Source organism: Pseudomonas sp. TH08, assembly GCF_016651275.1.
Classification (GTDB): Bacteria; Pseudomonadota; Gammaproteobacteria; order Pseudomonadales; family Pseudomonadaceae; genus Aquipseudomonas.
The window spans coordinates 807,446-865,116 of sequence record NZ_JAEKEE010000003.1 but is presented as its reverse complement, the minus strand read 5'-3'; the positions used below and the strand labels follow the sequence as shown (position 1 = coordinate 865,116).

Here is a 57,671-nt window from a genome sequence, read left to right as displayed (position 1 = left end):
GCGCTCACATGTCTGGCGCGCATTGGTCGATGCCGAGGCGTTTGGCCAGTGGTTTGGTGTGGCGCTGGAGGGGCGGCGCTTTATTGCCGGTGAATGGACGCAGGGGCAAGTCACGTATCCGGGTTATGAACATGTGTTGTGGAATGTGCTGATCGAGCGGGTGGAGCCGCAGCAGTTGTTCTCGTTCCGGTGGCATCCGTATGCGGTCGATCCGAAGATCGACTATTCCCAGGAGCCGACGACGCTGGTCAGGTTTGAACTGACGGATTACGACAGCGGCACGTTGCTCAAAGTCTCTGAATCGGGCTTCGCGCATATCCCCGACATTCGCCAGAAAGCGGCGTATTACATGGACAGTCGTGGTTGGGAGGAACAGTTGAGCCGGCTCGAACAGTTTCTTGCCGAAAGCGCCAAGGCTCGCGAGCGTGACGGTGGCTGATATTTTCCAACCGTGGCTGAAACGCTGGGCGCTCATCCCGGACGGCGCGCCAATCACTACCCCCTGCAGCCGTTTGTTGCCGGTGCGCCTGGGTGACACCCCGGCGATGCTGAAACTGGCTGACGACGCCGAAGAAAAGTACGGCAACCTGCTGATGACCTGGTGGGACGGCGAGGGCGCCGCTCGCGTACTGGCGCACCATGAGGATGGCTTGCTGATGGAGCGGGCCATGGGTCGGCGTTCGCTGATGCACATGGCGCTCAATGGCCAGGATGATGAAGCCAGCCGCATTTTGTGCACCGCGCTGGCACGGCTGCATGCCCCGCGAACCACGCCGCCCCCGCCGCTGGTGGAGTTGGGGCCGTGGTTTGCTTCACTGCGAATCGCTGCCGCAGAACATGGTGGGCCTTATGTCTTGAGCCTGCATACCGCCGAAGCCTTGCTCGCCGATCCGCAGGACGTCGTGGTGTTGCACGGTGACATGCACCACGACAATGTCCTCGATTTCGGCTCGCGCGGCTGGCTGGCGATTGATCCGAAGCGAGTGAAGGGCGAGCGCGGTTTTGACTACGCCAACCTGATCTGCAATCCGGACCTGCCGACTGTCGGCGACCCCGAGCGATTTCACCGGCAGGTCGAGGTGATCGTTGCGGCCGCGGGCCTGGATCGTCGTCGCCTTCTGCAATGGTGTTGGCGTTTGCCGGCCTGTCCGCTGCGTGGTTCCTGGAGGATGACGCGCTGGAGCACGCCTCAGGGCAGTTGAAAGTCGCGAAAATCGTCGCGCCCATGCTCGATGCCTGACATGCCTAGGGGTTTTCGGAAGGGCTGCTATGGCGAATGTCCTACACGCGATGGTAGCTATGTCGACTATTACCGATTGGATCCCGTGGGTAATCTACACACATCAACTGAGACACAGGGAGTGTTTCAGGATCAAGGATGATCGACCATTGCAAGGATCGCTGCCGACAGGGAGTCGATAATGGTCTTGGGAAAAACCCGCTTCGGCGGGTTTTTTCGTCCCCGGAAAACCACGGAAGAACTTGTGGCGAGGGGATTTATCCCCGTTGGCCTGCGCAGCAGGCCCGTTCTTTGAGGGAAAAACAGGGTCGCTGCGCAGCCCATCGGGGATAAATCCCCTCACCACAGGGGATCCAGGCGTTATGAGGCGATCAACTGGCGCAACACATAGTGCAGAATCCCGCCCGACTTGAAGTACTCGACCTCGTTCAACGTATCAATCCGGCACAACACCTCGATTTTCTCCTGACGTCCGTCTTCACGGGTGATCACCAGCGGCAGGTTCATTCGCGGCGTCAACTCGACCCCGGTCAGCCCCTGAATCTCGAAGGTTTCCTTGCCGGTCAGGTTGAGGCTCTTGCGGTTCTGATCGAGTTTGAACTGCAACGGCAACACGCCCATGCCCACCAGGTTGGAACGGTGGATCCGCTCGAAACTCTCAGCGATCACCGCTTTGACACCGAGCAGATTGGTGCCCTTGGCCGCCCAGTCGCGGCTGGAACCGGTGCCGTATTCTTGCCCGGCAATCACCACCAGCGGCGTGCCCGAGGCCTGATATTTCATGGCCGCGTCGTAGATCGCCAGTTTCTCGCCAGTCGGAATGTAGATCGTGGCGCCACCTTCTTCACCACCGAGCATTTCGTTACGAATACGGATATTGGCAAAGGTGCCGCGCATCATTACTTCGTGGTTGCCGCGACGTGAGCCGTAAGAGTTGAAGTCCCGTGGTTCCACGCCTTTTTCGCGCAAATAATGCCCGGCCGGGCTGTCAGCCTTGATGTTGCCGGCAGGGGAGATGTGGTCGGTGGTCACCGAGTCGCCGAGCAGGGCCAGCACCCGCGCACCTTTGACATCCTTTATCTCTGGCAACGGGCCGGAGATGTCATCGAAAAACGGTGGATGCTGGATGTAAGTCGAATCGTCTTGCCACACATAAGTCGCCGCTTGTGGCACTTCGATGGCTTGCCACTGTTCATCACCGGCAAACACTTCGGCATATTCCTTGTGGAACATCGCCGTGCTGACCTGGCTGACGGCGTCAGCGATTTCCTTGCTGCTCGGCCAGATGTCACGCAAGTACACCGGATTGCCCTGTTGATCATTACCCAGCGGTTCACTGCTGATGTCAGTGCGCACGCTACCGGCTAGCGCATAAGCCACCACCAGCGGTGGCGAGGCCAACCAGTTGGTTTTCACCAGCGGATGCACACGCCCTTCAAAGTTGCGGTTGCCGGACAGTACCGACGCGACGGTGAGGTCGGCTTTCTGAATGGCTTTTTCGATCGGCTCCGGCAACGGCCCGGAGTTGCCGATACAGGTGGTGCAACCGTAGCCCACCAGTGAAAAACCGAGCTGGTCGAGGTATTGCGTCAATCCCGCAGCCTTGTAGTAATCGGTGACCACTTTTGAGCCCGGCGCCAGCGAACTCTTTACCCACGGTTTGCGGGTCAGGCCTTTTTCCACAGCCTTTTTCGCCAGCAGCCCGGCGGCCATCATTACGCTCGGGTTGGAGGTGTTGGTGCACGAGGTGATCGCTGCAATGACCACCGCGCCGTTTTTCAGGCGATAAGTGTGGCCTTCGTATTCGTAATCGGTTTCTCCGACCAGATCGGCATTGCCCACGGCGACGCCACCGCCGCCCTCACTTTCAAGGCGTCCTTCTTCCTTGCTGGTCGGTTTGAATTGCAGATCGATGAAGTCGCTGAAAGCTTGCGGCACATTCGGCAGTGAGACACGATCCTGCGGACGCTTCGGCCCGGCGAGACTGGCTTCGACGCTGCCCATGTCCAGCGCCAGGCTATCGGTGAACACCGGTTCCTGACCGGGTAGACGCCACAGACCCTGGGCTTTGGTGTACGCCTCGACCAGTTTCACCACTTCCGGCGGCCGGCCGGACAGGCGCAGGTATTCGAGGGTCACGTCGTCGACCGGGAAAAAACCGCACGTGGCGCCGTATTCCGGGGCCATGTTGGCGATGGTTGCGCGGTCTGCCAGCGGCAGATCAGCGAGGCCGTCACCGTAGAATTCGACGAATTTGCCGACCACGCCTTTTTTGCGCAGCATTTGCGTGACCGTCAGCACCAGATCGGTGGCGGTAATGCCTTCTTTAAGTTTGCCGGTGAGCTTGAAGCCGATCACTTCCGGAATCAGCATCGACACCGGTTGCCCGAGCATCGCCGCTTCCGCCTCGATCCCGCCGACGCCCCAGCCGAGTACGCCGAGGCCGTTGATCATGGTGGTGTGCGAGTCGGTGCCGACCAGGGTGTCGGGGAAGGCATAAGTGCGGCCGTCTTCCTCCTTGGTCCACACGGTGCGGCCGAGGTATTCGAGGTTGACCTGGTGGCAGATGCCGGTGCCCGGCGGCACCACGCTGAAGTTGTCGAAAGCACTTTGGCCCCAGCGCAGAAAGGCGTAACGCTCGCCGTTGCGCTGCATCTCGATGTCGACGTTCTGCTCGAACGCACTCGGGCTGGCGAATTTGTCGACCATCACCGAGTGGTCGATCACCAGATCAACCGGCGACAGTGGATTGATGCGCTGTGGATCACCGCCGGCCTTGGCCATGGCCGCGCGCATGGCGGCGAGATCGACCACGGCGGGTACGCCGGTAAAGTCTTGCATCAATACGCGGGCCGGGCGGTACTGGATTTCCCGATCGGAGCGATGCTCCTTGAGCCAGGCCGCAATGGCCCTGAGGTCGGCGCCGGTGACAGTTTTTTCATCTTCCCAGCGCAGCAGGTTTTCCAGCAAAACTTTCAGCGACATTGGCAGTTTGTCGATGTTGCCAAGGGACTTCGCGGCATCCGGCAAGCTGAAATAGTGGTAGGTCTTGTCGTCGATTTTTAGCGTTTTAAGGGTTTTCAGACTATCGAGGGACGGCATTACGATCACTCCTTTGAATCCGCACGGCTACGGATTGAGGGGACGAATAGAGCTTTAAACCTAGCCCTGTTTTAGGTAGCTGGCTAATAACTGGACTCTATGGGCAAGTCCAAGGTTCCGACATCGGCTATCATGCGCCGGTTTTCGTGACAGGTTTTGCTGCAACGCAAGGCTTGAGCATCGCGCAGGGGCCGAATGTCCGCCCTCTGCCCAGGAGTAAGAATGAACACCCTATTCATGCATTGCCGGCCAGGTTTCGAAGGCGAAGTCTGTTCGGAGATTTCCGACCTCGCCGCTCAACTCAACGTGGCCGGCTACGCCAAGGCCAAAGCAGCCACCGCTTGCGCCGAGTTTGTCTGCACCGAAGAAGATGGCGCCGAGCGCCTGATGCGCGGTCAGCGTTTCGCCGAGCTGATCTTCCCGCGCCAATGGGCGCGCGGAGTGTTTATCGATCTGCCGGAAACCGACCGTATCAGCGTGATCCTCGCGCACATGGCCGAATTTCCGCTGTGCGGCAGCCTGTGGCTGGAAGTCGTTGACACCAACGACGGCAAGGAACTGTCGAACTTCTGCAAGAAATTCGAAGGCCCACTGCGCAAGGCCCTGACCGGCGCCGGCAAACTGGTCGACGACGCCGACAAGCCGCGTCTGTTGCTGACCTTCAAAAGTGGTCGCGAAGTGTTTCTCGGTATGGCCGATGCCGGCAACTCGGCAATGTGGCCGATGGGCATTCCGCGTCTGAAGTTCCCGCGTGAGGCGCCAAGCCGTTCGACCTTGAAGCTGGAAGAGGCCTGGCACCACTTCATCCCGCGTGATCAGTGGGAAGACCGCCTGCACAGCGACATGACCGGCGTTGACCTCGGCGCCGCACCGGGTGGCTGGACCTGGCAACTGGTCAATCGCGGCATGCTGGTGACCGCGATCGACAACGGCCCGATGGCCGAAAGCCTTATGGACACTGGCCTGGTGCAACACTTGATGGCCGATGGTTTTACCTTCAAGCCCAAGCAGCCGGTGGACTGGATGGTCTGCGACATCGTCGAGAAACCCGCACGTAACGCGGCGATGCTCGAAGAGTGGATCGGCGAGGGGCATTGCCGGGAGGCAGTGGTCAACCTGAAACTGCCAATGAAGCAGCGTTATGCCGAAGTGAAACGCCTGCTTGAACGCATTGCCGACGGCTTCAAGGCGCGCGGAATCAAGGTTGATATCGGCTGCAAGCAGCTGTATCACGACCGCGAAGAAGTCACCTGCCACCTGCGCCGACACGACATCAAGAAAACCAAATCCCGCTGAAACACTGCAAAACCCTGTGGGAGCGAGCCTTGTGGTGAGGGGATTTATCCCCGATGGGATGCAGCGCATCCCCGGTTTTTGGGGCCGCTACGCGACCCATCGGGGCGGTGCGACGTTTCGCTAAATCCCCTCGCCACAGATGACCGAATACCCGGCAATGCGCGACAATGCCGGCCAGTTTCAGGAGTGAATCATGAGTGAAATGATCGACACGCCGGTCGACGGCACCCTCGACGCCTCCGGCCTCAATTGCCCTGAGCCGGTGATGATGTTGCACCAGCACATCCGTGATCTGGTGCCCGGCGGCCTGCTTAAGGTGATCGCCACGGATCCCTCGACCCGTCGTGACATTCCCAAGTTCTGTGTGTTTCTCGACCACGAACTGGTGGGCCAGCACGAAGAGGCCGGTACTTATCTGTACTGGATCCGCAAAAAGCAGGCTTGAGCCCAAGGCAAACGTAAAACCAAATGTGGGAGCGAGCCTGCTCGCGAATACGCTACATCAGTCACTGATAAGGGTGACTGACACACCGTATTCGCGAGCAGGCTCGCTCCCACTTTTTTCGTCCCGCGTAAGGGTTTTAGCCCATCGAGCGACTGATCCGGATGCGCTTGCGTGCGCTGCGAGTCAGGCGGACCGACAGCATCAGCGCCGCGCAGCTCAGGCCGACGATCAGGCCCTGCCACAAACCACTCGGGCCGCGTGGTTCGCCAAGCCAGTCGGTCAGGCCGAGGGCGTAACCCACCGGCAAGCCAATGCCCCAATAAGCGAACAGGGTCAGGATCATCGTCACGCGAGTGTCCTGATAACCGCGCAGCGCGCCGGCAGCGGTGACCTGGATCGCATCGGAGAACTGGAACAGCGCCGAATACACGATGAGCATCGCCGCGATGTGAATCACGGTCGGGTCAGCGGTGTAGATCGCCGCAATCGGCTCGCGCAGCAGCAACATCATGCTGGCCGACAGGCAGGCGTAGGCCAATGCGGTAGCCATGCCGACGCCCGCAGCAAAGCGCGCCTCACGCGGCTCTTCGCGGCCCAGAGCCTGACCAACGCGCACGGTCACCGCCATGCCCAGCGAGTACGGAATCATGAACACCAGCGAGCTGACGTTCAGCGCAATTTGATGGCCGGCCACCACCGTCGCGCCTAGGCTGCCGATCAGCAGGGCGATCACCGCGAAAATGCTCGACTCGGCGAACACCGCGATGCCAATTGGCAGACCAATCGACAGCAGGCGTTTGATCACCGCCCATTGCGGCCAGTCGAAACGGCTGAACAGTTCGCTCGAACGATAAGCCGGCGCCCAGCGCTCATAACCGGCCAGACCCAGCGCCATCACCCACATCACGATCGCCGTGGCCCAGCCGCAGCCGACGCCGCCCATGGCCGGCACGCCGAAGTGACCATAAATGAAGATGTAGTTCAGCGGAATGTTCAGCGCCAGACCGCAAAGACCCAGGACCATCGCCGGGCGGGTACGGCCGATGCCGTCACTGGTGCAGCGCAGCACGTGATAAAACGCCACCGCCGGCAAGCCGCTGGCGATACCGTGCAGGTACTGCATGCAGGGGCCGATCAGCTCGGGATCGACTTTCATCAAGTGCAGCACCGGTTCGGCGGCGACCAGCATGGCGGTCGCGATCAGTCCGACGACCAGGGCCAGCCACAAGGCCTGACGGACAATCGGACCGATTTCGCTGTGCGTACCGGCGCCGTATCGCTGGGCGACTTTCGGTGTGGTCGCCAGCAAGGTACCGGTCATCAGCAGAAACACCGGCACCCAGATCGAGTTGCCCAATGCCACTGCCGCCAAGTCTTTGGGCCCGACGCGCCCGGCCATCACCGCATCGACGAAGCCCATGGCCGTGGTCGCCAGTTGCGCGATGATGATCGGCAGCGCCAGGCCCAGCAGGTTCTTGAACTCCAGGCGAATCCGCGCGGGGCGGCTGAGGGAGGCGGCGAGAGGTTGGTCAGTAACAGAATTCACAGGCAGAGCGTCCACAGATGTTGATGCGCAGGGCGCCGCATTCTACGCCGCTGACGCCTTGGTCAGGAAAAATCCCTGTTGCGGATTTGTAAATCACCTTCGCCTGCAACGCGATTGCCCTATGGCGAGGAGCTTGCTCCCGCTGGGGCGCGTAGCGGCCCCCAAACTGAACGACACAGTGAATCAGATAAGTCTCGGTGACGGACTTTGCGACGGCTTCGCAGCCGAGCGGGAGCAAGCTCCCTCGCCACAGGAGACGTGTTGTTCTTGCGTGTGCAATCAAAGCTTGCTGGCTCATCAACCGATCAGCACCTAAACTGCCGATCCGCCCAAGGAGCCTGCCATGCTGATTGTTGCCGACGAAAATATTCCGCTGCTCGATGCTTTTTTTGCCGGTTTCGGCGAGATTCGCCGGGTGCCGGGCCGTTCCATCGACCGTGCGACGGTCGAGCAGGCGGACGTGTTGCTTGTGCGTTCGGTGACCAACGTCAACCGGGCGCTGCTTGAGGGCAGCAAGGTTCGTTTCGTCGGGACCTGCACCATCGGTACCGATCACCTGGACCTCGACTATTTCAATGAGGCCGGCATTACCTGGTCGAGTGCACCTGGTTGCAACGCCCGCGGTGTGGTCGATTACGTACTGGGCAGTCTGATGACCCTCGCTGAAATCGAAGGCGTCGATCTGACTCAACGCACCTACGGCGTTGTGGGTGCCGGTGAGGTCGGCGGTCGGCTGATCAAAGTCCTGAAAGGCTTGGGCTGGAACGTGAAAGTCTGCGATCCGCCGCGTCAGGCGACTGAAGGCGGCGACTACGTCAGCCTCGAACAGATCATCGAGCAGTGTGATGTGATCAGCCTGCACACGCCGTTGACCCGCAGTGGCGATGGTGCGACCTGGCACCTGTTTGATCAGCAGCGTTTGCAACAACTCAAGCCCGGTGCATGGCTGATCAATGCCGCTCGTGGCCCTGTGGTCGATAACGCCGCGTTGCGCAAAGTGCTGCTGGAGCGTGAAGACTTGCAGGCTGTTCTCGATGTCTGGGAGGCAGAGCCTGAGGTTGACGTCGCGCTGGCCGAGCTTTGCGTGTTGGCCACGCCGCACATTGCCGGTTACAGCCTCGATGGCAAGCAGCGTGGAACGGCGCAGATCTATCAGGCTTACTGCGAATTTATTGGCCAACCGGCGAGCATCCAGCTCAGTGAATTGCTGCCGGCGCCGTGGTTGTCGGAAGTTTCCCTGCACGCCGACAGCGATCCGGCCTGGGCGCTGGCGATGTTGTGTCGTGGCGTGTACGACCCGCGCCGCGATGACGCGGATTTTCGCCGCAGCCTTTTAGGCAATGTCGCTGAACAGCGTGCGGCGTTTGATGTGCTGCGCAAGCAGTATCCGGTTCGGCGCGAAATTGAAGGCCTGAAGGTGCGGATCGAAGGCGATTCGCCGGCGTTGCAGCAGATTGTGACAGCACTCGGCGCGGTGGCTGTTTAGGGACCGAGGTGGCTTCATCGCTGGCAAGTCAGCTCCCACAGGTTTCGCGGAGCACTCTGATTTTGAGTACGACGAAAATCTTGTGGGAGCTGGCTTGCCAGCGATCGTTTCATTACAAGGCTCAACTGTTCAGGCAGAAAAAACCCGGCCAAAAGGGGCCGGGTCAGGAAGACGGTGGCTATATCACTTTTGTTCGGCAGGCTTGACCAATCGCTTCTCCAGTTCGCGGCAGGCGTCCTGGATCATGTCTTCAGTGATCGGTACTTCACGGCCCTGCTCATCGATAATCGAGCAACCCAGAGTCTGGCCGGGCTTGGTGCGGATCACTTCAATCTTGTCATCGCTGCTGTGTTGCAAGGACATGGCCTGTCTCCTCATCAGGTTGTATTGATAGATTAAAACCGCCACGTGACCAGGCTGTGACAACGCCTTTCGGTCTGTCCCGTACGGTCACTCCAGTCCAGCAGAAATGACCGCTCGTCTCAACCGGGACGTTAGACCAATAGCAACTATGGCCTAGTCTTTGGGGGCATATTTAACCTGACTCATTGTGATTTACAGAGTTCCACCCCATAGAAGGTTTAGGCTAGCCCTTTTATCAACACGGATGTGTACCTGAATGACCCCGAAGCTTTCTTCAAGGCACCGTCGCGCCCTGCGCCTGACCAGTCGATTTCTGGCCCCTTACCGCTGGCAAGTTATCGGTGCGCTGCTGGCGTTGATCGTCACCGCCGCCGTCACGTTGTCGATGGGGCAGGGGATCAAACTGCTGGTCGACCGGGGTTTCATGACCCAGTCGCCGCACCAGCTCAACCAGAGCATTGGCATCTTCATGCTGATGGTGTTGGGCCTGGCAGTTGGCACATTCGCGCGGTTTTACTGGGTGTCCTGGATTGGCGAACGCGTCGTGGCCGACATCCGGCGCGAGGTATTCAATCATCTGGTCTATCTGCACCCGGGGTTCTACGAGAACAACCGCAGTTCGGAGATTCAGTCGCGATTGACCGCCGACACGACGCTGCTGCAGTCGGTGATCGGTTCGTCGCTGTCGATGTTCCTGCGCAACCTGCTGATGGTGATCGGCGGCGTCATTCTGCTGTTTGTCACCAACGCAAAACTCACCAGCATCGTGGTGATCGCCTTGCCGTTCGTGGTTGCACCGATTCTGATTTTTGGCCGCCGCGTGCGCAATCTGTCACGCCTGAGTCAGGACCGCGTTGCCGACATCGGCAGCTATGTGTCGGAAACCCTCGGCCAGATCAAAACCGTGCAGGCCTATAACCATCAGGTACAGGACGAGCGACGTTTTGCGGCAACCGTTGAAGACGCTTTCGACACGGCACGCAAACGTATCTTTCAGCGTTCATGGATGATCACCATGGTGATCGTGCTGGTGTTGGGCGCTGTCGCGGTGATGTTGTGGGTCGGCGGCATGGACGTGATCGCCGGGCGCATCACCGGTGGCGAACTGGCTGCGTTTGTCTTTTACAGCCTGATCGTCGGCAGCGCGATCGGCACGCTGAGTGAAGTCATCGGCGAATTGCAGCGAGCAGCAGGCGCGGCGGAGCGAATCGCGGAGCTGCTTGGTTCGAAAAATATCATCCAGCCACCGGTCACGGGGCTGATGACCTTGCCGGAGCGCGTCAGGGGCGAATTGCAATTGCAGGATGTACGCTTTTCCTACCCGTCACGCCCTGAAAGCTATGCGGTAAACGGCCTCAATCTGACCATCAGACCTGGTGAAACACTGGCGTTGGTGGGGCCCTCCGGCGCGGGCAAATCCACGGTGTATGACCTGTTGTTGCGCTTTTACGATCCGCTGGAAGGGCAGATCCTTATCGATGGCGTGCCACTGACCCGCCTCGATCCGCTGGATCTGCGCCGCCACTTTGCTCTGGTGTCGCAGTCGCCAGCACTGTTTTTCGGCAGCGTTGAAGAGAATATCCGTTACGGCAATCCGGGGGCGACGCTGGCGCAGGTCAAGGACGCGGCGAAAATTGCTCACGCCCATGACTTCATCGAAAAAATGCCCGACGGTTATCAGACCCATCTGGGTGATGGCGGGCTCGGCCTTTCTGGTGGTCAACGCCAACGCCTGGCGATTGCCCGCGCGTTGTTAGTGGATGCACCGATCCTGCTGCTGGACGAAGCTACCAGCGCCCTCGATGCACAGAGCGAGCACCTGATTCAGGAAGCGTTGCCCAGCCTGATGCAGAACCGCACCACACTGGTCATCGCGCATCGCCTGGCCACCGTGAAAAATGCCGACCGCATTGCGGTGATGGATCAGGGCCAACTCGTCGCTATCGGCACCCATCAGGAATTGATTGCCAGCAATCCGCTGTATGCGCGGCTGGCGGCGTTGCAGTTCAATGATGGTCACGCGGTAGCCGTGTAGGCGCTGCCGAAGGCTGCGATCTTTTGATCTAAAAAAATGCCCGCATGAGAATGCGGGCATTTTTTAAGCTGAATCAAAAGATCGCAGTCTTCGGCAGCTCCTGCGTAACCGGCATTACCGGTTATTGATCGTCAAAGTAGCGTTCGTGCCAATCCACCAGCGGCTGCGGCGAGTTGAGTTTCTGGCCGTAGATCACCGAGTACGACAGCACGTTCTGCACGTACTGACGGGTTTCGTCGAACGGGATGCTTTCAACCCACACGTCGAAGCTCAAGTGATCGGCGCCGCGAAGCCATTGACGTACACGGCCGGGGCCGGCGTTGTAAGCGGCGGAGGCGAGGACGCGATTGCCGTTGAACTGGCTGTGTACCTGGCTCAGGTAAGCGGCGCCGAGCTGGATGTTTTTGTCCGGATCGAGCACTTGCTGTGGCGAGGCCAGCGGGATGCTGAACTTGCGCGCGGTTTCCTTGGCGGTGCCGGGCATCAGCTGCATCAGGCCGCTGGCGCCGACGCCGGAGCGTGCGTCGTCCATGAAGGCGCTTTCCTGGCGGGTGATGGCGAACACCCAGCTCGAATGCAGACCGCGCACCTTGGCTTCACGCACGAGGGTTTCGCGGTGGGCCATCGGGAAACGGATGTCCAGATCGTCCCAGTATTGCGCCTGGCTGATGGTGCGGATCGCCGGGAAGTACCACTTCAGGTCGTAGGCGAGCTTCGCCTGGGCAACCATTTCGTCACGGTTGAAGTGGCGGCTGACGTGGTACCACTCGCGGCGACCGTCGACGATCTGCCCGCGGGCATGGAACTCCAGTGCGCGGCGAACGCCAGGCGTATTGCGCACCTTGTTGATCAGCGCCTGGCTGAGCACCAGTGGCTTGTTGTTCAGCGAATACGGTGATTGCGAACGGTCAGCGGCGAGGAAACCGTAGAAGTCGCGCTCGCGGGCGAGGTTTTTGTACAGGGTCTGCGCCTCTGGATTCTGTGGCTGCGCCAGTTCCAGACTGCGTGCCTGCCAGTAGCGCCAGCGGTTGGTGGTGGCCAGATCCTGCGGCAGACGTTTGGTCAGTTGATAGGCATCGTCCCAGCGAGCCAGGCGCAGCAGCAGGCGCAAGCGCCATTCCGAAACAGTGTTGTCGCGAAGCTCGGGGTCGTATTTGGTCATCACGTCCAGCGCGCGGCTGTCGAAACGTCGCGCCAGGGTCAAGCCGATTTCCCGGGCAATCGCGACTTTTTCATCGCGGGAAAAATGCATGCTGCTGGCATAGCCGTCGAGCAGCGCCATGGCCTTGTCCGGATCCTGGCGGGCGAGGCGGCGCAGGCCAAGGCTGACCACGTCAGACATCGGTTCATCGCCTGGAGTAAAGCGTGAAGGCTGGTTGAGCAACTCGGGTTTTTGCGCGACATCGACCAACAGGCGACCGCGTGGGGCGAGGGTGGTCAAGCCGTTGACCAGGCTGTTGGCCAACGGATAGTTGCGCGCTTGAGCGGCAAGCTTGGTGCGTTCCCAGCGTTTCTGTTCGGTCAATTGGCCATCAGCGGCCCAGACGCCGAACAGCGCATCACAGGCGGCGGGCTGTGATTTGCCGGTCAGCCAGAGCTTTTCAGCGTTGGCATAACCTTCGGCTTTATGGTTGCTGCTGATCTGGTATTGCGCATTGAGGCAGTCCAGTTCAGTGAAGTTGAGTTTCGGGTCGTAATATTTGACGAAGGTCGCCCAGTCGCCACGGTCGGCGAGCCAGCGCAACCAGCGCAACTTCATCCAGTTGGCCTGAGGCAGATCGCCGTGTTCAGCGAGGAATTTCTCGATTTCGGCGTTGCTCGCGCTTTTCAGGCGCGCGGTCAGCTCGTCGTAGGCCAGATACGGTTCCAGCGGATAATCGGCCAGGGCCTGGCTGTAACGGAAGTACGGGCCGGTATCGCCTTTGGCGAGGGCGCGCTTGGCTTCATCGTAATACTGGCGTTGGGTGGACAGGTCCACCGCCTGGGCGGATTGAACGGCAGCGGCGGTAAGTAGCAAGCAGGACAAAACACTGAAAAGGCGACTGCGCATGAGACATCCGGGCAGAGAAATCATGACAAGTGCCGACCTCGGTCAGCACTGAATTGTCTGTAGCTTAGCCTTTTGCCAGCAAGCGGCGAAAGCTTTGCGGGCCTTGCAGCACAAGTTCGCAACAAATGTTGTGCAGAGTGCTTCCACAGACAAATTGGCGGCCTGTTGATGCCCTAACTCAGGTAGAATGCGCGCCCGGTTTTTGGAGAAGCTCATGACCCTGCTCAAATTCAGCGATGTGTCCCTTGCGTTCGGCGCTATGCCGTTGTTGGACAAGGTGTCCTGGCAGATCGCCCGTGGTGAGCGGGTGTGCATCATCGGCCGCAACGGCACAGGCAAGTCCAGCATGATGAAGCTGGTCAAGGGCGATCAAAAGCCTGACGACGGCTCCGTGTGGCGTGCCCCCGGTCTGAAAATCGGCGAATTGCCGCAAGAATTGCCAGTGGCCGACGATCGGACTGTGTTCGACGTGGTTGCCGAAGGCCTCGATGGCGTGGGCGCGTTGCTCGCCGAGTACCATCACCTTGCGCAGAACTGCGTCACTGAAGAAGACCTGAACAAGCTGATGCACGTTCAGCAAGACCTCGAAGCCCGTGATGGCTGGCGTTTGCAGACCCTGGTCGACAGTACCCTGAGCCGCCTGCAACTGCCGGCCGACAAGACCCTCGCGCAGTTGTCCGGCGGCTGGCGTCGTCGCGTGCTGCTGGCGCAGGCGCTGGTGTCCGAGCCGGATCTGCTGCTGCTCGACGAACCCACCAACCACCTGGACATCGGTGCAATTGCCTGGCTCGAAGAAGCGCTGAAAGATTTCCAGGGCGCCGTGCTGTTCATCACGCACGACCGTTCCTTCCTGCAAAACCTTGCCACGCGCATCCTCGAACTGGATCGCGGTGGCCTGATCGACTGGAACGGCGACTACGCCAGTTTCCTCGTGCACAAAGAAGCCGCACTGGCCGCTGAAGAAACCGCCAACGCGCTGTTCGACAAGAAACTGGCCCAGGAAGAAGTCTGGATCCGTCAGGGCATCAAGGCGCGTCGCACCCGTAACGAAGGCCGCGTCCGCGCCCTGAAAGCCTTGCGCGTTGAGCGTAGCGAGCGTCGTGAGCGCACCGGCAAGGCGAATATTCAGTTGGACACTGCCGACAAGTCCGGCAAGCAGGTGATGGTGCTCGAGAACGTGAGTTTCGCTCACCCGGGCGGCCCGTTCCTGATCAAAGATTTCTCGATGGTGCTGACGCGCGGCGACCGTATCGGTCTGCTCGGCGCCAACGGTACCGGCAAGACCACCCTGCTGAAACTGATGCTCAGCGGTCTGCAACCGACCTCTGGCAAAGTGGAAGAGGGCACGCGCATCGACGTGGCCTACTTCGACCAGTTGCGTCATCAACTGGATCTGGAAAAGACCGTTATCGACAACGTTGCCGAAGGTCGCGATTTCATCGATATCGACGGTCAGAGCCGCCACGTGCTGAGCTACCTCGGCGACTTCCTGTTCAGCCCGCAGCGTGCCCGCACTCCGGTCAAGGCGCTGTCGGGTGGTGAGCGTGCGCGTCTGTTGCTGGCCAAATTGTTCAGCAAGCCGGCGAACCTGCTGGTGCTCGACGAACCAACCAACGACCTCGACGTGGAAACGCTGGAGCTGCTTGAAGAAGTGCTGTTGACCTTCAATGGCACCGTGCTGATGGTCAGCCACGACCGGGCATTCCTCGACAACGTGGTGACCAGCACGCTGGTCTTCGAAGGCGAAGGCAAGGTTCGTGAATACGTCGGCGGCTATCAGGACTGGATCCGTCAGGGGGGCTCGCCGCGTCTGCTGGGCGTGACTGAAAGCAAATCCGGCAAGGCTGACCTGAATTCGGCAGTGGTAACGGCTGAGCCTGCTGCGGTGGCTGAATCTGCCGCTGCCGCTCCGGGGGCGAAGAAGAAGCTGAGCTACAAGCTGCAGCGCGAGCTGGAAGCGTTGCCGGGCGACATCGACGCCAAGGAGCAGCAGATCGCTGCGGTGGAAGCTGAAATGGCGGATGCCGGTTTCTATCAGCGGCCTGCGGCAGAAACGGCCAAGGTGATTGCTTCTCTGGAACAGTTGACGGCTGAGCTGGATGCCTTGATGGAGCGTTGGGCCGAGCTGGATGCCTGATTGTCTCTGATGTGAAAAAGCCCGGCGTTCAGTGATGAGCGCCGGGCTTTTCATATGTAAACGCAGTTCCCTTGTAGGAGTGAGCCTGCTCGCGATAGCGTCCAGATATTCGACACTTTCGTCGACTGTCATAACGCTATCGCGAGCAGGCTCGCTCCCACAATGATCAGTGTGTTTCAGCGTTTTGTCAGGTGTACGGCCAGTACGTCGCAGGGTGCGCCGTGCAGCACGTCGTTGGCGGTGGAGCCGAGCAGCAGCGCCAGGCCATGGCGGCCATGACTGCCGACCACGATCAGATCGCACGTTTGTTCCTTGGCGAAATGATGGATCTCCTGACGTGGCTGACCATAGGTCAAGTGGCAGTTGGCGCCTTCGAGTTCGGAATACTTGAGCTTCAAGCGCTCGAGGCGCTCTTTGGCCTGATCGAATTGCTGCTGTTGCAGTTGTGACAGATCCATCGGCACGTCGCCGCCGAACGCCATGGCCATCGGCTCGACGATATGCACCAGAGACAGCTTGGCGCCATTGCTCACCGAGAGCTCGCGGGCGCGGTGGATAACAGGGTCGCACTCTTCAGTCAGATCTACAGCGACCAGGATGTGGTGGTAGGGCATGAGGTGCTCCTCCTGAGGTTTCAATATTGTTAAGTATGGCTGGTTTCAAGCGCATTGGTTCCAAAGTGACACAATGCGCTCACCAAGAATTGGGAGTAGAGATATGACGGTCTGGTTGGTGGTGTCAATCCTGTTGGTGGTTTTAAGTCCGCTGGCTTGGTTGCGTCCATCGCGTGCGCAAAGCGGTCGCATCGCCCTGCGCATGGAGGCACGGCGTATTGGCCTGGCTATGCAACTGGCGCCCCAGGAGTGGCCGCATTGGCTCTCTCAAGAGCCGCCGAACCCCTGCGCGCAGTACCATCGGCCACGTCGTGGCAAGCAACCGGCATGTTGGACCTGGTGGCAGAAATCGCCGGGCGTGTGGGTCAATCAATGGCAGGAAGTCTGCGAAGACCGCGCGCTGCTCAATCATTTCGAAAAATTGCCGGACAATGTCTTCAAGGTCGAGGCGGATAAACAAATGATCGCCTTGTATTGGGGCGAGAAGGGCGAAGCCACGGTTTTGCAGGATATCGACGCCACGCTGAAAGCGCTGGCATGACTCGCGGACTTTTCCCACTGTAACGGTGCGAAACGTCCGGCATACGAGCAGTAAAAAAATGCCGGAGGCGCAGTCGCGACGTCTGCGGATGGTTGAATTTTCGTCGATCCTCGCAGCTCGACCCAATATGAGAAGGGCGAGGGTCTCAATTAGATATCGCAATTTTTTCGAGAATAGGACAGCTTTGCAAGACAGGAGCGTCGAAGGGTTGATGTGGTGAACGACGATATGCCTCATCGAACCGGTCACGGCAGCATTGATCATGGCCACCGTCAAGATTTGAAGCCCTCACGTTTTTCAGGTGCTTTAGATTCCCATGTCACTACATGAGATCTGCTACCAAATGAAATTGCTGCTTCATCCTGCCAGGGTTGTCTCCCTGGTTTTCCTGGCTGTGATACTGGTCGGTACCGCTATCTTGATGCTGCCGATGTCCCAGGCCGAGGGTATTTCCTCCTCTTGGGTAACGGCCTTTTTACCGCCGTTTCGGCTGTCTGCGTTACTGGGTTGGTAGTGGTGGACACCGGTACTTACTGGTCGACCTTCGGCCAGTCAGTGATCCTGCTGCTGTTCCAGATCGGCGGCTTCGGCATTATGACGGTGGCGACCTTGCTCGGCTTGATGGTCAACCGAGGCTTGCGTCTGCGCACCAAAATGGTCGCACAATTGGAGTCACGCTCGTTGGGGTTGGGCGACATCGCCAGCGTTGCCAGGCTGGTCCTGGTGGTGACATTCGCCTTGGAACTCATCCTCACCCTGTGGCTCACCCTCAGGTTGCACCTGACTTATGATCTGCCATGGGCCAGTGCGGCGTGGAGCGGCCTGTTTCATGCGGTATCAGCATTCAATAATGCGGGTTTCTCCATTTATTCCGACAGCCTGACGCGTTACGCGTTCGATGCCGGGATCCTGTTGCCAATCATGGCTGCGATCATTATTGGCGGCATTGGCTTTCCCGTCTTGTATGACTTGCGCAGCAGATTCAGTGAACCTCGTCGCTGGTCGCTGCATACCAAGCTCACCTTGGTCGGAACGGCAGTCCTGCTTCTAGTCGGGTTTTTAACGCTGCTACTGTTTGAGTGGTTTAACCCGGCTACCCTTGGTCCGATGCCAGTGATCGATAAAGTTCTCTCGGCGGCATTTGCTTCCGTTTCTGCGCGTACAGCCGGATTCAACTCTATTGATATCGGCGCGTTAACTCATGAAAGCTGGGCAATTCACTATCTCCTGATGTTCATCGGGGGTGGCAGTGCGGGCACCGCAGGTGGTGTAAAAGTCGGCACTGTAGCCATTCTGGTTTTACTGGTGATCGCGGAAATTCGTGGACACAGCGACAGCGACGCATTTGGTCGTCGAATCGGTGCCCCGGCCCAGCGCCAAGTGATTACAGTGCTTGTGCTAGGCAGCGCCATGATCGTGCTGGCGACGCTATTTATCATGCGTGAAACAGACCTGCCCACAGATCAGGTCATATTCGAAGTCATCTCAGCGTTTGGCACGGTCGGCTTGTCCACTGGCATTACCGCTGATCTCCCCGCGTCAGCTCAACTCATGCTCACGCTACTGATGTATGTCGGGCGGGTCGGCACTATTACGCTCGCGGCGTCACTGGCTCTGGGCGAACGCCGGATGCCTTACCGCTACCCAGAGGAACATCCTATTGTTGGCTAAATTTCTTTTTACCGAGCAGTTCTCCTTTTCCAAGGGCGATAGCGTGGTAGTGATCGGCCTTGGTCGTTTCGGTGGCTCCGTGGCTCAATCGCTGATGCGGCTCGGTCACGATGTGATGGGCATCGACCAGGATGCCGCGCCAGTCCATGAGTGGGCCGATCTCTTGACTCATGCTGTCCAGGCGGACTCCACCAACCTGATGGTCTTGCGCCAATTGGGTGTAGCCGATTTTGCTCACGCCATTGTGGGGATAGGAACAGATCTGTCAGCTAGCTTGCTGACCATCATGACGCTGACGGAGTTGGGTATCGGGGATATCTGGGTCAAGGCCAGGACGACCGAGCATGGTCAGATAGCCCAGCGGATTGGCGCCCATCACGTTGTCTACCCTGAGAAGGATATGGGGGAACGTGTGGCTCACCTCATTACCGGGCGGATGATCGACTTCATCGAGTTCGATGACGGCTTTGCCATTGCCAAGATTCACGCGCCCCTGGCGAGCCAAAACAACACCTTGGCCGACAGTGATATCCGGGAAAGATTTGGTGTGACGATCGTAGGGTTGAAGCGCGCCAGTCTGGATTTCCAGCACGCCACCCCCAGCACTCTGATCTTGCCGGGCGATCTGCTAATCGTTTCCGGTCCGACCCATCTGATCCAGAAGTTTGCAGGTCATTCGACTTGAGCCGAAAGTAAAAAGCCCGACATGATTCATCGGGCGGGGTTGGCCAGGCAGGCCGGTAATTTTTTCAGTTGATTTCGCTTCAAGCAATCAGCGTATTCCCCTGTCGTCCAGCCAGCGTAACCTGTTAAACGTGGCGCGGCGTGAATTAGGGCGAATTTTCTAACTATTGATTCTATGAATGACGTTACATGCAGACGCGTGTTGCGGGTCTTCGTGGTACGGATGTGACCGCAAAGTCGCATTTCAACCCGTATTTTGGGCGATTGACAATTGTCGGAAATTCCGTGAAGGTGACGTACCCAAATCAAACGGGCGTATGAATTGAGCGTTTGTCTTACTGACCGCTCCTACAGAATCCCGACTATCGCGTTGGCGGGTGTGCCGGGTGGATTGGCGTTAGCATCGACGAAAAAACGTCCTGCCAAGCCATTCGCCTGCGTCCGACGTGTACTGTTCAGCTTCCATATCGTGGAGATCAGTTGATGATTTACGAAGGTAAAGCCATCACGGTTAAAGCTCTTGAAAGTGGCATCGTCGAATTGAAATTCGACCTCAAGGGTGAGTCCGTCAACAAGTTCAACCGTCTAACCCTGAACGAACTGCGTCAGGCGGTAGACGCCATCAAGGCAGATGCTTCGATCAAGGGCGTGATCGTCAGCAGTGGCAAGGACGTGTTCATCGTCGGCGCCGACATCACCGAATTTGTCGAGAACTTCAAGCTGCCGGATGCCGAGCTGGTTGCTGGCAATCTCGAAGCCAACAAGATCTTCAGCGATTTCGAAGACCTCAACGTTCCGACTGTTGCCGCGATCAATGGCATCGCTCTGGGCGGCGGTCTGGAAATGTGCCTGGCGGCTGACTATCGCGTCATGTCGACCAAGGCCAAGATCGGTCTGCCGGAAGTCAAACTGGGCATCTACCCAGGCTTCGGCGGTACTGTGCGTCTGCCGCGCCTGATCGGTGTCGACAACGCCATCGAGTGGATTGCCTCCGGTAAGGAAAACCGCCCTGAAGACGCTCTGAAAGTCAGCGCCGTCGACGCCGTGGTTGCCCCGGAGAAGCTTCAGGAAGCGGCCCTTGAACTGATCAAGCGCGCCATCTCCGGCGAGTTTGACTACAAGGCCAAGCGTCAGCCGAAGCTTGAAAAACTCAAGCTGAACGCCATTGAACAAATGATGGCTTTCGAAACCGCCAAAGGTTTCGTGGCCGGTCAGGCTGGCCCGAACTATCCGGCGCCGGTTGAAGCGATCAAGACGATCCAGAAAGCCGCGAACTTCGGTCGTGACAAGGCGCTGGAAGTCGAAGCTGCCGGTTTCGTCAAACTGGCCAAGACTTCTGCTGCGCAGAGCTTGATCGGTCTGTTCCTGAACGATCAGGAACTGAAGAAAAAGGCCAAGGCCTACGACGAAATCGCCAAAGACGTGAAGCAGGCTGCCGTACTCGGCGCCGGCATCATGGGCGGCGGTATCGCTTATCAGTCGGCCTCCAAAGGGACGCCGATCCTGATGAAGGACATCAACGAGCACGGTATCGAGCAGGGTCTGGCCGAAGCCGCCAAACTGCTGGTTGGCCGCGTTGATAAAGGTCGCATGACCGCTGCGAAAATGGCTGAAGTGCTCAACGCCATTCGTCCGACCCTGTCCTACGGCGACTTCGGTCACGTTGATCTGGTTGTCGAAGCTGTGGTCGAGAACCCGAAGGTCAAGCAAGCCGTATTGGCTGAAGTTGAAGGCCAGGTCAAAGAGGACACCATCCTCGCATCCAACACCTCGACCATTTCCATCAGCCTGCTGGCCAAAGCCCTCAAGCGTCCGGAAAACTTCGTCGGCATGCACTTCTTCAACCCGGTGCACATGATGCCTCTGGTGGAAGTGATCCGTGGCGAGAAGTCCAGCGAGCTGGCAGTTGCCACCACCGTTGCCTACGCCAAGAAAATGGGCAAGAACCCGATCGTCGTCAATGACTGCCCGGGCTTCCTGGTCAACCGCGTTCTGTTCCCGTATTTCGGCGGTTTCGCCAAGCTGGTCAGCGCCGGTGTGGACTTCGTCCGTATCGACAAGGTCATGGAAAAGTTCGGCTGGCCAATGGGCCCGGCCTACCTGATGGACGTGGTCGGCATCGACACCGGTCACCACGGTCGTGACGTGATGGCTGAAGGTTTCCCGGACCGCATGAAGGATGACCGTCGTTCGGCCATCGACGTGCTATACGAAGCCAAGCGCCTGGGCCAGAAAAACGGCAAGGGTTTCTACGCTTACGAGGCTGACAAGAAAGGCAAGCAGAAGAAAGTCGCCGATCCATCGGTGCTGGAAGTGCTCAAGCCGATCGTTTACGAGCAGCGCGAAGTCACTGACGAAGACATCATCAACTGGATGATGATCCCGCTGTGCCTGGAAACCGTGCGTTGCCTGGAAGACGGCATCGTTGAAACTGCCGCCGAAGCCGACATGGGTCTGGTCTACGGCATTGGTTTCCCTCCATTCCGTGGCGGTGCGCTGCGCTACATCGATTCGATCGGTGTTGCCGAGTTCGTTGCCCTGGCTGACCAGTACGCTGATTTGGGCGCGCTGTACCACCCGACCGCGAAGCTGCGTGAAATGGCCAAAACCGGCCAACGGTTCTTCGGTTAAGCGTCCCAACTTTTGAGCGAGAGTGAAATTTTATGAGCTTGAATCCAAGAGACGTCGTGATTGTCGACTTCGGTCGTACTCCGATGGGCCGCTCCAAGGGCGGCATGCACCGCAACACCCGCGCCGAAGACATGTCGGCGCACCTGATCAGCAAATTGCTGGAACGCAACGCCAAGGTCGATCCTGCTGAAGTCGAGGACGTGATCTGGGGCTGCGTCAACCAGACCCTGGAGCAGGGCTGGAACATTGCGCGCATGGCGTCGCTGATGACCCAGATCCCGCACACCTCGGCCGGCCAGACTGTCAGCCGTCTGTGCGGCTCGTCGATGAGCGCTTTGCACACTGCTGCACAGGCAATCATGACCGGTAACGGTGACGTCTTCGTCGTTGGCGGCGTCGAGCATATGGGTCACGTGAGCATGATGCACGGTGTCGATCCGAACCCGCACATGTCGCTGTACGCCGCGAAGGCCTCGGGCATGATGGGCCTGACCGCTGAAATGCTCGGCAAGATGCACGGCATCACTCGCGAACAGCAGGACGCTTTCGGCGTGCGCTCCCACCAGTTGGCCCACAAGGCCACTGTGGAAGGCAAGTTCAAAGACGAAATCATCCCGATGCAGGGCTATGACGAGAGCGGTTTCCTGAAACTGTTCGACTACGACGAAACCATTCGTCCGGAAACCACCCTGGAAAGTCTGGCGGCCCTCAAGCCTGCCTTTAATCCAAAGGGCGGCACCGTGACTGCTGGTACTTCGTCGCAGATCACCGATGGTGCTTCGTGCATGATCGTGATGTCGGCGCAGCGTGCGCAGGATCTGGGTATCCAGCCGATGGCGGTGATCCGTTCGATGGCAGTGGCGGGTGTGGATCCGGCAATCATGGGCTATGGTCCAGTTCCGGCAACACAAAAAGCCCTGAAACGTGCGGGTCTTGGCATCAACGATATCGACTTCTTCGAGCTCAACGAAGCTTTCGCCGCGCAGGCTCTGCCAGTGCTGAAAGATCTGAAAGTGCTCGACAAGATGAACGAGAAGGTTAACCTGCATGGCGGCGCGATCGCCCTGGGTCACCCGTTCGGTTGCTCCGGTGCCCGTATTTCCGGCACCTTGCTGAACGTGATGAAGCAGAATAGCGGCACCTTCGGGGTGGCTACTATGTGCATTGGTCTCGGCCAAGGCATCTCCACCGTCTTCGAACGCGTTTAAGCGTCTCGTTGATGGAAGCCGGGGCCAAGTGCCCCGGTTTTTGTTTTTGTGGTTTTTTTTGTTTTTTTTTTGAAAAAATTTGAGTGAGGGCCGAAGCATGCCGATACAACCTGGGCTCTACCAACATTACAAAGGTCCGCAGTACCGTGTATTCAATGTTGCGCGGCATTCCGAGACTGAAGAAGAAGTGGTCTTTTACCAAGCCCTGTATGGCGATTACGGCTTTTGGGTGCGCCCTCTGAGTATGTTTCTCGAGTCGGTCGAGGTTGACGGCGAGCAGGTGCCGCGCTTTGCTTTGGTGCAAGCCGAACCGAGCCTTTTTTCCTAGCCATAAGGCGAGTGCGCACAGAACCCTGTGCTTGACCTCACCTTGTATCAACTATATATAGCGGTGCCGCGTCAGGCGCCAACCGCCTTTCACTTCTAGAATTCAGGAATTTTCTGATCCATGGGCAAATCGCTGGTCATTGTGGAATCCCCGGCTAAGGCCAAGACCATCAACAAGTATCTGGGTAACCAATACGTGGTGAAGTCGAGTATCGGCCATATCCGAGACCTGCCCACCAGCGGTTCGGCTAGCGCCAGCAAAGAGCCAGCCGCCAAGCGCGGCAAGGCTGCTGCGGGCGAAGGTCCGGTGCTCTCGCCGAAAGAGAAAGCGCGCAAGCAGCTCGTCTCGCGTATGGGTGTCGATCCCGATCATGGCTGGAAAGCCAAGTACGAGATCCTCCCGGGCAAAGAGAAAGTCATCGAAGAGCTGCGCCGGCTCGCCAAAGATGCTGACACCATCTATCTCGCAACCGACTTGGATCGCGAGGGGGAAGCCATTGCCTGGCACCTGCGCGAAGCCATCGGTGGTGATGACAGCCGCTACAAGCGCGTGGTGTTTAACGAAATCACCAAGAAGGCGATTCAGGAAGCGTTCTCCCAGCCGGGCGAACTGGACATCGATCGTGTCAACGCTCAGCAGGCGCGTCGCTTCCTCGACCGCGTTGTGGGTTACATGGTCTCGCCGCTGCTGTGGGCGAAGATCGCCCGTGGCCTGTCTGCCGGTCGTGTGCAATCGGTTGCGGTTAAGCTGGTGGTCGAGCGTGAGCGCGAAATTCGTGCGTTCAACCCGGAAGAGTACTGGGAAGTGCATGCCGATCTCGGCACCACCAAAGGCTCGACCGTACGTTTCGAAGTGGCTCGCGAAAAGGCCGAGGCCTTTAAACCGCTCAACGAAGCCCAGGCCATGGCCGCGCTGGAGAAGCTCAAGTCTTCCAGCTACAGCATCGTCAAGCGCGAAGACAAGCCAACCAGCAGCAAGCCGTCGGCACCATTCATCACCTCGACTCTGCAACAGGCTGCAAGTAACCGCCTGGGCTTCGGCGTGAAGAAAACCATGATGATGGCCCAGCGTCTATACGAAGCCGGCTACATCACTTATATGCGTACTGACTCGACCAACCTCTCGGCCGATGCCGTGACGATGGCGCGTGCTTATATCGAAGACGAGTTCGGCAAGAAGTACCTGCCGGAAACGCCAAACGTGTACAGCAGCAAAGAAGGCGCACAAGAGGCTCACGAAGCGATTCGTCCGTCCGACGCCAACACCATTCCGAGCAAGCTGGCGGGCATGGAGCGTGATGCCGAGCGTCTCTACGAGCTGATCTGGCGCCAATTCCTCGCTTGCCAGATGCTGCCGGCGCAATACTTGTCGACGACGGTCAGCGTAGGTGCTGGCGACTTCGAGCTGCGCGCCAAGGGCCGCATCCTCAAGTTCGACGGTTACACCCGCGTCATGCCGCAAATTGCCAAGCCTGGCGACGACGACGTTCTGCCTGATATGGCGCAGGGCGACGTGATGAAGCTGATCAAGCTTGATCCAACGCAGCACTTCACCAAGCCGCCGGCGCGTTACTCTGAAGCCAGCCTGGTTAAAGAAATGGAAAAGCGCGGCATTGGTCGTCCTTCGACTTATGCAGCGATTATTTCGACCATTCAGGATCGCGGTTACGTGACCCTGCACAACCGTCGTTTCTACTCGGAAAAGATGGGTGACATCGTTACCGAGCGTCTGTCCGAGAGCTTCTCCAATCTTATGGATTACGGCTTCACTGCCGGCATGGAAGAGAACCTCGATGACGTCGCTCAAGGCGAGCGCGACTGGAAGAGTGTGCTGGACGAGTTCTACGGTGACTTCAAGAAGAAGCTCGAAGTAGCCGAAAACCCGGAAAACGGCATGCGTGCCAACCAGCCGGTGATGACCGACATTCCGTGCACCACTTGCGGTCGTCCGATGCAGATCCGCACGGCGTCGACCGGCGTTTTCCTGGGTTGCTCGGGCTACAGCCTGCCGCCGAAAGAGCGCTGCAAGGCTACTGTCAATCTGGTGCCGGGCGATGAAATCGCTGCGGACGACGAAGGTGAGTCGGAATCGCTGGTACTGCGCGGCAAACATCGCTGCCCGATCTGCAGCACGGCGATGGATGCGTATCTGCTCGACGAGAAGCGCAAGCTGCACATCTGCGGTAACAACCCGGATTGCGCCGGCTACGAAATCGAAGAAGGCAGTTATCGCATCAAAGGCTACGAAGGTCCGAGCCTGGAATGCGACAAGTGCGGCAGCGAGATGCAACTCAAGACTGGCCGCTTCGGCAAGTTCTTCGGTTGCACCAACCCTGAGTGCAAGAACACCCGCAAACTGCTGAAGAGCGGTGATGCGGCGCCGCCGAAGATGGATCCGGTGAAGATGCCTGAGCTGAAATGCGAAAAGGTCAACGACACCTACATCCTGCGCGACGGTGCGTCCGGTCTGTTCCTCGCCGCCAGCCAGTTCCCGAAAAACCGCGAGACTCGTGCTCCGCTGGTGATCGAGATCGTGCCGCACAAGGATGAGATCGATCCGAAGTACCACTTCCTGTGCGATGCGCCGAAGAAAGATCCTGACGGTCTGCCAGCGGTGATCCGGTACAGCCGCAAGACCAAGGAGCAATACGTGCAGACCGAAGTTGACGGCAAGCCTACCGGTTGGAAGGCTTACTACGACGGTGGCAAGTGGACGGTTGAAGACAAGCGCAGCGCAAAGGCCAAGGCTGAGTAAGCGCTAGTCCGATACTGAAAAGGCCGCATGAGAACCCTCGGGTTTTCATGCGGCCTTTTTGTTTTGTGCTTGCGGTGTACTCGGCTGATCCACGACACTGTCCGGCCTGTGTGAAGCAATTATTTCGTTGTGGAGAGCGCCGTCATGGCTCACGAACTCTATACCCGTACCAATCAGAAGATCTATTTCGCCGGACTGTCGCTGGAAGCCTTGGCGCGCGCTGAAGAGGGGCGGGCGATGAACTCACTGGCGCTGATTCAGGCCGGGCGTGAATCAGCGTTGTTTCACTTGTACGGAGCTTTGCTGGGTCTTTGCCATGAGATCGCTGGTTTCTACCGTTTGCCGCAGGCCAACGCGCCGCGCGCAGAGATGTTGCTGACCCGTGAAGTACTGGATTCGATCGCGATTCCCGAGCTGGCTGAAATGATCGAGCTGGCGGGCAACTGTGAAACCTGGCTGGCAAAACTGCTGGCGGCGCATTCGGCGTTGTTTCAACCGCCACGTGTGCCGCACAAGCCCAAGGGCGATGTGACACAGCCACTGATTCAGGCCGTAAATCTGGACGAGGAAGAGACACCAGAAGAGTTGAGTCGGGAGGAGATGGAGAGCTGGCGGCAGAACCTCAAAGGCTTGGCGCTGCGTTTTCGCGAAGGGTTGAATGAGTGCTGAGCGTGATTGACACGGTGGCAATCTGAAACATGCTGCTGGTCAAGATCCCGAGCGAAGCCTGAATGATGTCTATATAATCCCTGCCTTTCGTGGAGAACAGACCTATATGCCAACGTCCTTTCTAGAAATTGTAGAGCTACCAGACGGCCGAATCGAACTGCGCAGGGCTGAGGACGAGGGTTCTCTGGTGACTTTGGATTTCTCCGAGGATGCCAAGACTTTCCTTCAGGGCCAGCACGTGGAAATCGCCAAAGCGATGTTGAGCGTCGGCGTGCAGATGGCAGGTCGAATGATCGAAGGTGAGTTTGATAAGGATGAGGGGACGCGGGTTCTTCATTGATCCGCGCCTGCTTTTCGGTTTTCTGTCTTTACCGCATCAGATCGGCTTCTCTGTCCCTGGAGAAGCCCTGCGCCTCACGCAGCGCACGTCACTCGTAAATCAAATCAACCTAGTCGAATGTTCAGGCTTTGAGCGTCGCCCGTGCGTGCAGCGCTGATCAACTGTTGCCGTGAACTTGCGTTCAGTGGGTTGAGCCAGGTCACGACAGTGTGGCTGCGACCCAGACGCAGGGCTTCGCACGCCAATTGTTGAGCGCTTTGCGTGCCCCGTGGTTGGAGCAGCAGGATGCGTTCGCGATTCAGGCCAGCGTCGCGCAACCACGTTTGTGTGAGGCTCGCAGGTGGCGCGATCAGTGTCAGCCAGCGTGCATCCTGATCCTCGCTAAGTTCGCGCAGGATCGGGGCAAGCAGGTTCAGGCAGTTCCCGGCGGCACCACGCAGTGACAGCTCACTGAATACGTCGGGTTCGGCATTCCAGGGACGCTCGACCACTTCTTTCAGGATCGGCGCCATCGGTTGCGCCAGAAACGCTTCGAACAACGGCAGTTGTGTTTGCTGAGGTGTGTGTGGGAACTGCATAAAGCCTCCTTTAGCGGCGGATGACGCCGACACTCAAGCCTTCGATCACCAGTTCCTGATCTTTCAGGTCGACTTCGATGGGAGCGAACTCAGGGTTTTCGGCGATCAACCAGACCTTGCTGCCCTCACGCTTGAAGCGTTTGACAGTCACTTCATCGCCGATCCGGGCGACGACAACCTGACCGTTGCGCGCTTCGCGGGTGGTGTGAACCGCGAGCAGGTCACCGTCGAAAATGCCGATGTCCTTCATGCTCATGCCGTGTACACGCAACAGATAGTCGGCGCGCGGATGAAAGAAGGTGGGATTGATGTTGCAGGATTCTTCGATGTGCTGCTGGGCGAGAATTGGCGCACCGGCGGCGACTCGGCCAATGATCGGCAGCGTCGAGTCGTCGGCCTTGGCCTCGAAACCAGGGATGCGAATGCCGCGAGAGGCGCCAGGGGTCATTTCAATGGCACCCTTGCGAGCGAGGGCCTTGAGATGCTCTTCAGCAGCATTGGGCGACTTGAAGCCCAGTTCCTGAGCGATTTCCGCGCGGGTTGGCGGGTAGCCGTTGTCTTCGAGGCAGCGTTTGATAAAGGCCAGAATCTCGGCTTGGCGTGGCGTCAGCTTTAGCATATTGATCGCTCTGTCTTTTTATACAGTGACTGGGATTATATACAGTGAAACGGTCTTGGCAATGCCCGTTTTTTTGCAGGCCGCCAGACGGTCGGCCGCTGTGCTTATTAATGCATCGGGCTTGTGTGGTTAAATAGCTGACCGACCATTCCCAAAACGAACCGGCAGGCTTGACAACGCACAGGCTGAAACGTATGTTTCAAACAAGTGTTTGTCAGGCGGAGTAGCCATGGCCCAGTCGGAAACCGTTGAACGCATTCTTGATGCTGCCGAGCAGTTGTTCGCGGAGAAAGGTTTCGCTGAAACCTCATTGCGTTTGATCACCAGCAAGGCTGGCGTCAACCTGGCAGCGGTGAATTATCATTTCGGTTCGAAAAAAGCGCTGATCCAGGCGGTCTTTTCGCGTTTCCTCGGGCCGTTCTGCATCAGTCTCGATAAAGAGCTGGAGCGCCGTCAGGCCAAGCCTGAAAACAAGCCGACCCTCGAAGAACTGCTGGAAATACTGGTCGAGCAAGCCCTTGTGGTGCAGCCACGCAGCGGCAACGACCTGTCGATTTTCATGCGCTTGCTCGGCCTCGCATTCAGCCAGAGCCAAGGCCACTTGCGGCGTTATCTGGAAGACATGTACGGCAAGGTATTTCGCCGCTATATGTTGCTGGTCAACGAAGCTGCGCCACGCATTCCGCCCATCGAGTTGTTCTGGCGCGTGCACTTCATGCTCGGTGCCGCCGCGTTCAGCATGTCCGGTATCAAGGCTTTGCGCGCGATCGCCGAGACCGATTTCGGCGTCAACACTTCCATTGAGCAAGTCATGCGCCTGATGGTGCCGTTCCTAGCGGCGGGCATGCGCGCTGAAACCGGCGTTACCGACGCGGCCATGGCCACCGCACAACTGCGCCCGCGCAGCAAATCAACGCCGGTCGCCGCCAAGGTTTAACCGCGCACGGGTGGGCGCGGCAGCTTGTATCCGCTAAGCTAGCCGCCCATGCCGACTCTCGTTCTGAACCCGATCTCCATGGAAATTGCCAACCTGTCGAGCATTGCTCACGGTGGCGATTTACTGTGGATCGGGTTTTTCGTTTTCAAGGAATCTCTATGACTGCTGGCCTGCAAGGCTCGTTGATGGTGGACGTCGCCGGTACCTGGCTGACGGCCGAAGATCGCCATTTGTTGCGTCAGCCCGAAGTGGGCGGCCTGATCATTTTTGCGCGCAATATCGAGCATCCGCGCCAGGTGCGTGAACTCAGCGCAGCCATCCGTGCGGTTCGTCCGGATCTGCTGCTGGCCGTGGATCAAGAGGGCGGGCGCGTGCAGCGTCTGCGTCAAGGTTTCGTTCGCTTGCCAGCCATGCGCGCCATCGCCGACAACCCGAATGCCGAATACCTCGCCGAGCAGTGCGGCTGGATCATGGCGACCGAAGTATTAGCCGTCGGCCTCGACTTGAGCTTCGCCCCGGTGCTCGATCTGGATTACCAGCGCAGCGCCGTGGTCGGCACCCGTTCGTTCGAAGGTGATCCTGAACGTGCCGCATTGCTTGCCGGTGCGTTTATTCGCGGCATGAACAGTGCCGGTATGGCCGCCACCGGCAAGCACTTCCCCGGCCACGGCTGGGCAGAGGCGGACTCCCACGTCGCGATCCCGAACGACGAGCGCAGCCTCGACGAAATCCGTGCCAACGACCTGGTGCCATTCGCCAGACTCAGCAAGCAACTGGCCGCCGTCATGCCGGCCCACGTTATCTATCCGCAAGTCGATTCGCAGCCCGCCGGTTTCTCCCGTCGCTGGTTGCAGGACATTCTGCGCGGCGAGTTGCAGTTCGACGGCGTGATCTTCAGCGACGACTTGTCGATGGCCGGCGCCCATGTGGTTGGCGACGCCGCCAGTCGTATCGAAGCTGCACTCACGGCCGGTTGCGACATGGGCCTTGTGTGCAACGACCGCGCTGCTGCCGAGCTTGCCCTCAGTGCTGCCCAGCGCATGAAGGTCAAACCATCTGCCCGCATCGCGCGCATGCGCGGTCAGGCGTTTGCCAGCACCGATTATCGCCAGGATCCGCGCTGGCTCACCGCCATCGGCGCGCTCAAAGACGCTCAACTGATCGATTAAGGAATTTTCGCTATGACGGTTTACGCAATCATCGGCGGCACCGGCCTGACCCAGCTTGAAGGCCTGAGCATTCGTCAATCGCTGGCGGTGGACACGCCTTATGGCGCGCCATCGGCCGATGTACAGATTGGCGAATACGCCGGCAAGGAAGTGCTGTTTCTTGCCCGTCACGGCCACCCGCATCGCTTTCCGCCGCACAAGGTCAATTACCGCGCCAACCTGTGGGCGCTGAAGCAGGCCGGCGCCGAAGCGATTATCGCGGTGAATGCCGTCGGCGGGATTCACCCGGCCATGGGCACCGGGCATTTTTGTGTGCCGCACCAGATCGTCGACTACACCAGTGGTCGCGAGCACACCTATTTCGCCGATGATCTGGAGCATGTCACGCACATCGACTTCAGCTTCCCCTACAGCGAACCGCTGCGTCAGCAATTGATTGCAGCGCTGGCCGCTGAAGGTTGTGAGTTCAGCGATCAGGGCGTTTACGCCTGCACGCAAGGCCCGCGCCTGGAGACTGTGGCGGAGATCGTGCGTCTGGAGCGTGATGGTTGCGACATCGTCGGCATGACCGGTATGCCGGAAGCGGTGCTGGCTCGCGAACTGGAACTGGACTACGCCTGTTTGTCGCTGGTAGTGAACCCGGCAGCGGGCAAGACCACGGAAGTGATCACCATGGCCGAGATCGAGCAGGCGCTGCATGACGGGATGGGCAAGGTGAAGTCGACGTTGGCGCGGGTGCTCAAGGGCTGATCCTTGCCTGAGACCGAGTCGACCCCATCGCGAGCAGGCTCACTCCTACAGGGGATTTGTGATTGCCACGGATCATTGTAGGAGTGAGCCTGCTCGCGATCACTATCTATCTGGCAAGCAGATCTCAACGCTTTTCGCGCTTGTCCGGCAACGGCGCAAACAGCGCTTCAATATCATCGCTCTGCAACTTCCAGTCCCCAGCCTTGCGCCCATCCAGCACGCCTGCTGCCAAGTCGGATTTTTCTTTTTGCAGGTGCTGAATCTTCTCTTCCACCGTGCCCCGGGCAATCATCTTGTAAACGAAAACCGGTTTCTCCTGACCAATCCGGTAAGCGCGATCCGTCGCCTGATTCTCGGTCGCCGGGTTCCACCACGGGTCGTAGTGAATCACCGTGTCCGCTTCTGTCAGGTTCAAGCCAACACCGCCGGCCTTCAGGCTGATCAGAAAGATCTGACGCTTGCCGCTCTGGAATTCCTTCACCGGCGTACGCCGATCGCGGGTCTGGCCAGTCAATAACGCATAGGCGACATTGCGTTTCTTCAATTCATCTTCGATCAGTGACAGCATCGAGGTGAACTGCGAAAACAGCAAAATCCGCCGACCTTCCTCGAACAACTCCTCAAGCATTTCCATCAAGCTGTCGAGCTTGCCCGAGGTGCTGCCGCGAGCGGGAAGAGTGGCGTCGTTGACCAGACGCAAATCACAGCAGACCTGACGCAGTTTCAGCAAGGCTTCAAGAATGATGATCTGACTGCGCGCCACGCCTTTGCGGGTGATCTCGTCGCGGACTTTTTTGTCCATCGCCAAGCGCATGGTTTCGTACACGTCGCGCTGGGCTTCGTTGAGATCGACCCATTGAATGATTTCGGTCTTTGGCGGCAGTTCGGTGGCCACTTGTTCTTTGGTGCGGCGCAACAGAAACGGTTTTATCCGACCGTTCAGGTGTTGAAGTCTGACTTCACTGCCGCGCTTTTCTATTGGCACCCGGTAATCGGCATTGAAGCTTTTGACGTCGCCAAGCCATCCCGGCAGCAGGAAGTGGAACAGCGACCACAGCTCGCCCAGGTGGTTTTCCAGCGGCGTGCCACTCAGGCACAGACGCTGACGCGCATTCAGTTCGCGCGCGGCTTGAGCGGCTTTGCTGTTCGGATTCTTGATGTACTGCGCTTCATCCAGCACCAACACATGCAGCGGCTGCTTCACCAGACGTTCGACGTCCTTGGGCAGCAGTGCGTAAGTGGTGAGGATCAGATCGAAATCAGCCAGGTGGTCGAAGTGCTTCTTGCGGCTGGCGCCATACAGCGCCACTACTTTCAGTTGCGGCGTGAAGTGCGCCGCCTCATCGAGCCAGTTGGGGATCAGGCTGGTTGGCATGACTACCATGCACGGACGGTCCAGGCGCCCGGCATTTTTCTCGCTGAGAATATGCGCCAGCGTCTGTAGGGTTTTGCCCAGGCCCATGTCATCCGCGAGAATCCCGCCGACTTCCAGTTGCCGCAGCGATTGCATCCAGCTCAGACCTTCGAGCTGATACGGGCGCAGCGTCGCGTTCAAGCCCTCTGGCGCCTGCGCGCTGAAATCACGAATGTCGCGCAGGCGTTGGGCAAATGTGCGGATCTGCTCGCCACCCTCCCACAGCAGCGGAAGGCCATCCAGCGAGTTGAGTCGCGTGGCGTCGGCCTTGCTCAAGCGCAGCGTGGTTTCGCCCGGTTCCTGCAAATAGAACTCGCCCAAAGTCGCCAGCACCGGTTTCAATCGACCCAGTGGCAGAGCAACCTGCAGCGGCCCGTGCTCAAGGTTGCGTTGCGGCACGTTGACCAGAATCAGCTCGTCGTCGCGACGGCGCGCAAGGCGTTCCGGGTTGAGGATTTCCGCGTGTGAGCGCATCAGGTTGAGCAGGATCGGCAGCAGACTCAGGCGCTCACCGTTGACGATGATGCCCAGCTCAAGATCAAACCAATCGCGCTCCGGCGCCTGTTCGACCGTGGCGTACCAGTCATCCACGGCGGTCAGGTCAAAGCCGAATTCTTCGTCGATCTGCAATTCCCAGCCTTGGCTGCGCAGCTTCGGCAGATCGTTGAGGGTGAAGGTCAGCCAGGCGCTGTCGTTGACCATTTCATACAGCTCACCAGCGCTTTCCGGCAGCGCTTTGCTTTGGCGCGTAGCGATGCGGAAACCGAGGATGCGTAACTGTTCGCGGTAGGACTGTTCGACTTCCGGGTGGCGTTTTATCCGTAGTGTCTGGGTCTCCTGACGAATCAGGATGTCGCTGTTTTTCTGTCCGCTGACGTATTCGTCCAGATAGCTGAACGACAGCGCCGCGCGATGTTGAATATAGCGCTGCATCTTGCCGTTGCGCGGTTCGAAAGCACTGAATTCGACGCTGGCCAGCCACAGGCGTGGCAGTGGTTGTACGTTGTCGACCAGCACTTGCGGCGGCGCTTTCGGGTTGCGGTTTTCCAGCACAGCCTGAAGTTTTTCCAGCAACTCGGCGTCTTTGGCGGCGGCGGGGTATTCGAGGGTTTCCTGAATTTTCAGCAGCACCGCTGCGCAGTGTTTGCAGTTGGTGCGAACCGGGCAGGTGCAGCCGGCATCGACCAGCAGCAGGGTGCCTTTGGCTGACTCACGAAGATGAATGGTCTGACGGTAGACGTTACCGCCAGAGCCTTCGCAACTGGCGGTAATCGTCGCATCGCCGACCTGGGCGATGCGTACCCGGTTTTCCAGGGCGTAGCGGCGGCCACGCTCCAGGCTCTGCTCTTTGAATCGGCTGACCCAGGAGGGTGCCAACGGTTTACTCAGCGGCGGGTTCATAAGGACTTCGATCAGTCCGGAATCGCTTCAGGCGCTTCCCGTGGCGCAGGCGCGGTCAGGGAAGTGATCTTGATCAGCAGGGCGAGGTGACCGTTGTCGAGATAGTTGAGTTGGCCGTTTTTGGTGTGGCTGTCCTGTTTCAGGCGTTCACTGGCGGTGACCATGCCGTTAGCGTCGATCTGATTGACCCAGAAGTCGGCGCTCACGTCGGTGAAACGGCCGAGCTTCATCCCCAGCGTTCCTTCGATCGGGAACTGGCCGAATTGCTCCTGACCTTCGCTGACCGCGACTTTTGCCGGCGACTCACCGAGGGTCTGCTGCCAGGCCTTGTGCATCAGTACGCTGTAGTCGCCGCTGGCAGTGAGCTTGGTCACAATGTCATTGAGCGCAGGCGTGCGTTTGCTGTCATCGCCCAAACGCTGGGCACCGGCAGCCCAATCTTCTGGCGCGGCACGGCTGACGATGGCTGGCACGGCATTCTGGCGTACCAAAATCATTTCGACCTGATACAGGTCATCGGCAAAGGCCGAAGGCGCCACCAGAGTGAGTAGCAAGGTCAGTGAACGAAACAGGCGCATTTGGCGTCCTTCAAACAGATTTCGGGAGGAGGCGCTCAAACAGCGCCTCTACAGTATTAAAGCGCTCTTCCGGGCGTTCCATCGGCACCTGGAACTTGAACATCGTGGCACCTTCGAATTTGTAGCGTTTTGGCTGGCTCTGAATCAGTTTGATCAACGTCATCGGATCGACCGGCGTCTGCGCTTCGAACTCAATACGTCCACCTTGCGGGCCACCATCGACTTTCTTGATGCCCAATTGCTCGGCCTGCAACTTCAACGCCGTGATGCGTACCAGATTCTTCGTCGGTTCCGGCAACAGACCGAAGCGGTCGATCATCTCGACTTGCAGATCCTTCAGGCCTTCCTCATCGGTTGCCGAAGCAATGCGCTTGTACAGAATCAGACGCGCGTGAACGTCCGGCAAATAGTCTTCCGGAATCAGCGCAGGCACGCGCAGATTGACTTCCGGGCCACCGCCGAGCGGTTGATCGAGGTTCGGTTGCTCGCCCTTGCGGATCGACTTCACCGCGCGCTCAAGCATTTCCATGTACAGCGTAAAGCCGACGGCTTGAATCTGCCCGCTCTGGCCATCGCCGAGCAGTTCGCCGGCGCCACGGATTTCCAGGTCGTTGGTCGCCAGCACGAAACCGGCGCCGAGGTCCTGGGTGTTGGCGATCGCTTCCAGACGCTTTTCCGCGTCCGAAGTAATTTGCTGGCGCGGCGGCGTCAGCAGGTACGCGTATGCCTGGTGGTGACTGCGGCCGACACGACCACGCAACTGGTGCAGTTGCGCCAGGCCAAACTTGTCGGCGCGCTCGATGATGATGGTGTTGGCGCTCGGCACGTCGATGCCGGTCTCGATGATGGTCGAGGCGATCAGTACGTTGAAGCGCTTGTGGTAGAAGTCGCTCATCACCTGTTCGAGTTCACGCTCGCGCATCTGCCCGTGGCCGATGCCGATTCGCGCTTCCGGTACCAGTTCGGCGAGGTCGGCGGCGCATTTCTCGATGGTTTTCACATCGTTGTGCAGGTAATAAACCTGGCCGCCGCGCAGCAGTTCACGGAGCAGAGCTTCTTTGACCGTGCTCTTGTTCTGCTCCATGACGAAGGTGCGCACCGACAGGCGTCGCGCTGGCGGCGTGGCGATGATCGACAGGTCGCGCATGCCCGACACCGCCATGTTCAGCGTGCGCGGAATCGGCGTGGCGGTCAGCGTGAGAATGTCGACTTCGCTGCGCAGGGCCTTGAGCTGTTCTTTCTGACGGACACCGAAGCGGTGTTCTTCGTCGATGATCACCAGCCCGAGGTTTTTGATTTTGACGTCATCGGACAGCAGCTTGTGCGTGCCGATGACGATGTCGATCTTGCCTTCGGCCAAATCGGCGATCGCCGCATTCACTTCCTTTGCCGACTTGAAGCGGCTCATCACTTCCACGGTCACAGGCCAATCGGCGAAGCGGTCGCGGAAGCTGTTGTAGTGCTGCTGGGCGAGCAGGGTGGTCGGCACCAGAATCGCCACTTGGCGGCCACCGTGTACGGCGATGAACGCCGCGCGCATCGCCACTTCGGTCTTGCCGAAACCGACGTCGCCGCAGACCAGACGATCCATCGGTTTCGGCGCGAGCATGTCGGCACGCACAGCTTCGATGGTGGTTTGTTGATCGGGCGTTTCTTCGAACGGGAAACCGGCACTGAACGTCGCGTAATCGGCTTTCGGGTCGGCGAACGCATAACCTTCGCGAGCGGCACGACGGGCATAGATATCGAGCAGTTCAGCGGCAACGTCACGCACTTGTTCGGCGGCTTTGCGCTTGGCTTTCTGCCAGGTCTCGGAGCCGAGGCGGTGCAGCGGGGCCAGCGCATCGTCGCTGCCGGTGTAGCGCGCGATCAGATGCAGGTTGGCCACCGGCACATAGAGCTTGGCGTTCTCGGCGTATTCGAGGGTGAGGAATTCGGCAGCCTGATCGTCGATTTCCAGAATGGTCAGACCGAGGTAGCGGCCGACGCCGTGATCGATGTGTACCACCGGCGCACCTTCGCGCAGCTCGGTAAGGTTTTTGATCACCGCATCGTTGTTGCCGTCGGCACGCTTCTCGCGGCGACGACGCTGCATCACGCGTTGACCGAACAGCGGACTTTCCGCGATCAGTGCCAGCGCCGGCTCGTCGAGCATCAGGCCTTCGTCGAGCGGGGCAATGGTGATCGCCAGGCGATCCTTGCTTGCAACGAAATCCGGCCAGCTGTCCACGGTTTTCGGCCGCAGCTTCAGACGTTCGAGCAACTCCAATAGCACTTCGCGACGACCCGCGGATTCGGCAGTGAACAGCACGCGCCCAGGGAATTCATCGAGGAAACCTGCCAGTGCCGCCAGCGGTTGCGTGGCTTTGGCTTCGATCGCCAGATTGGGCAGGGCTTGCGCCGGGAAGCGCTCGCGACCGGCACCGCTTTCGACATCTTGTTGGCTGGCGACCACGCGCGGCCAGCTCTTCAGGCGAGCAAAGCAGTCCTCCACCGGCAGGAACAATTCCGCGGGTGGCAATAAAGGACGCGATGGGTCGACGCGCCGCTCTTCATAGCGATTGCGCACGTCGTTCCAGAAATTCTCTGCCGCTTGCTCGATGCCGGGCAGCGAGAACACTTGCGTGTCTTGCGGCAGGTAATCGAACAGGGTCGAGGTTTCGTCGAAGAACAGCGGCAGGTAGTACTCGATACCGGCCGGGGTGATGCCGCTGCTCAGGTCCTGAAAGATCGGGCAGCGCCGGAAGTCGACATCGAAACGCTCACGAAAGCGCGCCTTGAAGCGGGTCACCGCGTCTTTCTGCAGGGGAAACTCACGGGCGGGCAGCAGCTTGACCGAATCGACCTTGTCGATGGAGCGCTGGTTTTCCGGGTCGAACGTGCGCAAGGTTTCGATTTCGTCATCGAACAGGTCGATGCGATACGGCAGTTTGCTGCCCATTGGGAACAGATCGATCAACGCGCCGCGCACGGTGAACTCGCCGTGCTCATAAACCGTGTCGACGTAGCGATAGCCGCTGGCTTCGAGCCGCGAGCGCATCTGTTCGACATCAAGCTTCTGCCCGACATCGAGCACCAGGCTGCTGCCGAGCAGAAACTTGGTCGGCGCCAATCGGTGCAATGCCGTGGTGATCGGCACCACCAGCACGCCATGTTCCAGCTCCGGCAGCCTATATAGGCTGGCGATGCGCTGGGAAATGATGTCCTGGTGCGGCGAGAACAGGTCGTAAGGCAGGGTTTCCCAGTCGGGGAAATGCAGAACGGGCAAATCCGGGGCGAAGAAACTCAGCTCCTGTTCCAGCCGTTCGGCACTCTGGCTGTCGGCGGTCAGTAGCAGGGTGAAGCGCTTGGCAGCGCTGGCAGCCTCGGCAATCGCCAGGCTGAGGGCAGCACCGGGCAAATTGCCCCAATGCTGTTTACCTGCTTCGGCAGGGAGTAGCGGTAGACGCAGAACAGGCACGGAAGGTTGAGCTCCAGGCTTTGCGACAAAGTCGGTAATTGTAGCGGCGTCGGGTACTGCCTGTCAGTTGCAGACTACGTCTATCTTCGCTGTTTCGGCGAAATGTAGTGGTAACCATAAAAACGAGCACTTTTTTAGTGGTTATGTAGTGCCGAAAGTGCTCGGTGTTACGGAGGGTTACAGACATCGTCTAACAGTCGTCGAAAAATTGACTGCGCTGGAAGCCCCGGTTTTACTGGGCTCGCGAGGAGCGTTATTTTTTCGAATGGAATTTTGTTACCGTTTTCGCGACAAGCGCACATTGCTACAAGAGGTTGCGAGCGGCATAATGTAGCCCCTTTTTTCTGCCCCTACATGTGGAAGGTTACCGTGACTCAGAAGCCCGACCAGTGTCTTGGTGAATGGATCGACCGTGAAGCACTCGCAGAAGCGATGATTCCGCTTATCGGTCAGCTCTACCGCAATAACAACGTGGTGAGCTCGATCTATGGCCGCAGCCTGATCAACCAGTCTGTCATCGCGATTCTCAAAGCTCACCGCTTTGCGCGCCACCGCTCTTCCGACGACAGCGAACTCTCCGTCCACGAAACATTCCCTCTGCTTAAAGCCATGAGCGAGCTCAAGCTCGGCGCGGCTTCGGTAGACCTGGGCAAGTTGGCGTTCAAATTCCGCAGCGAAGGCAATGGCCGCAGTGCCGAGCAGTTCGTGCGTGAAGAAATGGCTGACGTGGTTGGCCAGCAAAACGCTTCGGCCCGCAAAGGCACCGACGTTGTACTGTACGGCTTCGGTCGTATCGGCCGTCTGCTGGCGCGCATCCTGATCGAGAAAACCGGTGGTGGCGACGGTCTGCGTCTGCGTGCCATCGTCGTGCGCAAAGGCGCCGACAACGACCTGACCAAACGCGCCAGCCTGCTGCGTCGCGATTCGGTACACGGTTCGTTCAACGGCACCATTACCATCGACGAAGAAAACAACACCATCACCGCCAACGGTAACCTGATCCAGGTGATCTACGCGAAGAACCCGACCGAGGTGGATTACACCCAGTACGGCATCAAAGACGCGCTGCTGGTGGACAACACCGGTGTATGGCGTGACGCTGATGGCCTCGGTCAGCACTTGCAGTGCCCGGGTATCGACCGCGTTGTTCTGACTGCACCTGGCAAAGGCAAGCTGAAGAACATCGTTCACGGTATCAACCACGGTGAAATCACCGCTGATGACAAGATCGTCTCCGCCGCTTCCTGCACCACCAACGCCATCGTGCCGGTGCTGAAAGCTGTGAATGACAAGTTCGGCATCATCAACGGTCACGTCGAGACCGTTCACTCGTACACCAACGACCAGAACCTGATCGACAACTTCCACAAGGGCGATCGCCGTGGCCGTAGCGCCGCACTGAACATGGTTATCACCGAGACCGGTGCTGCTACCGCTGCTGCCAAGGCCCTGCCTGAGCTGGCCGGCAAGCTGACCGGTAACGCGATCCGCGTTCCGACGCCAAACGTGTCGATGGCCATTCTCAACCTCAACCTTGAGAAAGCCGCCACCCGTGAAGAGATGAACGAGTACCTGCGCTACATGGCGCTGCACTCCGATCTGCACAAGCAAATCGACTTCGTCAATTCGCAGGAAGTGGTCTCCACCGACTTCGTTGGCTCGCGCCACGCCGGTGTGGTCGACGCTGAAGCGACCATCGTTCAGGACAACCGCGTTGTTCTGTACGTCTGGTACGACAACGAGTTCGGCTACAGCTGCCAGGTTATCCGCGTGATGGAAGACATGGCCGGGGTTAACCCGCCAGCATTCCCGCGCTAAGCCTAAGCTGCAAATGAAAACGCCCCGACTTTGGTCGGGGCGTTTTTGTTTGTGTGCCTTTTAGAGGTGTGTTGTCGCTGCTGGCCCCTTCGCGAGCAAGCTCTGCTCCTACATTGAGATTTGTGAACTACACAGATCCAATGTAGGAGTGAGCTTGCTCGTGATGGCGTCCTATCGGGCGCCGCCGGGCACGGCCGCCTGCGCCGTGCGCAGGGCATGCTTGTTGCCACGGAACAACACCAGCGTCGCAATCAACCCCAGCACCGCCGCACCGCTGAGCCAGATCCCCGGCGCAGCCTTGTTGTCCAGCACATGAATCAAATAAGTACACGCCGCCGGCGTAAAGCCGCCGAAAGTCGCCGTCGCCAGGCTGTAGGCCAGCGAGAAACCGGTGGTACGAACTTCTACCGGCATGATTTCGGTCAGCGCCACGACCATCGCACCGTTGTACGAGCCGTAGAGGAACGACAACCACAGTTCGACGATCAGCAGATGGCTGAAGCTCGGGTTCGCCACCAGCCACGACAGCGCCGGATAAGCCGTAAGAATTGCCAGAATCGTCGCCGCCAGCAGCAGGGGTTTTCGCCCGATCTTGTCGGAAACCGAGCCCATCACCGGCAACCAGAAGAAGTTCGACAGACCGATGCACACCGTCACCAGCAACGCGTCGAAGTCCGACAGGTGCAACTCGGCCTTGCCGAAGGTCGGCGTGTAGGCGGTGATCAGGTAGAACGACACGGTGGTCATCACTACCAATGCCATGCCGGCGATGACGATGCCAAAGTTCTGGCCGATCGAGCGGACGATTTCGCGCAGGGTAGGGCGGTGTTTACGCGCCTGGAACTCCGGCGTTTCTTCCAGTGAACGACGAATCACGAAGATCACCGGCACAATCATGCAGCCGATCAGGAACGGCACGCGCCAGCCCCAATCGCCCATTTGTTCCGGGCTCAGCCAGTGGTTGAGGCCGACGCCGAGCAGGCCGGCGAAGACCACGGCCGCCTGTTGGCTGGCGGACTGCCAACTGACGAAAAAGCCCTTGCGGCCCGGCGTGGCGATTTCCGCCAGATACACCGAGACACCGCCCAGTTCGACGCCCGCCGAGAAGCCTTGCAACAATCGGCCAAACAGCACGATCAGTGGCGCGGCAACGCCGAGTGTGGCGTATCCCGGAACGCAGGCAATCAGCACCGTACCGGCAGCCATCAAGGCCAGCGTGATGATCAGGCCCTGGCGACGACCGTGACGGTCGATGTAGGCACCGAGGAAAATCGCCCCCAGCGGACGCATCAGGAACCCGGCGCCGAAGGTCGCCAGCGAGAGCATCAGGGAAGCGAAGGCGCTGTCGGCCGGGAAGAAGGTCTTGGCGATGGCCGTGGCGTAGAAGCCGTAGACCATGAAGTCGAACATTTCGAGGAAGTTGCCGCTGACAACGCGAAAGATCGCTTTGCCTTTGCCCGTGGAAGTGGACATTTTTAGATACTCTTTATTGGATTTTAGAAGCGCGTTGCATCCGTTGGGAGCGAGCGGGCCCTTTGATTCATAATGGCTGGCGCGGTTTTGCGGGGAGATGAAGAATTGTTCATTGGACGATGGGGCGGGTTTGTGATGCTGGCTGGCGTATTGGCGGGTTGTGGCAATGGCGATTCGATCGAGAGTTTCGGTGGCCCTACCATGGGCAGCACGTATTCGATTAAGTACGTGCGTCATGCAGGTGGTCCCGATTCATCGCAAGTTCGCAGGGAAGTAGAAGGCATCCTCGCTGAAGTCGATCGGCAGCTGTCCACCTACCGCAATGATTCAGACATCGAACGCTTCAACGCTTTGCCCGCCAATAGCTGTCAGACGATGCCCGCATCGGTGCTCGAATTGATCCGCGTCGGCGAACAACTGTCAGTGCAAAGCGACGGTTCCTACGACCTCACCGTCGAGCCGCTGATGAATCTCTGGGGTTTCGGCCCGCAAGGTCGTGAGGAGAAAGTCCCTGATGCCGCCGCTCTGGCCGAAGTGCTACAGCGGGTTGGGTATCGGCATCTGCACATCAATGGCGAGCAGTTGTGCAAGGACGCAGCTGTCGAAGTCGATTTCAACAGCATCGCCGCAGGTTATGCCGTCGACACCATCGCGGCCCGGCTCGACGCCATGGGTATCGACGATTACCTCGCCGAAGCCACCGGCGAACTCAAGGCCAAGGGCAAAAAGCTCGATGGCTCACCCTGGCGAATCGCTCTGGAAGAACCGCGTGACGATCAGCAGGTCGCCGAGCGCATCATCAACGTCGACGGCTATGGCGTCTCCACCTCCGGCGACTATCGCAACTATTTCCTGCAGGATGGTCGGCGCTATTCCCACACGTTCGATGCGCGTAGCGGTGCGCCAGTCCTACACAACCTGGCGTCAGTCACGGTGATTCATCCTTCAGCGTTGATGGCCGATGGACTATCGACGCTGTTGCTTATTCTTGGTCCCGAAAAGGCGTGGGACTATGCCGAAAAACATGACATAGGTGCATTCTTTGTCATTCGTGCCGATGCAGGTTTCGTCATCCGCACCAGCAAGGCTTTCGAGCGGCTCAGTGGCGCAAAAACTGACTGAGGGCAATACGAAAGCTGGCGTTGTAGTGCAGGCAAAAGTAGCCTACGACGCGACCAAGGGTTAATGTGCGCGGCGTTGACGCTTCTATAGACTGTGTCCGGGTTCTTGATTGACCCCCAATTGTTCCTTCGCGCCGCCGTTCGGCGTGATTTAGCCGCAGGTGCCGCTGGCACCGCGGCCTGTTCTGAGGAGTACGCATGGCTGTCTACAACTACGACGTGGTGGTGCTGGGTTCCGGCCCGGCGGGAGAAGGCGCGGCAATGAACGCCGCCAAAGCAGGGCGCAAGGTCGCGATGGTCGACAGCCGTCGCCAGGTCGGCGGCAACTGCACCCACCTCGGTACCATCCCGTCCAAGGCACTGCGTCACTCGGTGCGGCAGATCATGCAGTTCAACACTAACCCCATGTTTCGGGCGATTGGCGAGCCGCGCTGGTTCTCCTTCCCGGACGTGTTGAAAAGCGCTGAGAAGGTCATTTCCAAACAAGTCGCTTCGCGCACCGGCTACTACGCCCGTAACCGCGTCGACGTGTTCTTCGGCACCGGCAGCTTCGCCGATGAACAAACCATCGAAGTCGTCTGCGCCAACGGCGTGGTCGAAAAACTGGTGGCCAAGCACATCATCATTGCCACCGGTTCGCGTCCATATCGCCCGGCCGACATCGATTTCCACCACCCGCGTATCTACGATAGCGACACCATCCTCAGCCTCGGCCACACCCCGCGCAAACTGATCGTTTACGGCGCTGGCGTGATCGGCTGTGAATACGCTTCGATCTTCAGTGGTCTTGGTGTACTGGTTGAGCTGGTGGACAACCGTGGTCAGTTGCTGAGCTTCCTCGACTCGGAAATATCCCAGGCGCTGAGCTATCACTTCAGCAACAACAACATCACCGTGCGCCACAACGAAGATTACGACCGCGTTGAAGGCGTCGACAACGGCGTGATTCTGCACCTCAAGTCCGGCAAGAAAATCAAGGCCGACGCCTTGCTCTGGTGCAACGGCCGTACCGGTAACACCGACCAGCTGGGTCTGGAAAACATCGGCGTCAAGGTCAACAGCCGTGGCCAGATCGAAGTCGATGAGGCTTATCGCACCTGTGTACCGAACATCTACGGTGCCGGTGACGTGATCGGCTGGCCAAGCCTGGCCAGTGCCGCCCACGATCAGGGCCGTTCGGCCGCTGGCAGCATCGTCGATAACAACAGCTGGCGCTTTGTGAATGACGTGCCGACCGGCATCTACACCATTCCGGAGATCAGCTCGATCGGCAAGAACGAGCAGGAGCTGACCCAGGCCAAAGTGCCGTACGAAGTCGGCAAGGCCTTCTTCAAGAGCATGGCGCGTGCGCAGATCGCCGGCGAGCCGCAAGGCATGCTGAAGATCCTGTTCCATCGTGAAACCCTGGAAGTGCTGGGCGTTCACTGCTTTGGTTATCAGGCGTCGGAGATCGTGCACATCGGTCAGGCGATCATGAGCCAGCCGGGCGAATTGAACACGTTGAAGTATTTCGTCAACACCACGTTCAACTACCCGACCATGGCCGAAGCCTATCGGGTAGCGGCTTACGACGGCCTCAACCGGCTTTTTTGACGGGCTCCGGCCGGTGGCCTGAGCCGGCCGGGGAGACCGATTTCAGCAATTCTCGAGCGTGGCAGTGGCCAAACCGGGAAAGTCTGTAATCAGGCTGTCAACGCCGAAGTCGGCGAGTCTGCGCATCAGCGCAGGCTCGTTGACGGTCCACACCGACACATGCAGCCCCTGACGCTGCGCCTTCTGCAGGCGTTCCGGCGTACACAGCGTCCAGTTCAGCGCAAGAATCTCACAGCCATAACTCTGGGCGACCTTCAACGGGTCGAGCCAGGCGTATTCGGCTACCAGTCCGCGTGACACGTCCGGCACCAGATCCAGCGTTGCTTTCAATACTTCCCGCGAACTCGAGGTGATTGTGACCTTGTCCAGCAGGCCATGACGCTGAGCCATCTCCCGAATGGCCAGCACAGTGGTTGCCGCGCGGGTGCGTGAAGCGCTTTTGACTTCAAGCTGCCAGTGCTCGAAATCGCACTTCTCGAACAACTCTTCCAACGTTGGAATCGGGCATGGCTTGATCCAGCCCGGGCCGCCCTTGCGTGCGTCGTAGGTCACCAGATCCGCCGCAGTGTGTTCGACGACCTTGCCGCGCCGTTCGGTGGTGCGCTTGAGGGTCGGGTCGTGGATGACCATCAACTCACCGTCCTTGGACAAGTGCAGATCCAGTTCGCAACGGCGCACGCCGTGCTTGAGACATTCCTGAAAGCTGGTCAGGGTATTTTCCGGTGCTTCGCCCTTGGCGCCGCGGTGGCCGTAGATGAGGGTCACGGTGCTTCCTTATTTAAATGCCAGATTCGTTCTGTTCGCGGGCCAGACGTCGCTCCTGGGCCTGCTTCTGCAAGATATAGCGGGCAAGCAACTGGCGTTGGGCATCGGTCAAGTGTTCGAACTCGGTGCCGACGTCATAACCCTCGCCCTTGGGGTCGCAATGGGTGACGCGGGCGCGTAGCAACAGGCCCAGCGCCTGCGGCATCAGCACCAGTTTGATCGACAGGTGTGCGCCGGTAGCGATCGGTGTCGGGTGCTGAAAGTCGATCCCGCCCTCAGAGATGATCACCGGCTGTGGCTCGCCAATTTGGCCCAGCACGGTCAGGGCGACCACCTGACTGAGCAGGTCGATACGTTTGTTCTGGGATTTCAGGAACGCGGCGATGGCCCGGTCGCGCTCGCTGATCTGGCGCAACAGGTGTTGCGACTCGAATTCGCTGAGGTGCAGTTCGCTGAGCAGGTTGAACAGTGGGGAAGCATCCTGCAACACTTCCTGGCCTGCGGCTTCGGGAGCGGACAGGGGCCGAATTTCCAGTGCGATCGTGTCCTCGATACGGTAGTATTCGCGGCGATCTTCTTCATCTAATGTCGACATGGCGAACCCATGGTAGCGGCGGTGGTCTGAGTGTAAAGCTGGTTATCGACCCCCGCCACAAGGACGTTCCTTTTCCCTCCGAACAAGCCCCGACATGTTCAGACCTCTCTTCGTATTTATCGGCACGCGTTATACCCGTGCAAAGCGTCGCAATCATTTTGTGTCATTCATTTCCCTGACTTCGATGATCGGGCTCGCCCTTGGCGTGGTCGTGATGATCGTTGTGCTCTCGGTGATGAACGGCTTCGATCATGAGATGCGCACCCGCGTGCTGGGCATGGTGCCCCACGCGACCATTGAATCCACCGAACCGATCAACGATTGGCAAAGCCTGGCGACCAAGGTCAAGCAGAACCCGCAGGTGACGGCCGTTGCGCCGTTCACCCAGATGCAGGGCCTGCTGACCAATAAAGGTCAGGTGTCCAAAGTGTTGCTCAATGCCATCGACCCCGCGCTCGAGCGCAATGTGTCGATCATCGACAACTTCATGAAGCAGGGCAAACTCGACGATTTGACGCCGGGCAGCTTCGGCATCGTCATCGGCGACAAGGCTGCGACCAAGCTCGGCGTGGGCATTGGTGACAAGGTCACCTTCGTCGCACCGGAAGTCAGCGTGACCCCGGCCGGGATGTTCCCGCGCATGAAGCGCTTCACCGTGGTCGGCATTTTCCATGTTGGCGCCGGTGAGCTCGATGGCTACCTGGGCGTCACCAACCTGCAGGATCTGGCAAAAATGCACCGCTGGAAACCTGATCAGGTGCAGGGCATCCGCCTGAAGTTCGACGACCTGTTCCAGGCGCCGCGTGTAGCGTGGAACATCGCCCAGCAACTCGGCGAGGATCATTACTACGCCCGCGACTGGACCCGTACCCACGGCAATCTGTACCAGGCGATCCGCATGGAAAAAGCCATGATCGGGTTACTGTTGCTGCTGATCGTCGCCGTTGCCGCGTTCAACATCATTTCCACACTGGTGATGGTGGTGAACGACAAGAAGGGCGACATCGCCATTCTGCGCACATTGGGCGCGACGCCGGGCACGATCATGCGCACGTTCATGGTGCAAGGCACGGTGATCGGCGTGGTCGGCACAGCGATCGGCGCGGTGGTGGGGATTTTCGCCGCGCTTAACGTCAGCGCCGCGATCTCCGCCCTCGAAGGGCTGATCGGCCACAAATTCCTTAATGCTGACGTGTATTTCATTGATTATCTTCCCTCGCAAGTGCAGAGCCAGGACGTTGTCATGGTCTGCGCCGCTGCGTTGGTTCTGAGTTTCCTCGCCACCCTGTACCCAGCCTGGCGTGCCGCGCGCACCCAGCCGGCGGAGGCGCTACGTTATGAGTGAGTCGGGCATGAGTGAAAAAGCAATCTTGAGCTGCCGCAACCTGGGCAAATCCTACGAGGAAGGCCCGGAGTCGGTAGAAGTGCTGGCCGGTCTGCAACTGGAGTTGAATCCGGGTGAGCGTGTGGCGATTGTCGGCACCTCGGGTTCGGGCAAAAGTACCTTGCTCAACCTGCTGGGCGGCCTCGACACGCCAACGACGGGCAGTGTCTGGCTCGACGGTGAGGAATTGTCCGCGTTGAGCGAGAAAAAGCGTGGCCTGCTGCGTAACCGCGCGCTGGGCTTCGTTTACCAGTTCCACCACTTGCTGCCGGAATTCACTGCGCTGGAGAACGTCTGCATGCCGCTGTTGATCGGCAAGACGCCAATCCCGGAGGCCCGTCAGCGCGCCACGGCATTGCTGGAGCGGGTGGGCCTGGGCCATCGTCTGGAGCACAAGCCGGCGGAATTGTCCGGTGGTGAACGTCAACGTGTGGCCATCGCCCGCGCCTTGGTTAACAAACCGGGCCTGGTGATGCTCGACGAGCCGACCGGCAACCTCGACTCGCACACTGCCCAGGGCATTCAGGACTTGATGCTGGAACTCAGCACTTCGATGCGCACCGCGTTTCTGGTGGTGACCCACGACATGAACCTGGCCCGTCAGATGGATCGCGTCCTGCATTTGCAGGAAGGTCGCTTGACCCCTATCTGATTGGTCGAAACCCGACGCCTGAAAAGGCTTCGGGTCTTTTATTTTTATACGGTGCCCCAGCGAATGTTCAGACCGTTATCGATCTTTATCGGCGCGCGCTATACCCGAGCCAAGCGCCGCAATCGCTTTGTTTCGTTCATTTCGATGACCTCGATGATCGGCCTCGCCCTTGGCGTGCTGGCGATGATCGTGGTGTTGTCGGTGATGAACGGCTTCCAGCGCGAAATGAGCTCGCGCATCCTCGGCATGGTGCCCCACGCGACCATCGTTGGCGTCAAGCCGATTGATGACTGGCAGCCAGTGGCCGCCGCCGCGATGAAAAATCCCGAAGTGACGGCTGCCGTGCCCTTCACCGAGATGGAAGGCATGCTCTCCTACAAGGGCTTGATGCAGCCCATCCAGATCAGCGGCGTCGATCCGGCACAGGAAGGCAAAGTCTCGATCGTTGCTCAGCACATCGTGCAGGGTCGTCTCGACGACTTGAAACCGGGTGAGTTCGGCGTGGTGATCGGTGAAATCACCGCACGGCGTTTCCGCCTGAATGTCGGCGACAAGATCACCCTGATTGTGCCGGAAGTCAGCACCGCACCGGGTGGCATTACCCCGCGCATGCAGCGCTTGAACGTGGTTGGCGTGTTCAAGGTTGGCGCAGAGCTGGACGGCTCGATGGGCCTGATCCACGTTGCCGATGCCGCGACCATGCAGCACTGGGAACCGAATCAGGTGCAAAGCGTGCGTCTGGCCGTCAAAGACTTGTACGCTGCGCCGAAAGTCTCTTCGGACATCGCCAGCGGCCTCGGTGCCGACTTCAAGGCTGACGACTGGACCCATACTCAGGGCAGCCTGTTCAGCGCAATGAAGATGGAAAAAACCATGATCGGCCTGTTGTTGCTGATGATCGTCGCGGTGGCGGCGTTCAACATCATCGCAACGCTGATCATGGTGGTGAACGACAAAGGCGCGGACATCGCCATCCTGCGCACCATCGGCGCCACGCCACGGCAGATCATGGCGATTTTCATGGTGCAGGGCACGGTGATCGGAATTGTCGGCACTATCATCGGCGGCGTGCTGGGCGTGATCGCCGCGCTGAATGTCAGTGAGATGGTCGGCTGGGTCGAGCGCGTGACCGGGCAACACATTTTCAGTTCGGACGTGTATTTCGTCAGCAATCTGCCATCGGAATTGCAGGCCGGGGATGTGTTGTTGATCTGCTCGGCGGGTTTCATTCTGAGCTTTTTGGCGACGGTGTATCCGGCGTGGCGAGCGGCGAAGATCGAACCGGCTCACGCCCTGAGATATTCGTAAGCTCCAGCCCCGCCCCTGTGGGAGCTGTCGAGTGAAACGAGGCTGCGATCTTTTGATCTTGCTTCTGGCTGTCAAAAAACAGAGTCAAAAGATCGCAGCCTGCGGCAGTTCCTACAGTTTCAATCTCCCTTGGGCAACTCAATCACAAACCGCGTCCAACCCGCTTCTGATTCGCAATGAATCTGCCCACCATGGGCGCGGACGATTGACTGAGTGATCGCCAACCCCAATCCCGCATGCTCACTGCTACCTTCCTGTCGCGCCGGATCCGCCCGATAAAACCGGTCGAACAGTCGTGGCAACAACTCCGCAGAAACTCCCTCGCCGCTGTTCTCGACTGAAACGCGCACAGCGCTCGGTTGATTAACGATCCGCAAGCTCACGTAACCCTCAGCCGGGGTAAACCGCAACGCGTTATCCAGCAGGTTCGACAAGGCGCGGCGCAACATATTGCGGTCACCTTCGATTCGCGCATTGCCTTCACGCGTCAGCGTGACCCCGGCGTCCTCCGCCAGCGGCGCGAAAAATTCCAGCAACACATCCGTTTCATCCGCCAGCTCCAGCGGTTGGCGCTTGGGCATCAACAAACCGTGGTCAGCCTTGGCCAGATACAACATGTCGTTGACCAGTTGCGCCATCCATTGCAGTTCTTCGAGGTTGCTGTGCAGCGCTTCGCGGTAATCCTCGATCGGCCGTGGGCGGGTGAGGGTGACCTGAGTGTGGGTCAGCAGGTTCGACAGCGGCGTGCGCAGTTCATGGGCGATGTCGGCCGAAAACGCCGAAAGCCGCTGAAAAGAGTCGTCGAGGCGGGCGAGCATGGCGTTGAAGCTGTGGGCCATTTCCGCAAGTTCAGGTGGAATTTGCGCTTCCGGCAGTCGGGCGTTGAGCGAATGTGCGGAAATCCCACGGGCCACCGCGCTCATGCGCCGCAAGGGCCGCAATCCACTGCGTGCGGCCCAGGCTCCGAGTAATGCGGTGGCCAGCGCTGAAAGGCCGACGGTCAGCCAGATCAGATGCTGCATGCGTTGCAGAAAGTGCTGGTGATGGGTGATGTCGAGCAACAACGTCAAGTTCGGCGAGTCGGTTTTATCCGGGTAGAGCGGGGCGTTGAGCACGCGGTATTCGGTGCCATCGTTGCTGATGGTCGCGAGGCCGGGTTGTTGCGGCAAGTTCGCAGGAATCTGAATGGAACTGTCATACCAACGCTGGCCGTCGCTCCCGGTGATGCGCAGCGACAGATCGGCCTGACGACTCAGTTCGTCGGCCAGTCTCGCGGCACTTTCACCGGGTTGCACATCCTGCAAGGCGCGGCGCAGGCCGATCAGTTTGCCGTCCAGTTGTTGCTGGTCGAGCTCGATGAAGTGCGCTTCGCTGGCGCGGTTGAACAAGATACCGGCGAACAGCGAAACCACAGCGGTGCAAGCAGCAAACAGCAGGGCCAGGCGTGAACTCAGGGACAAACGGCGCATCAGGCGCAACGCTCTTCAAGCACGTAACCCATGCCGCGCACGGTGTGGATCAGTTTATTGGGGAATTCGTCGTCGACTTTCAGACGCAAACGGCGGATCGCCACTTCGATGACATTGGTGTCGCTGTCGAAATTCATGTCCCAGACCTGCGATGCAATCAGCGATTTTGGTAGAACTTCACCCTGACGCCGCAAAAGCATCTCAAGCAGGGCGAACTCCTTGGCGGTCAGGTCGATGCGCTGGCCCGAGCGTTCGACGCGGCGGCGCATCAGGTCCAGACGCAGATCAGCCAGTTGCAGGCTGGTTTCCTGAGGCAAGGCGCTACCGCGACGTAACAGGCTGCGCACTCGTGCCAGCAACTCAGAGAAGGCGAACGGTTTGACCAGGTAATCGTCGGCACCGAGTTCGAGGCCATGAACCCTGTCTTCCACAGCGTCTTTGGCTGTGAGAAAAAGTACCGGCGTATCCAGCCCGGCGCTGCGTACCGCGTGCAGAATCTGCCAGCCATTACGCCCCGGCAGCATCACGTCGAGGATCAACAGCGCGTATTCACCGCTCAACGCCAGTTGCTGGCCGCTGTTGCCATCAGCCACCAGCTCAGTATTGAACCCGGCCTCCGTCAGGCCCTGGCGCAGGTATTGACCGGTTTTCGCTTGGTCTTCGACGATCAACAGTTTCATGGGGGACTCGGTTGCAGGAATGAAAGCTTTATACCGTGAGAGCCGGCGCCAAGCGCCAAACTGACAAAGTTGTAATCTGCCTGTCAGGTGGATGCCAGCACGGGCCGGCTAAAGTTTCCCACAGGCTGAACCTTATCTTGTTGGAGTACGACCATGTTTTTGCGCACATCCCTGGCTTTGACCGCATGTCTGTTGGCGTTGAGTGCGCCAGTGTCAGCCGCGCCAGCGCACACCTATGACTTCGGCCAGCCAGCGCCGGCTGCCAAGGCCACGCGCAGTATTGAAGTGGTGATGGGCGATATGTCGTTCGACCCGAAGGCGATTCAGATCAAGGCCGGTGAGACGATTCGCTTTGTGTTGGTGAATAAAGGTCAGTTGCTGCACGAATTCAACCTTGGCGACGCAGCGATGCATGCCAAACATCAGCAGGAAATGTTGCAAATGCAGCAGAGCGGCATGCTTACGCCTACTGGCGTGAAGGAAATACCTCACGATATGGCGGGCATGGATCACGGCGCGATGGGCCATGGGATGAAGCATGACGACCCGAACAGCGTGCTGGTCGAACCGGGCAAAACCGCCGAGTTGACCTGGACCTTCAGCAAGGCCACCAGTCTGGAGTTCGCCTGCAACATTCCCGGTCATTATCAGGCGGGCATGGTCGGCAAACTGACTGTCAGTCAGTAAGCACTCAAAGGCGCGGGCAAAGGCTGGTAGAATCCGCTGATTCTTCAGTCAGGTTTCCGCCATGCATCCCGCAGCCGAACATTCGCCGCTGGGCAAATCCAGCGAATACATCGCCACGTACACGCCGTCCTTGCTGTTCCCGATTCCGCGCACCGCGAAATGGGCCGAACTGGGCCTGACCGCCGAAACCCTGCCGTATAAAGGTGTGGATTTCTGGAACTGCTTCGAGCTGTCGTGGCTGCTGCCATCCGGCAAACCGGTGGTCGCCATCGGCGAATTCAGCATTCCGGCGGATTCGCCGAACATCATCGAGTCGAAGTCGTTCAAGCTGTACCTGAACTCGCTGAATCAGACGCCGTTTGCCGACATCGCCACGCTGGAAGCGACACTGGTCAAGGATCTGTCCGCCGCTGCCGGCAAACCGGTGGGCGTGCGGGTTCGCAGTCTCAAAGAGGTTGAGGCCGAAGGCGTCGTGGCGCTGCCGGGTGTGTGCATCGATGATCTGGATATCAGCGTCAGCGACTACGCGCACCCGCGTCCGGAACTGCTGCGTTGCGATGATTCGCGGATCGTCGAGGAGACGGTGTACAGCCATTTGCTGAAATCCAACTGCCCCGTCACCAGTCAGCCGGATTGGGGCACGGTGGTGGTGGAATATCGTGGTTCGGCACTGGATCATGCGAGCTTGCTGGAATACATCGTCAGCTTCCGCCAGCATTCGGACTTCCATGAGCAGTGTGTGGAGCGGATTTTCCTTGATCTGCAGCGGCTGCTGAAACCTGAGAAGCTCACGGTGTTTGCACGCTACGTGCGTCGCGGTGGTCTGGACATCAACCCGTATCGCAGCACCGAAAGCGTACAGCTGCCGAACCATCGGTTGGTGCGTCAGTAAAGCTCCCCCTGTAGGAGTGAGCCTGCTCGCGATAGCTGGCTGACATTCAAAATGGATGTCGCCTGATACACCGTTATCGCGAGCAGGCTCACTCCTACAAGGGAATGCATTGCCAAAGTTGAAATGAAAAAGCCCTGCCATCACTGGCAGGGCTTTTTCGTGGGACAGGGAATCTCAGATCCCCATGCTGCCCAGCGCATTGACGATATTGCGCAGGGTGCCGGCGATGGCCGGGTGTTCAAGTTCAAAGCGATCAACCGCCAGGTTCACGCCGTCGGCGATGCTCGCATCTTGCGTGGCGGTTTCCAGTTTTATTTCCGATTCAATCTGCGCCATCAACGCATGCAGATCCTCGCGCTCAACTTCCGACAGCGGTGGATTCTGATCCAGCTGCTCGCGCAGAGTATCGAGCTGTTTTTGCAGTTCTTGGGCGGGCATGGTGTTTTCCTTTTATCGAGAGGCACTGGCATTGACCGCAGCCGCGCGCCAAAGGTCTATGGCTGACCTTTAGATTAATCCACTCTCGTTCAACCTGCATGATCCCGATCAGGGCTTTTCGCCTTTGCAACGACGCAGGCTGATGTCCGCCAGGCAGGTGTCGAGCTCGCCCAGGTGATCGATCACCGAGTGCACGCCGAGGCCGAATAACTGCACGGTCGCCTTGCCGCGCCGCTGTTCGCGTTCTTTCTGCGTCAAGGCCTGCCATTCGGCCGGCGCCAGGCCGCACAGTGAACCGCATGAGGCCAGGCCAATGGTCCACAACCCGGCATTCAGGCCGGCTTGCAGCAGTCTCGGCTCACCGCTGACCAGTACGCAGCCGTCCAGACGATCGACGTTCAAGCCCATCAGCGCTTGCCAGCAGGCGTTGGGGGCGGGCCATGGATTGTTTGTTGCTGAATGTTGCGACGGTTTTACCCAAGTCGGCAAAGCAGCCGACAGCGGCAGGGCGAGGGCAGGGGGCAGTTCGTCAATCCAGGCGCAGGGAATCTGCTGGCGTTGCAGGCTGTGCAAACTGTCCAGCGCACCGGGAGTGGCTTCGGCGTGTTCAGGCAAGACGCTGGTGAGCTGTCGGGTGCGAGCGCCAAAATCCACCAGACAACCACTGAGTCCGAACAACACGGCAGTCAGGCTGGGCACAGCGAGGGGCAATATTTCGGCCTGTGACATGGAGACGTCCCTGAAATAGCGTCAAGGCTAGGGCTGGTCAGTGACAGTTGGATGACAGGCCTCGCAGGACGCGTCCTACAGGCACAATTCAGGTGGACTGCCCAAAAAGCCGTTTACGCTTATACTGTCGCCCTTGAACCGCGAGCTTCGTTGCCCGCGACAGTACAATTCCAAGGAGTTTTCTATGCGCTGGAGCAATCCGCTCGCTCAGCTTTGTGTATGTGCCGGCCTGTTGCTGGCTCCGTTTGCCACTCAGGCGGCAACGGAAGAAGACCCTTGGGAAAGCGTTAACCGCCCAATCTTCCAGTTCAACGATTTTGTCGACACTTACGCACTGAAGCCTTTGGCGCAGGGCTATGAATTCGTCACACCGCAATTCGTGGAAGACGGCATCCACAACATGTTCCGCAACGTCGGTGATGTTACCAACCTTGCCAACAACATCTTGCAGGCCAAACCGGCAGCAGCCGGCGTCGACACCGCGCGCCTGATCTTCAACACCACCTTCGGTCTGCTCGGCTTCTTCGACGTCGGCACCAAAATGGGCCTCAACCGCAGCGACGAAGACTTTGGCCAGACCCTCGGCTACTGGGGTGTCGGCAGCGGCCCGTACGTGATGCTGCCGCTGATGGGCCCAAGCACTTTGCGTGATGCGCCTTCCAAGTATGTCGACAGCTACACCGGTATGTACCGCTACATCAACGACGTGCCAGTGCGTAACTCGATCTTCGGCCTGAACATCGTCGACACCCGCGCCAGCCTGCTGTCGAGCGAGAAGCTGATCAGCGGCGACAAGTACACTTTCATCCGCAACGCTTACCTGCAGAACCGCGAGTTCAAGGTGAAGGATGGTCAGGTCGAAGACGATTTTTAATCTCGACCGGTAAAAACAGGAAGGCGACCTCAGGGTCGCCTTTTTTGTGAGTGACTATTTCATCTTCAGGATGGTCAGGCCAAGCCTTTGGCTATCGCCGTCCTTGGCCTTGACCCAGACTACTTCGGTCTCGGCTTCGAGGCCGCTGAGTGCTGCGTGTTCGGAATCGATGCGCACGCTCAGACGGTCGCCTACTGTGAATTGCCGGGGGGCTTCGACCTGCATGCCGCTGCTGGAGAGGTCGATGCAGACGGCAGAAACCTGATCGCCTTCATGAATCAGCACGACGTCGGCATCGACCCGCATACGGATGAAATCGCGCTTTTCGCTGTAGTCCCGACCGGTTTGACTCATGGCTTCAACCTTCCATTGGGTTACGGTTTGAGCTGTTCTTATAACTCTCGGTGATTTGACAAGTAAAGTCGTCAAGCGACCATCGGCGCATGCTTGAAACGCCCCGCGGATGGGAGTACCGTCTGCGCCTTAGAAGGGCACCTCTGGTGCACTCGCGTTCGGAGCCATTGATCGAAAGCGGTGCAGCAGAGAGGCTAGAAAGCGAATCCAGTAGTCTGCGCCGGGCCTAATGCCTCGCCAACTACGCCAACCTAATTCTGGCGCCGTTTGCCCACATGCCAAAAACCAGTGCCACGCTGCTGATAATCGATGATGACGAAGTAGTGCGCGCGAGCCTCGCGGCCTATTTGGAAGACAGTGGTTTCAGCGTCCTGCAGGCCAGCAATGGCCAACAGGGTCTTCAGGTATTCGAGCAAGACAAGCCCGACTTGGTCATCTGCGATCTGCGTATGCCGCAGATGGGCGGTCTCGAACTTATCCGTCAGGTCACCGAGCTGTCGCCGCAAACACCGGTGATCGTCGTTTCGGGTGCCGGTGTGATGAACGACGCGGTCGAGGCCCTGCGCCTGGGCGCGGCGGACTACCTGATCAAGCCTCTCGAAGATCTGGCCGTGCTCGAGCACTCTGTGCGTCGGGCCCTGGATCGTGCGCGCCTGCTGCTGGAAAACCAGCGCTACCGCGAGAAGCTGGAAAAGGCTAACCGCGAGCTCGCGGCCAGCCTGAACCTGCTCCAGGAAGACCAGAACGCCGGTCGCCAGGTGCAGATGAACATGCTGCCGGAAAGTCCGTGGAGCATTGACGAGTTCAAGTTTGCTCACCAGATCATCCCGTCGCTGTACCTGTCGGGTGATTTTGTCGACTATTTTCGTGTCGACGAGCGCCGGGTTGCGTTCTACCTGGCGGATGTATCCGGTCATGGCGCGTCTTCAGCCTTTGTTACCGTGTTGCTGAAATTCATGACCACGCGCCTGTTGTTCGAATCCAAGCGCAACGGCACATTGCCGGAATTCAAGCCTTCGGAAGTCCTTGGTCATATCAACCGGGGGCTGATCAGTTGTAAGCTGGGTAAACACGTCACAATGGTCGGTGGAGTCATCGACGAGGAGACCGGTTTGTTGACCTATAGCATCGGCGGCCATCTGCCGTTGCCTGTGTTGTATACGCCTGACAGTGTTCGTTATCTGGAAGGACGTGGTCTGCCGGTGGGGCTCTTCAATGAAGCTACCTACGAAGACCACGTGCTTGAGCTGCCGCCGACGTTCAGCCTGACGCTGATGTCGGATGGCATTCTGGACCTTTTGCCAGAACCCACGCTCAAAGAAAAAGAAGCTGCTTTGCCCCAGCGGGTGAAGTCAGCGGGCGGCAGCCTGGATGGTCTGCGGCAAGTGTTTGGATTGGCCACGCTAGGGGAGATGCCGGATGATATCGCCCTGTTGGTGTTGAGCAGGAATCTTTAATGAGTACCGGTAGAATCCAGTTCGCCGAGCAGGATGGCACCTTCGTGCTGAAGTTCGTCGGTGAAGTTCGCCTGACCCTGTGTTCGGCGTTGGATGCGACTATTGAGAAAATCTTCACCGCGTTGAATTTCAACGCGATCGTGATCGATTTGACCGAAACCCGCAGCATCGACAGCACGACATTGGGCCTGTTGGCCAAGTTGTCGATCCTGTCGCGGCAGAAGGTCGGCCTGCTGCCGACCGTCGTCACCACCCACGATGACATCACCCGTCTGTTGCAATCGATGGGTTTCGAGCAGGTGTTCAATATCGTCAACCACCCCGTGCCTTGCCCGGAGTGCCTGGACGACCTGCCGGATCAGGATCAGTCGGAAGAGGTTGTGCGAATCAAGGTGCTTGAAGCGCACAAGATCCTCATGGGCCTGAACGACTCCAATCGTGAAGCGTTTCATGATCTGGTCAATGCCCTCGAAAGACATTGATCTAATGAAGTGATGGTGTCTGGCCTGGCCTCTTCGCGAGCAGGCTCGCTCCCACACTGATGCGGCGTCGATCATGGATCCCTTGTGTGAGCGAGCCTGCTCGCGAAAGCGGCCGCAAGATCACCAAGAATTTCCCAGCCACAAAAAAGGGCGAACCCACCAGGTTCGCCCTTTTTGCATGTCGCTAACTCAAATCACAGCTTGGCTTGCAGCAATGCCTCAAGCTTCTCCTGGTCGCGAGCAAACTGACGGATGCCCTCTGCCAGTTTCTCGGTAGCCATGGCGTCTTCGTTCGACAACCAGCGGAATTGCGCTTCGTTGAGGTTCAGACGCGCTTCACCGGCATGCCCTGGCGCCAGTTTGCGCTCAAGCTTGCCAGTATCGGCCGCCAGCTTGTCGATCAGGTCGGGGCTGATGGTCAGGCGGTCGCAGCCGGCCAGTTGCTCGATCTGGTTGAGGTTGCGGAAGCTCGCGCCCATGACCACGGTCTTGTAGTCATTGGCCTTGTAGTAGTTGTAGATGCGTGTCACCGACTGCACGCCCGGATCATCAGCGCCGGTGTAGTCGTTGCCGTTGGCTTTCTTGTACCAGTCGTAGATGCGGCCCACGAACGGCGAAATCAGGAACACGCCGGCATCGGCGCAGGCGGCGGCCTGGGCGAAGGAGAACAGCAAGGTCAGGTTGGTCTGAATGCCTTCCTTTTCCAGCACTTCAGCAGCGCGAATACCTTCCCAGGTCGAAGCGATCTTGATCAGTACGCGGTCGCGGCCAATGCCGGCCTTGTCGTACAGCTCGATCAGGCGATGCGCTCGCTTGAGTACGGCGTCCTTGTCGAACGACAGGCGCGCATCCAC

At 58.9% G+C, this 57,671-nt stretch carries 48 protein-coding genes and 1 pseudogene (2 of these 49 running past the window's edge); 30 read left to right on the top strand and 19 right to left on the bottom strand.

Translation table 11 applies throughout. From position 1 onward, the window contains the following. Both JFT91_RS17190 and JFT91_RS17185 read left to right on the top strand, forming a co-directional pair. Positions 1 to 439 carry the 3' portion of an SRPBCC family protein gene (locus JFT91_RS17190; RefSeq protein ID WP_201205004.1) on the top strand. Its footprint begins 50 nt before the window's first position, so only the last 439 of its 489 coding nucleotides appear in the window; the start codon falls outside the window, past its left edge; its stop codon occupies positions 437 to 439. A gap of 1 nt (position 440) precedes the next feature. Then, positions 441 to 1,240, top strand: a pseudogene (locus JFT91_RS17185) (aminoglycoside phosphotransferase family protein). 360 nt (positions 1,241 to 1,600) lie between these two features. On the opposite strand, the gene acnA reads toward JFT91_RS17185, so the two are convergent. Beyond that, positions 1,601 to 4,342: an aconitate hydratase AcnA gene (gene acnA, locus JFT91_RS17180; protein ID WP_201233206.1), complete on the bottom strand. Its 2,742-nt coding sequence runs from the start codon at positions 4,340 to 4,342 to the stop codon at positions 1,601 to 1,603. 222 nt (positions 4,343 to 4,564) lie between these two features. Here acnA and rlmM point away from each other — a divergent pair, with 222 nt between their 5' ends. Together rlmM and tusA are read left to right on the top strand one after the other, a co-directional pair. Next, positions 4,565 to 5,638, top strand: a complete 1,074-nt coding sequence (gene rlmM, locus JFT91_RS17175) for a 23S rRNA (cytidine(2498)-2'-O)-methyltransferase RlmM (RefSeq protein ID WP_201226620.1) — start codon at positions 4,565 to 4,567, stop codon at positions 5,636 to 5,638. A 193-nt stretch (positions 5,639 to 5,831) separates the two neighbouring features. Next, positions 5,832 to 6,083, top strand: coding sequence for a sulfurtransferase TusA (gene tusA, locus JFT91_RS17170; protein WP_201226619.1), 252 nt, complete (start codon positions 5,832 to 5,834; stop codon positions 6,081 to 6,083). 136 nt (positions 6,084 to 6,219) lie between these two features. Here the strand turns inward: tusA and JFT91_RS17165 are convergent, their stop codons facing one another. After that, positions 6,220 to 7,629, bottom strand: coding sequence for an MATE family efflux transporter (locus tag JFT91_RS17165; protein WP_201233205.1), 1,410 nt, complete (start codon positions 7,627 to 7,629; stop codon positions 6,220 to 6,222). A gap of 343 nt (positions 7,630 to 7,972) precedes the next feature. Here JFT91_RS17165 and pdxB point away from each other — a divergent pair, with 343 nt between their 5' ends. Beyond that, positions 7,973 to 9,115, top strand: a complete 1,143-nt coding sequence (gene pdxB / locus JFT91_RS17160; RefSeq protein ID WP_201233203.1) for a 4-phosphoerythronate dehydrogenase PdxB — start codon at positions 7,973 to 7,975, stop codon at positions 9,113 to 9,115. 183 nt (positions 9,116 to 9,298) lie between these two features. Here pdxB and JFT91_RS17155 read toward each other — a convergent pair whose 3' ends face one another. After that, entirely contained in the window at positions 9,299 to 9,478 is a 180-nt protein-coding gene (locus tag JFT91_RS17155; RefSeq protein ID WP_201233201.1) for a PA1571 family protein, read from the bottom strand. 256 nt (positions 9,479 to 9,734) lie between these two features. Here JFT91_RS17155 and JFT91_RS17150 point away from each other — a divergent pair, with 256 nt between their 5' ends. Then, entirely contained in the window at positions 9,735 to 11,513 is a 1,779-nt protein-coding gene (locus JFT91_RS17150; RefSeq protein WP_201233199.1) for an ABC transporter transmembrane domain-containing protein, read from the top strand. 121 nt (positions 11,514 to 11,634) lie between these two features. Here JFT91_RS17150 and JFT91_RS17145 read toward each other — a convergent pair whose 3' ends face one another. After that, positions 11,635 to 13,563, bottom strand: coding sequence for a transglycosylase SLT domain-containing protein (locus JFT91_RS17145; protein WP_201149027.1), 1,929 nt, complete (start codon positions 13,561 to 13,563; stop codon positions 11,635 to 11,637). A 214-nt stretch (positions 13,564 to 13,777) separates the two neighbouring features. Here JFT91_RS17145 and JFT91_RS17140 point away from each other — a divergent pair, with 214 nt between their 5' ends. Then, positions 13,778 to 15,700: an ATP-binding cassette domain-containing protein gene (locus JFT91_RS17140; protein WP_201226614.1), complete on the top strand. Its 1,923-nt coding sequence runs from the start codon at positions 13,778 to 13,780 to the stop codon at positions 15,698 to 15,700. Between the two features lie 176 nt (positions 15,701 to 15,876). Here JFT91_RS17140 and JFT91_RS17135 read toward each other — a convergent pair whose 3' ends face one another. After that, a complete protein-coding gene (locus JFT91_RS17135) occupies positions 15,877 to 16,314 on the bottom strand; it encodes a universal stress protein (RefSeq protein WP_201226613.1) in 438 nt (145 codons plus the stop codon). A gap of 103 nt (positions 16,315 to 16,417) precedes the next feature. Between JFT91_RS17135 and JFT91_RS17130 the strand changes: the two genes are divergently transcribed. The 9 genes from JFT91_RS17130 to JFT91_RS17090 all read left to right on the top strand — a co-directional run bounded on the left by JFT91_RS17130 (position 16,418) and on the right by JFT91_RS17090 (position 27,140). After that, positions 16,418 to 16,855, top strand: a complete 438-nt coding sequence (locus JFT91_RS17130; protein WP_201149028.1) for a hypothetical protein — start codon at positions 16,418 to 16,420, stop codon at positions 16,853 to 16,855. A gap of 459 nt (positions 16,856 to 17,314) precedes the next feature. Next, a complete protein-coding gene (locus tag JFT91_RS17125; protein ID WP_242489286.1) occupies positions 17,315 to 18,526 on the top strand; it encodes a TrkH family potassium uptake protein in 1,212 nt (403 codons plus the stop codon). Beyond that, on the top strand, positions 18,516 to 19,211 hold the full coding sequence (locus JFT91_RS17120; RefSeq protein WP_201233198.1) for a potassium channel family protein: 696 nt from the start codon (positions 18,516 to 18,518) through the stop codon (positions 19,209 to 19,211). Before JFT91_RS17125 ends, JFT91_RS17120 begins: the two co-directional genes overlap by 11 nt. 482 nt (positions 19,212 to 19,693) lie before the next feature. Continuing rightward, positions 19,694 to 21,841, top strand: a complete 2,148-nt coding sequence (gene fadB / locus JFT91_RS17115) for a fatty acid oxidation complex subunit alpha FadB (protein ID WP_201226612.1) — start codon at positions 19,694 to 19,696, stop codon at positions 21,839 to 21,841. 32 nt (positions 21,842 to 21,873) lie between these two features. After that, positions 21,874 to 23,049, top strand: coding sequence for an acetyl-CoA C-acyltransferase FadA (fadA, locus tag JFT91_RS17110; protein WP_201233197.1), 1,176 nt, complete (start codon positions 21,874 to 21,876; stop codon positions 23,047 to 23,049). A gap of 97 nt (positions 23,050 to 23,146) precedes the next feature. Then, positions 23,147 to 23,377, top strand: coding sequence for a DUF1653 domain-containing protein (locus JFT91_RS17105; RefSeq protein ID WP_201233196.1), 231 nt, complete (start codon positions 23,147 to 23,149; stop codon positions 23,375 to 23,377). A gap of 120 nt (positions 23,378 to 23,497) precedes the next feature. Beyond that, the gene (gene topA, locus JFT91_RS17100; protein ID WP_201233195.1) at positions 23,498 to 26,131 is read left to right on the top strand and encodes a type I DNA topoisomerase; all 2,634 of its coding nucleotides are present in this window, start codon (positions 23,498 to 23,500) and stop codon (positions 26,129 to 26,131) included. A gap of 144 nt (positions 26,132 to 26,275) precedes the next feature. Next, positions 26,276 to 26,800, top strand: coding sequence for a DUF6586 family protein (locus JFT91_RS17095; RefSeq protein WP_201226610.1), 525 nt, complete (start codon positions 26,276 to 26,278; stop codon positions 26,798 to 26,800). A gap of 106 nt (positions 26,801 to 26,906) precedes the next feature. Beyond that, entirely contained in the window at positions 26,907 to 27,140 is a 234-nt protein-coding gene (locus tag JFT91_RS17090) for a hypothetical protein (protein ID WP_201226609.1), read from the top strand. A 104-nt stretch (positions 27,141 to 27,244) separates the two neighbouring features. Here the strand turns inward: JFT91_RS17090 and sulA are convergent, their stop codons facing one another. Further along, positions 27,245 to 27,718, bottom strand: a complete 474-nt coding sequence (sulA, locus tag JFT91_RS17085; RefSeq protein ID WP_201233194.1) for an SOS-induced cell division inhibitor SulA — start codon at positions 27,716 to 27,718, stop codon at positions 27,245 to 27,247. 10 nt (positions 27,719 to 27,728) lie between these two features. Beyond that, positions 27,729 to 28,337, bottom strand: a complete 609-nt coding sequence (gene lexA / locus JFT91_RS17080) for a transcriptional repressor LexA (protein WP_016775490.1) — start codon at positions 28,335 to 28,337, stop codon at positions 27,729 to 27,731. A 229-nt stretch (positions 28,338 to 28,566) separates the two neighbouring features. Here lexA and JFT91_RS17075 point away from each other — a divergent pair, with 229 nt between their 5' ends. The 3 genes from JFT91_RS17075 to JFT91_RS17065 all read left to right on the top strand — a co-directional run bounded on the left by JFT91_RS17075 (position 28,567) and on the right by JFT91_RS17065 (position 31,193). Further along, positions 28,567 to 29,274, top strand: a complete 708-nt coding sequence (locus tag JFT91_RS17075; RefSeq protein WP_007910473.1) for a TetR/AcrR family transcriptional regulator — start codon at positions 28,567 to 28,569, stop codon at positions 29,272 to 29,274. Between the two features lie 158 nt (positions 29,275 to 29,432). Beyond that, entirely contained in the window at positions 29,433 to 30,443 is a 1,011-nt protein-coding gene (gene nagZ / locus JFT91_RS17070) for a beta-N-acetylhexosaminidase (RefSeq protein WP_201226607.1), read from the top strand. Between the two features lie 12 nt (positions 30,444 to 30,455). Beyond that, positions 30,456 to 31,193 (top strand): S-methyl-5'-thioinosine phosphorylase, encoded by a 738-nt coding sequence (locus JFT91_RS17065; RefSeq protein WP_201233193.1) that lies wholly within the window; start codon positions 30,456 to 30,458, stop codon positions 31,191 to 31,193. A 124-nt stretch (positions 31,194 to 31,317) separates the two neighbouring features. On the opposite strand, the gene JFT91_RS17060 is transcribed toward JFT91_RS17065, so the two are convergent. The 3 genes from JFT91_RS17060 to mfd are packed head-to-tail and all read right to left on the bottom strand — an operon-like array spanning position 31,318 to position 38,046. Beyond that, a complete protein-coding gene (locus JFT91_RS17060) occupies positions 31,318 to 34,008 on the bottom strand; it encodes a DEAD/DEAH box helicase (RefSeq protein WP_201233192.1) in 2,691 nt (896 codons plus the stop codon). An 11-nt stretch (positions 34,009 to 34,019) separates the two neighbouring features. After that, the gene (locus tag JFT91_RS17055; RefSeq protein WP_201226603.1) at positions 34,020 to 34,586 is read right to left on the bottom strand and encodes a CsiV family protein; all 567 of its coding nucleotides are present in this window, start codon (positions 34,584 to 34,586) and stop codon (positions 34,020 to 34,022) included. 10 nt (positions 34,587 to 34,596) lie between these two features. After that, positions 34,597 to 38,046, bottom strand: coding sequence for a transcription-repair coupling factor (gene mfd, locus JFT91_RS17050; protein WP_201226602.1), 3,450 nt, complete (start codon positions 38,044 to 38,046; stop codon positions 34,597 to 34,599). Positions 38,047 to 38,400: 354 nt separating this feature from the next. Here mfd and JFT91_RS17045 point away from each other — a divergent pair, with 354 nt between their 5' ends. Continuing rightward, positions 38,401 to 39,864 carry a glyceraldehyde-3-phosphate dehydrogenase gene (locus tag JFT91_RS17045; protein ID WP_201226601.1) on the top strand — a complete coding sequence of 488 codons (1,464 nt, stop codon included), beginning with the start codon at positions 38,401 to 38,403 and terminating at the stop codon, positions 39,862 to 39,864. Between the two features lie 171 nt (positions 39,865 to 40,035). Here JFT91_RS17045 and JFT91_RS17040 read toward each other — a convergent pair whose 3' ends face one another. Further along, positions 40,036 to 41,337, bottom strand: coding sequence for an MFS transporter (locus JFT91_RS17040; protein WP_201233190.1), 1,302 nt, complete (start codon positions 41,335 to 41,337; stop codon positions 40,036 to 40,038). Between the two features lie 135 nt (positions 41,338 to 41,472). Between JFT91_RS17040 and JFT91_RS17035 the strand changes: the two genes are divergently transcribed. Both JFT91_RS17035 and sthA read left to right on the top strand, forming a co-directional pair. After that, the gene (locus JFT91_RS17035; RefSeq protein ID WP_201233240.1) at positions 41,473 to 42,459 is read left to right on the top strand and encodes an FAD:protein FMN transferase; all 987 of its coding nucleotides are present in this window, start codon (positions 41,473 to 41,475) and stop codon (positions 42,457 to 42,459) included. A gap of 197 nt (positions 42,460 to 42,656) precedes the next feature. Then, complete coding sequence (sthA, locus tag JFT91_RS17030; RefSeq protein WP_007907752.1) at positions 42,657 to 44,051, top strand: Si-specific NAD(P)(+) transhydrogenase; 1,395 nt, start codon at positions 42,657 to 42,659, stop codon at positions 44,049 to 44,051. Between the two features lie 42 nt (positions 44,052 to 44,093). Here the strand turns inward: sthA and JFT91_RS17025 are convergent, their stop codons facing one another. Then, positions 44,094 to 44,816 carry a glycerophosphodiester phosphodiesterase family protein gene (locus tag JFT91_RS17025; protein WP_201233188.1) on the bottom strand — a complete coding sequence of 241 codons (723 nt, stop codon included), beginning with the start codon at positions 44,814 to 44,816 and terminating at the stop codon, positions 44,094 to 44,096. Positions 44,817 to 44,829: 13 nt separating this feature from the next. Continuing rightward, positions 44,830 to 45,411, bottom strand: coding sequence for a PilZ domain-containing protein (locus JFT91_RS17020; protein WP_201226599.1), 582 nt, complete (start codon positions 45,409 to 45,411; stop codon positions 44,830 to 44,832). Between the two features lie 94 nt (positions 45,412 to 45,505). On the opposite strand from JFT91_RS17020, the gene JFT91_RS17015 reads away from it, so the two are divergent. The 3 genes from JFT91_RS17015 (at position 45,506) to JFT91_RS17005 (ending at position 48,755) form a co-directional block, all read left to right on the top strand. Beyond that, positions 45,506 to 46,756 carry a lipoprotein-releasing ABC transporter permease subunit gene (locus tag JFT91_RS17015; RefSeq protein WP_201233186.1) on the top strand — a complete coding sequence of 417 codons (1,251 nt, stop codon included), beginning with the start codon at positions 45,506 to 45,508 and terminating at the stop codon, positions 46,754 to 46,756. Between the two features lie 7 nt (positions 46,757 to 46,763). Then, on the top strand, positions 46,764 to 47,447 hold the full coding sequence (lolD, locus tag JFT91_RS17010; protein ID WP_201226597.1) for a lipoprotein-releasing ABC transporter ATP-binding protein LolD: 684 nt from the start codon (positions 46,764 to 46,766) through the stop codon (positions 47,445 to 47,447). Positions 47,448 to 47,510: 63 nt separating this feature from the next. Then, positions 47,511 to 48,755 carry a lipoprotein-releasing ABC transporter permease subunit gene (locus tag JFT91_RS17005; protein ID WP_201226596.1) on the top strand — a complete coding sequence of 415 codons (1,245 nt, stop codon included), beginning with the start codon at positions 47,511 to 47,513 and terminating at the stop codon, positions 48,753 to 48,755. 119 nt (positions 48,756 to 48,874) lie between these two features. Here JFT91_RS17005 and JFT91_RS17000 read toward each other — a convergent pair whose 3' ends face one another. Further along, positions 48,875 to 50,224, bottom strand: coding sequence for a heavy metal sensor histidine kinase (locus tag JFT91_RS17000; protein ID WP_201233184.1), 1,350 nt, complete (start codon positions 50,222 to 50,224; stop codon positions 48,875 to 48,877). Beyond that, positions 50,224 to 50,904 (bottom strand): heavy metal response regulator transcription factor, encoded by a 681-nt coding sequence (locus JFT91_RS16995; protein WP_201233182.1) that lies wholly within the window; start codon positions 50,902 to 50,904, stop codon positions 50,224 to 50,226. The genes JFT91_RS17000 and JFT91_RS16995 overlap by 1 nt, the downstream gene beginning before the upstream one ends. 153 nt (positions 50,905 to 51,057) lie before the next feature. Between JFT91_RS16995 and copI the strand changes: the two genes are divergently transcribed. Together copI and queF are read left to right on the top strand one after the other, a co-directional pair. Next, the gene (gene copI, locus JFT91_RS16990; RefSeq protein ID WP_201233181.1) at positions 51,058 to 51,591 is read left to right on the top strand and encodes a copper-resistant cuproprotein CopI; all 534 of its coding nucleotides are present in this window, start codon (positions 51,058 to 51,060) and stop codon (positions 51,589 to 51,591) included. 61 nt (positions 51,592 to 51,652) lie between these two features. Then, a complete protein-coding gene (gene queF / locus JFT91_RS16985) occupies positions 51,653 to 52,483 on the top strand; it encodes an NADPH-dependent 7-cyano-7-deazaguanine reductase QueF (protein ID WP_201233180.1) in 831 nt (276 codons plus the stop codon). Between the two features lie 174 nt (positions 52,484 to 52,657). On the opposite strand, the gene JFT91_RS16980 is transcribed toward queF, so the two are convergent. Together JFT91_RS16980 and pcrP are read right to left on the bottom strand one after the other, a co-directional pair. Continuing rightward, positions 52,658 to 52,921: a DUF4404 family protein gene (locus tag JFT91_RS16980; RefSeq protein WP_201149674.1), complete on the bottom strand. Its 264-nt coding sequence runs from the start codon at positions 52,919 to 52,921 to the stop codon at positions 52,658 to 52,660. A gap of 108 nt (positions 52,922 to 53,029) precedes the next feature. After that, positions 53,030 to 53,650: an HAD superfamily inactivated hydrolase PcrP gene (pcrP, locus tag JFT91_RS16975; protein WP_201233179.1), complete on the bottom strand. Its 621-nt coding sequence runs from the start codon at positions 53,648 to 53,650 to the stop codon at positions 53,030 to 53,032. 184 nt (positions 53,651 to 53,834) lie between these two features. Here pcrP and JFT91_RS16970 point away from each other — a divergent pair, with 184 nt between their 5' ends. Beyond that, a complete protein-coding gene (locus JFT91_RS16970; protein ID WP_201233178.1) occupies positions 53,835 to 54,524 on the top strand; it encodes an MlaA family lipoprotein in 690 nt (229 codons plus the stop codon). 54 nt (positions 54,525 to 54,578) lie between these two features. Here the strand turns inward: JFT91_RS16970 and JFT91_RS16965 are convergent, their stop codons facing one another. Further along, positions 54,579 to 54,878, bottom strand: a complete 300-nt coding sequence (locus JFT91_RS16965) for a PilZ domain-containing protein (RefSeq protein WP_201233177.1) — start codon at positions 54,876 to 54,878, stop codon at positions 54,579 to 54,581. 275 nt (positions 54,879 to 55,153) lie between these two features. Between JFT91_RS16965 and rssB the strand changes: the two genes are divergently transcribed. Further along, entirely contained in the window at positions 55,154 to 56,335 is a 1,182-nt protein-coding gene (gene rssB, locus JFT91_RS16960) for a two-component system response regulator RssB (protein WP_201149668.1), read from the top strand. Beyond that, positions 56,335 to 56,817, top strand: a complete 483-nt coding sequence (gene rssC, locus JFT91_RS16955; RefSeq protein ID WP_042560140.1) for an anti-sigma factor antagonist RssC — start codon at positions 56,335 to 56,337, stop codon at positions 56,815 to 56,817. The genes rssB and rssC overlap by 1 nt, the downstream gene beginning before the upstream one ends. Positions 56,818 to 57,011: 194 nt before the next feature. Here rssC and tal read toward each other — a convergent pair whose 3' ends face one another. Then, positions 57,012 to 57,671, bottom strand: the 3' portion of a protein-coding gene (gene tal, locus JFT91_RS16950) for a transaldolase (RefSeq protein WP_201149666.1). The gene runs 267 nt beyond the window's last position; only the last 660 of its 927 coding nucleotides appear in the window; its start codon lies beyond the right edge, outside the window — the gene reads right to left on this strand; its stop codon occupies positions 57,012 to 57,014.

Excerpts from the sequence above, each read along its gene's own strand:
- JFT91_RS16970 (WP_201233178.1), top strand. The coding sequence starts at position 53,835 with ATGCGCTGGAGCAATCCGCTCGCTCAGCTTTGTGTATGTGCCGGCCTG.
- acnA (WP_201233206.1), bottom strand. The coding sequence starts at position 4,342 with ATGCCGTCCCTCGATAGTCTGAAAACCCTTAAAACGCTAAAAATCGAC.
- JFT91_RS17090 (WP_201226609.1), top strand. The coding sequence starts at position 26,907 with ATGCCAACGTCCTTTCTAGAAATTGTAGAGCTACCAGACGGCCGAATC.
- JFT91_RS17140 (WP_201226614.1), top strand. The coding sequence starts at position 13,778 with ATGACCCTGCTCAAATTCAGCGATGTGTCCCTTGCGTTCGGCGCTATG.
- rssB (WP_201149668.1), top strand. The coding sequence starts at position 55,154 with ATGCCAAAAACCAGTGCCACGCTGCTGATAATCGATGATGACGAAGTA.
- lolD (WP_201226597.1), top strand. The coding sequence starts at position 46,764 with ATGAGTGAAAAAGCAATCTTGAGCTGCCGCAACCTGGGCAAATCCTAC.
- JFT91_RS17065 (WP_201233193.1), top strand. The coding sequence starts at position 30,456 with ATGACGGTTTACGCAATCATCGGCGGCACCGGCCTGACCCAGCTTGAA.
- JFT91_RS17000 (WP_201233184.1), bottom strand. The coding sequence starts at position 50,224 with ATGCGCCGTTTGTCCCTGAGTTCACGCCTGGCCCTGCTGTTTGCTGCT.
- JFT91_RS17095 (WP_201226610.1), top strand. The coding sequence starts at position 26,276 with ATGGCTCACGAACTCTATACCCGTACCAATCAGAAGATCTATTTCGCC.
- topA (WP_201233195.1), top strand. The coding sequence starts at position 23,498 with ATGGGCAAATCGCTGGTCATTGTGGAATCCCCGGCTAAGGCCAAGACC.
- lexA (WP_016775490.1), bottom strand. The coding sequence starts at position 28,337 with ATGCTAAAGCTGACGCCACGCCAAGCCGAGATTCTGGCCTTTATCAAA.
- JFT91_RS17020 (WP_201226599.1), bottom strand. The coding sequence starts at position 45,411 with ATGTCGACATTAGATGAAGAAGATCGCCGCGAATACTACCGTATCGAG.
- sthA (WP_007907752.1), top strand. The coding sequence starts at position 42,657 with ATGGCTGTCTACAACTACGACGTGGTGGTGCTGGGTTCCGGCCCGGCG.
- JFT91_RS17155 (WP_201233201.1), bottom strand. The coding sequence starts at position 9,478 with ATGTCCTTGCAACACAGCAGCGATGACAAGATTGAAGTGATCCGCACC.
- nagZ (WP_201226607.1), top strand. The coding sequence starts at position 29,433 with ATGACTGCTGGCCTGCAAGGCTCGTTGATGGTGGACGTCGCCGGTACC.
- JFT91_RS17055 (WP_201226603.1), bottom strand. The coding sequence starts at position 34,586 with ATGCGCCTGTTTCGTTCACTGACCTTGCTACTCACTCTGGTGGCGCCT.
- JFT91_RS17060 (WP_201233192.1), bottom strand. The coding sequence starts at position 34,008 with ATGAACCCGCCGCTGAGTAAACCGTTGGCACCCTCCTGGGTCAGCCGA.
- JFT91_RS17135 (WP_201226613.1), bottom strand. The coding sequence starts at position 16,314 with ATGCCCTACCACCACATCCTGGTCGCTGTAGATCTGACTGAAGAGTGC.
- JFT91_RS17150 (WP_201233199.1), top strand. The coding sequence starts at position 9,735 with ATGACCCCGAAGCTTTCTTCAAGGCACCGTCGCGCCCTGCGCCTGACC.
- rssC (WP_042560140.1), top strand. The coding sequence starts at position 56,335 with ATGAGTACCGGTAGAATCCAGTTCGCCGAGCAGGATGGCACCTTCGTG.
- JFT91_RS17040 (WP_201233190.1), bottom strand. The coding sequence starts at position 41,337 with ATGTCCACTTCCACGGGCAAAGGCAAAGCGATCTTTCGCGTTGTCAGC.
- copI (WP_201233181.1), top strand. The coding sequence starts at position 51,058 with ATGTTTTTGCGCACATCCCTGGCTTTGACCGCATGTCTGTTGGCGTTG.
- JFT91_RS16980 (WP_201149674.1), bottom strand. The coding sequence starts at position 52,921 with ATGCCCGCCCAAGAACTGCAAAAACAGCTCGATACTCTGCGCGAGCAG.
- JFT91_RS16995 (WP_201233182.1), bottom strand. The coding sequence starts at position 50,904 with ATGAAACTGTTGATCGTCGAAGACCAAGCGAAAACCGGTCAATACCTG.
- pdxB (WP_201233203.1), top strand. The coding sequence starts at position 7,973 with ATGCTGATTGTTGCCGACGAAAATATTCCGCTGCTCGATGCTTTTTTT.
- pcrP (WP_201233179.1), bottom strand. The coding sequence starts at position 53,650 with ATGTCACAGGCCGAAATATTGCCCCTCGCTGTGCCCAGCCTGACTGCC.
- queF (WP_201233180.1), top strand. The coding sequence starts at position 51,653 with ATGCATCCCGCAGCCGAACATTCGCCGCTGGGCAAATCCAGCGAATAC.
- sulA (WP_201233194.1), bottom strand. The coding sequence starts at position 27,718 with ATGCAGTTCCCACACACACCTCAGCAAACACAACTGCCGTTGTTCGAA.
- tusA (WP_201226619.1), top strand. The coding sequence starts at position 5,832 with ATGAGTGAAATGATCGACACGCCGGTCGACGGCACCCTCGACGCCTCC.
- JFT91_RS17145 (WP_201149027.1), bottom strand. The coding sequence starts at position 13,563 with ATGCGCAGTCGCCTTTTCAGTGTTTTGTCCTGCTTGCTACTTACCGCC.
- rlmM (WP_201226620.1), top strand. The coding sequence starts at position 4,565 with ATGAACACCCTATTCATGCATTGCCGGCCAGGTTTCGAAGGCGAAGTC.
- JFT91_RS17130 (WP_201149028.1), top strand. The coding sequence starts at position 16,418 with ATGACGGTCTGGTTGGTGGTGTCAATCCTGTTGGTGGTTTTAAGTCCG.
- JFT91_RS17005 (WP_201226596.1), top strand. The coding sequence starts at position 47,511 with ATGTTCAGACCGTTATCGATCTTTATCGGCGCGCGCTATACCCGAGCC.
- JFT91_RS17105 (WP_201233196.1), top strand. The coding sequence starts at position 23,147 with ATGCCGATACAACCTGGGCTCTACCAACATTACAAAGGTCCGCAGTAC.
- JFT91_RS17035 (WP_201233240.1), top strand. The coding sequence starts at position 41,473 with ATGCTGGCTGGCGTATTGGCGGGTTGTGGCAATGGCGATTCGATCGAG.
- JFT91_RS17015 (WP_201233186.1), top strand. The coding sequence starts at position 45,506 with ATGTTCAGACCTCTCTTCGTATTTATCGGCACGCGTTATACCCGTGCA.
- JFT91_RS17075 (WP_007910473.1), top strand. The coding sequence starts at position 28,567 with ATGGCCCAGTCGGAAACCGTTGAACGCATTCTTGATGCTGCCGAGCAG.
- JFT91_RS17045 (WP_201226601.1), top strand. The coding sequence starts at position 38,401 with ATGTGGAAGGTTACCGTGACTCAGAAGCCCGACCAGTGTCTTGGTGAA.
- JFT91_RS16965 (WP_201233177.1), bottom strand. The coding sequence starts at position 54,878 with ATGAGTCAAACCGGTCGGGACTACAGCGAAAAGCGCGATTTCATCCGT.
- fadA (WP_201233197.1), top strand. The coding sequence starts at position 21,874 with ATGAGCTTGAATCCAAGAGACGTCGTGATTGTCGACTTCGGTCGTACT.
- fadB (WP_201226612.1), top strand. The coding sequence starts at position 19,694 with ATGATTTACGAAGGTAAAGCCATCACGGTTAAAGCTCTTGAAAGTGGC.